The organism is Achromobacter sp. D10 (genome assembly GCF_035282245.1).
Classification (GTDB): domain Bacteria; phylum Pseudomonadota; class Gammaproteobacteria; order Burkholderiales; family Burkholderiaceae_B; genus Achromobacter; species Achromobacter insolitus.
Genome location: NZ_JAYJLE010000003.1, coordinates 1 through 57671, shown reverse-complemented (window position 1 = coordinate 57671; position 57671 = coordinate 1). Strand labels below are relative to the sequence as shown.

Genomic DNA, 57671 nt, shown 5'->3' with positions numbered 1-57671 from the left:
TGTCAGCCACCCAATAACTGCGGCGCTTCTTGGCCGGCGGATTCACCACGCCGGCGATGTGGCCGGACGCGCCCAGCACGAAACGTTGCGGTCCGCGCAGCACCTGGGTGGAGGCATACGCCGAGACCCAGGGCACGATATGGTCTTCGCGTGACCCGAAGATGTACGCAGGCATTTCCAGCCGCGTCAGGTCCAGCGGCAAGCCGGCCGCGTGCGCGCGTCCCGGCACCTTGAGGTTGTTCTCCAGGTAGGTATTGCGGAAGTACCAGGAGAAGAACGGCCCGGGCAGATTGGTGCTGTCGCCATTCCAGAACAGCAGGTCGAACGCGGGCGGCTTCTGGCCTTTCAGATAGTTGCCGACCACGTAGTTCCAGACCAGTTCATTGGGGCGCAGGAACGAGAACGTGGTGGCCAGGTCGCGGCCAGGCATCAGCCCGCCCTGCCCCAGCTGGTGGTCGCGCAGCAGCGCGTGGGCCTCGTCGACGAAGACGTTCAGGATGCCGGTATCGTGGAAATCGAGCAGCGAGGTCAGCAAGGTCAGCGACGCCACGGGGTGCTCGCCGCGCGCCTCGGCCAAGGCCAGCGCGGAAGCCAGCATCGTGCCCCCCACGCAAAAGCCCAGCGCGTTGACTTGCGGCTGCTTGGTGATGTCGCTTGCCACGCGCAGCGCCTGCAGCACCGCATCGTCCAGGTACTCGGACCAGGTCGCGCGGTCCACGCCATCGGTATCGCTGGACACCGGATTACGCCACGAAATAAGGAATACCGTGTAGCCCTGGTCCACCGCATGCCGGACGAAAGAATTCTCGGGCTGCAGGTCCAGGATGTAGAACTTGTTGATGTTCGGCGGCACGATGACCAGCGGCCGCTCGTGCACGGTGGCGGTCGATGGCGCGTACTGGATAAGCTGGAACAGCCTGTTTTCGAACACCACTTCGCCCGGCGTCACCGCGACGTTGCGGCCGATTTCGAACTGCGACTCGTCCGTCTGCGTGATGCGGCCTTTCTTGACGTCGCCCAGCAGATTGGCCAGCCCTTCATTGAGCGCACGTCCTGCGCTTTCAACAATGGATTGCTGGGCATCAGGATTCAGCGCCAGGAAATTCGACGGCGACAGCGCGTCGACCCATTGCATGATGGAAAAGCGCAGGCGGTCGCGCATGGGTTCGCTGACCTGTGCGGCGTCGACCATGCGCGACATGGCGCGGGCCGACAGCAGATAAGTATGCGCCAGCAACAGATGCGAATGATTGGAGGCCCAGGCATCGCCGGAAAAGCGGCGGTCTGGCGGCGGCGCAAGCGCGCCACGGCGGGCGTCATCGCAAAGGCGTTGCCACTCGCGGGAAAATTCGGCCTGGATGTCGGCCAGGACTTCCGGTGCCACGCTCACCGGAATGGGCCCTGCGGAGAGATTGGCATTCACTTCGACACCTTGTTATCGAAACTACGCGATTGATGTTGCATTCCGGGTTGGGGGCTGTCAATGCGGGTATACAAGGAGGCCTGACAGGGTATGCCGCAAGGCCGGCCGCCGGCCTTGCGCCAGATCAAACCCGGCCGAGCCAGGCCAGCATGGCCATGCGTCCGGTTTCGCCGTCGCGCCGGTACGAAAAGAATCGGTCCGATTCCGCCACCGTACACATCCCGCTCAAGGACACCTCTTGTACTCCGGCCCGGCGCAGGCGGAAATCGGCCAATCCGGCGAGATCCGCCAGCCATTTTCCGGAGATGCCCTGCCGCGGCGTGAAGTAGCGCAGGGTTGCCGGATCGTCCTTGGAGAAGGCGTCCAGTACGTCCTGGCCGACCTCGAACGCCTGCGGGCCGATGCCCGGCCCGACCCAAGCTCGCCAACCCGAGGCTTGCGGCGCCTTGGCGCGCATGACCGCCAGGGTCTTTTCCAGCACGCCACCCGAAAGACCGCGCCAACCCGCGTGCGCCGCGCCCAGAACCGTCCCTTGCGCATCCGCGATGACTACCGGCAGGCAGTCCGCCACCATGACGGCCAGGACGCGGCCCGCACGCGCAGTGACGCTGGCGTCGGCCGCGGGTTCATCCGGCAAGTCCGCCTGATCGGCGTCCACCACCTCGCTGCCGTGGATCTGGCGCAGCCACAGGGGTTCGGCCGGCAACGCAGCGCGCACTCGGCGTCGGTTCTCCGTGACGGTGTCCGGATCGTCTCCTGCGCGACGGCCCAGGTTCAAGGTGTCGTGCGGCGCGACGCCCGCGCCCCCTGCCCGGGTTGTGCAGAAATAGTTCACGCCAGCCCACTCGGGTCCGGTCACCACCGGCAGGCCTGCCACTACGCGTTCCATGCAATCTCTTCCTGGACCAAGCTCATGTCGGGAGGCACGGCCGCGGCGAACTCGACTTCGCCACGGCCGCCCGGATCTTCGAAATGCAGCGCGCGCGCATGCAGCATCTGCCGTTGCGCGCCCGCGATGTTCTTGCCGCCGTATATCGTGTCGGCCAGCAGCGGATGTCCCAGGCTGGCCATGTGCACCCGGATCTGGTGGGTCCGGCCGGTTTCCAGGCGACAAACGACTTCGGTGACGCGGCCGCCGGGATCCGCCTCGCCGCGGCGGGCGGGCGTGTAATGCGTGATGGCCGGTTTGGGCGCCACCGGGCGCTCGACGCTCATGCGTACCGGGACGCGCGAATCGCGGCCGATGGGCCGGTCGACCTTGCCGGCCGTGGCCAGCCAGCCATGCGCCAGGGCCACGTACTCCCGGCCCATGCTGCGCGCCTGCAATTGGCGCACCAGGTGCGTCTGGGCGGTTTCGTTGCGCGCCACCACCATCAGGCCGGACGTGTCTTTGTCCAGACGGTGCACGATGCCGGCGCGGGCGACCTGGGCCAGTTCGGGGTAGCGGTACAGCAGGCCGTTGAGCAGCGTGCCGCTCCAGTTGCCGGCGCCGGGATGCGTGACCAGCCCTGCGGGCTTGTTCACCACGATCCAGTCGGGACTCTCGTCCACTACCGCGAAATCCACCGGTTCGGGCGCGAAGGCCAGGGTTTCCGGGGCGGGCTGGGGCCAGACGGTGAGCTCGTCGCCCGGGCCAACCGTCTGGCGGACTTTGCCGGGCGCGCCATTCACATGGACGTTGCCGGCCTCGATCCAACCCTGCAGCCGGCTGCGGGAATGCTCTGGCAGCAACCCCGCCAGCACCTTGTCAAGCCGGTCGGCGCGGGTACTGGAAGGTACGGTTACAAATTGCGGCTCCCCCCGGGGAGTTTCCTCGGAAATACCCAGGAGTTCGTCGTCGGAAACGAGATCTGCGCCGGAGGCTGTATCAGACATGGAGACAAATCATATAATCAGCCTGCCATGCTAACACCAAGGATACGATTCTCGTGATTCACCACTCCGCAGCTCCCTCGAATCCCGCCTCCCGAAGCGGGCCGGTCTTGCGCGTGGTTATCGCGCTCTTTGCCGTGATGGTCATCGCCGGTTGCGGCTCGACCAACAGCAAATACGACAAGACCACCAACTGGAGCGCCGAACAGCTCTACGCGGACGCCAAGTCTGAAATGGCGTCGGGCGGCTGGAAGGAAGCGCGCGAGCGGCTGACCGCCATCGAAAGCCGCTATCCGTTCGGCGTCTATGCCCAGCAGGCCCTGCTTGAACTTGCCTACGTCAACTGGAAGGACGGCGAAAACGAACAGGCCCTGGCCGCGATCGACCGCTTCCAGCAGCTCTACCCCAACCACCCCGGCACCGATTACGCGCTCTACCTGAAGGGCCTGATCAACTTCACGCCGACCAGCGCCTTCATGAGCAGCATCACGGGCCAGGACCCGGCCGAGCGCGACCCCAAGGGCCTGCGTGCCTCCTACGATGCGTTCAACGAGCTGATCAAGCGCTACCCCGACAGCAAGTACACGCGTGACGCCGAACAGCGCGTCGCCTGGCTGGTCAACACCATCGCCATGAACGAAGTGCACGTCGCCCGCTACTACTACGAGCGCGGCGCCTACGTGGCCGCGGCCAACCGCGCACAGACCGTCATCACCGACTTCGAAGGCGCCCCCGCCACCGAAGAAGCGCTCTACCTGATGGTCGAGTCCTACGACAAGCTCGGCCTGACCGAACTGAAGAACGACTCGCAGCGCGTGTACGACAAGAACTTCCCCAACAGCGACTTCAAGACCAAGGGGCTGAAGGCCGACCGCAGCTGGTGGAATCCGTTCGACTGAACCGCCCTCGCCTTCCGAAAAAGCCCCTGCGCGACAGGGGCTTTTTTTATTGGGCCGCGCCGCGGCGCATGGCCTGGGGCGGCTGCCCGTAGATGCGCAGAAAGGCTCGGCGCATGCGCTCCGTATCGCCAAAGCCCACGCGCCGCGCAATGGCGTCCATGCCGGCCTCGCCCTCCTCCACCAGTTCGCGCGCCGCCTCGGCGCGCACCCGCTCTACCGCCTTGGCGGGCGTCTGGCCGGTTTCCTGCTTGAACTGACGGCAGAACTGGCGCGGACTCAGGCAGGCCACGCCGGCCAGGCGTTCGATGTCCAGGACTTCATCCAGGTGCTGGCCCACGTGGGCCAATACCTCGCGCATGCGTCCGCTGGGCGGCGCCAGATCCTGCAGCGCCGAGAACTGCGACTGCCCGCCGGTGCGCCGGTGATAGACCACCATTTCGCGGGCCGTGGCGCGGGCGACGGCCTCGCCGTGGTCCGCCTGCACCATGGCCAGCGCCAGGTCTATGCCGGCCGTAATTCCCGCCGACGTCCACACCGCCCCGTCCTCGACATAGATGCGATCCGCTTCCACCGCCAGGGCCGGATGGCGTTGCTGCAGCTCGGTGGCATGACGCCAGTGGGTGGTCACCCTGCGCCCGTGCAGGATGCCGGCCTGCGCCAGCACGAAAGCGCCCGTGCAAACGCTGGCGACTCGCCGGCCGCGCGCATGCGCGGCACGCAGATAGGCCAGCATGGCCGGCGCCGCCCGCGGCTCCCGCGCGCCCTGGCCGCCGGGCACCAGCACGGTATCGGCGCGCAGGCCGCGCCACGAACGGGTTAGCACGGGTACGCCGGCCGAACACCGGACCAGCCCGCCCTCGGCCGATGCCACGGCTACCTCATAAGCGCCCGGCACCAGCTCGGCGGCGATCTGGAAGACGGATAACGGCCCAGCCATATCCAGCAGCTGGAAGTCAGGGACGGGCAGGATGCAGACGCGATGGGGCATAGCGGAGGTCTATGGCAAGAAACGAGGGAAAATAGTCATTCCTGCCAGAGTTTCCGACGCTAGAGTGGGGCCTGTCAATCCTTCGGACGTTCACCGTCATGACCTCCTCCTCGCGCGGCCTGCGCAATGCCCGCATCCTCGCCATCTGCCAAGGCCTGTACATCGCGGCCATCTCCATCGACCTCACGTTGACGGCCTTGACGGGCCAGATGCTGGCGCCGCATCCGGCGTTGGCGACGCTGCCTTTTGCGCTGATAACGGTGGCGGGCGCCGCGGTCACCTGGTATGCGTCATTGCTCATGCAACGCATCGGCCGCCGCGCGGGCTTCATGCTGGGTTCGCTGGCCGGCGCGGTCGGCGGGCTGATCTCCGTAGCCGCGGTCTTTGCCAGCGATTTCTGGCTCTTCTGCCTGGGCACGGCGCTGGTCGGCGTGTTCCAGGCCTTTGCTCAGTATTACCGCCTGGCCGCCGCCGATGCCGTGCCTGCCGAAGCCAAAAGCCGCGCCATCTCCGTAGTGTTGACGGGCGGCGTCATCGCCGCGATCGCGGGGCCCGCCCTGGCGGCCTGGGCCAAGGACCTCTTTCCTGCGGCGATCTTTTCCGGCGCCTACCTGATGGTGGGGCTGCTGGGAGCGGCCAGCGCGCTGCTGCTCGTGGCCTACCGGGACCAGGAGGGCGATGGCGGCCAGTCCGCCGATGCGCAGGGCACGGGCCTGCCGGCCCGTCCCTTGGGCGAGGTCATGCGGCAACCCATCTTCGTGGCGGCCCTGGCCAACAATGTCGTAGGGTCGGTCTCGATGATGTTCATCATGACGGCCGCGCCGCTGGCTGCCGTCGCCTGCCAGCACAGCATCGCGGACGGAGCCAGCATCATGCAGTGGCATCTCATCGGCATGTATGCCCCGGCCTTCTTCGCGGGCGCGCTGATCAATCGGCTCGGGCTGCCGCGCGTGCTCGGCCTGGGCATGGCGCTGAACGCGGCCTGCTCGTTGATCGCCATGCAATCGACTTCGCTTGCCGCGTTTCATGCGGCGCTGTTCTGTCTGGGAGTCGGCTGGAACTTCATGTTCGTCGGCGGCACCACATTGCTGGCCCAGTCCTACCGCCCCGCCGAGCGCGCCCGCGTGCAAGGGGCCGCCGAAATGCTGCGCTATGCCACCACGGCGCTGGCCACGCTGGCCGCCGGACCGGCCCTGGCGCGTATGGGTTGGGAAACGCTGAATGCCGCCATGCTGCCCATCGTGGGCCTGGCCGCGCTCATGACGGGCTGGTGGGCCTTGTCGCGCAGAGGCGAACGAGCCGTCGCCTGAACAAACCGATGCAAGACCTGCCCAGACAAGGCCGCGTTCAGTCCTGCGGCTCTTGCTTGCGCCGGTAGAAGGCCAGCACTTCTTCCAGTTCGCGGGTTCGCGCGAACGGCGGCAGCCCCCGCCACAGCCGCTTGCCATAAGGTTTTTCGACCAGGCGCGCGTCACCCACCATCAGCACGCCCCAGTCCGATTCCGTACGGATCAGGCGGCCCGCGCCCTGCTTGAGCGAGATAGCCGCTTCCGGAAGCTGATATTCGGCAAAAGGATTGCCCCCGTGCGCGCGGCATGCACGCAACCGCGCCTCGATGACCGGGTCATCGGGCGGAGCAAACGGCAGCTTGTCGATCGCCACCAGCGTCAGCACGTCGCCGGGCAGGTCGATGCCTTCCCAGAAACTGGCGCTGCCCACCAGCACCGGGTGCTCCAGCTTGCAGAAACGGTCGAGCAGGTCTCGGCGCGTGCCCTCGCCCTGCTTCAGCAAGGGCCATTCGTGTCCGGCATCGTCGAAGGCGTCGGCCAGCAGATTCGCGACTTTGTCTACCGCGCGCAGGGTCGTGCACAGTACCAGCGTGCCGCCCGGACTCGCCTCCAGCAGCGGCATCAGCGTCTGGACGAAACGGTCGAGGAACTGCGGCGATTGCGGCTCGGGCATGCCGCGCGGCACGAACAGCAAGGCTTGTTCGGGGTAGTCGAAGGGCGATTCCCACTTGCCCGTGCGCGCCTTGTCCAGCCCCAGCTGGCTGGTGAAGTGCGTGAATTCGCCGTTCACGGACAAAGTGGCCGAGGTCATGATCCAGGCCTGGCCCGGCTTGCGGTATTTGGAGAAAGCCTGGGCCACCGACAGTGGCGCGGAATGCAGGCGCACATGGTGCTGACCGTGTTCGACCCAACGGACCGCCGGCCCCGTCCACTGATCCGCGGCGGCAGCGCCTTCCAGGAGGGCGGCGGGCGTAGGCAACCCGTCTCCCAACGCCGATTGCACTGCGGGCTCGGGCGCCTGGTCGTCGCGGCCCCAGCCTTCATCGAAGTGGTCCGCGGCTGCGCGGCCGGGAGTGGCCCAGCGCTTGAGCCGCACCGAAATCTCGGCGCCGCTGCGCGCGGCCGCCATCAGGTCCGGATGCTTTTCGGCTACCGCGCCCAACGCCTTTGCCGCGCTGTCCACGGCCTCGCGCAGCGCCAACAGCGCCACATCGAATTCCTCGGGATTGGGAATGGCTTCGAAGGTGGCCTTGCGGCCCGGCATCCGGTCCAGCGGAGCACAGACCAGGCGGAGTTCGCGCGCCGCCGTTTCCACATGGCGGCTGACGTCGCTCCATTTGGCGGCCTCGCGGGCATAGGCCAGGCCGGCGGCTTCCATCGCGCGGCCGAAATCCAGCAGTTGATGCGTGGACACGCTGCTGCCCAGGAAGCGCGTGGCAGTGTCGGGCAACTGGTGCGCTTCGTCGAAAATCACGGTATCCGCTTCGGGCAGCAGGTCGGTCACGCCCTCTTCGCGCAGCACCAGGTCCGCCATGAACAGCGCGTGGTTGACGACGACCACGTCGGCTTCCTGTGCCTGGCGGCGAGCCTTCACCACGAAACAATCGCGGATGCGCGGGCACTCCTGGCCCAGGCAATTCTCGCGCGTGGACGTAACGCGCTGCCAGATGTCGGCGTCTTCAGGCACCTGCGCGAGATCGCCGCGATCCCCGGTCTTTGAAATGCCGGCAAATACCTGGATCTGGCGCAGCTGCTGGATCTCGGTGCGGGACTTCAGGGCGCGCTCGTCGCCCTGCAGGCGATCCAGGTGGTAATGACAAACATAGTTGCCGCGCCCCTTTAGCAGCGCGGCGGTCACTGGCGCGGCCAAGGCCGCGCGCACGCGCGGCAGGTCGCGGGCGAAAAGCTGATCCTGCAGGGTACGGGTACCCGTGGAAATCAGCACCTTGCCGCCCTGGATGAAGGCGGGTACAAGATAGGCCCAGGTCTTGCCGATGCCGGTGCCCGCCTCGGCCACCAGCGTGGCGCGGTCCTGGATGGCCTGGCCGATGGCCTGCGAGAGTTCCACCTGCGAGGGTCGCGGCTTGTAGCCGGGCAGGGCCGTGGCCAATGGCCCGTCCGCGTCGAAGAATTCGGAGATATCCAGGTCCAGCATAGCGAGTCAACGGTGAACCGGTGCCGGTTACGGTTCGGGCGCCAGACACTTGTGTGGGAAAGGACCAAATGATACCCGCTACGCGGCAGGCCCTCGCTCCGGATTGGCCGCTATCGTGCTCCAAGGGGGACATATCCGCCCACCCCTGGCACGTTTTGTAACAGCGGCTTATGGCACAATCCGCCCCTTGTTTTTCCTTTTTGTCGTCGTATCGAGATGTCTGAAACTTCCGCTATCACGAACGTCGCCGCCGGCGTCGACAACGCCCGCATCGTCGCGCAGCTCGCTACCGAGCTTGGCGCGCGCGCCTCCCAGATCGCTTCGGCGGTGGAACTGCTGGATGACGGCGCCACCGTGCCGTTCATCGCCCGCTATCGCAAGGAAGCCACTGGCGGCCTGGACGATACCGTGCTGCGCAATCTCGAAGTGCGCCTGGGCTATCTGCGCGAACTCGAAGAACGCCGAGGAGCCATTCTTGAATCCATTTCGCAGCAGGGCAAGCTGACGCCCGAGCTGCAACAGGAAATCGGCGCGGCAGACACCAAGCAGCGCCTGGAAGACCTGTATGCGCCCTACAAGCCCAAGCGCCGCACGCGGGCCCAGATCGCCCGCGAAGCGGGACTGGAGCCGCTGGCCGACGGCATCCTCGCCGATCCGGGCTGCGATCCCGCCACGCTGGCGGCGCAGTACCTGAATCCCGAAGCATCCATCAACGACGCCAAGGCCGCCCTCGACGGCGCGCGCGACATCCTCGCCGAGCGCTACGCGGAAAACGCGGACCTCCTGGCCGACCTGCGCGAACATCTGTGGTCCACCGGCCTGATCTACTCCAAGATGGTCGAAGGCAAGGAAACCGAAGGCGCCAACTTCCGCGACTGGTTCGACTTCAACGAGCCGCTGCGCACCCTGCCCTCGCACCGTATCCTGGCGCTGTTGCGCGGCCGCCAGCAAGGCGTGCTGGAACTGCGCCTGGGCCTGGAAGCCGAGCTCGAAGCGCAGACCCCGCATCCCTGCGTGGCCCGCATCGCCAGCTTCCTGAAGCTGGGCAACGGGCTGTTCGGATTGGATGCCACGCCGCGCGCCCGCTGGCTTGGCGAAGTCTGCCGCTGGACCTGGCGCGTGAAGCTGCTGACGGCGTTTGAAAGCGAGCTGATCGGCCGCCTGCGCGAAAGCGGCGAAGCCGAAGCCATCCGCGTGTTCGCCGCCAACCTGAAAGACCTGCTGCTGGCCGCTCCCGCCGGTCCCAAGGCCGTGCTGGGTCTGGATCCGGGCATCCGCACCGGCTGCAAGGTCGCCGTGATCGACCAGACCGGCAAGGTCGTGGACACGACCACCGTCTATCCGTTCGAACCCCGCCGTGACCGCGACGGCACCATCAACACGCTGGCCGCCCTGGTCGCGCGCCACAAGGTCGACCTGATCGCCATCGGCAACGGCACCGCTTCGCGCGAAAGCGAAAAGCTGGTGGGCGACATGATGGAACGCTTCCCGGACCTGAAGGTCACCCGCGTGGTGGTCTCCGAAGCCGGCGCGTCCGTCTATTCCGCCTCTGAAACCGCCGCGCAGGAATTCCCCGACCTGGACGTGACGCTGCGCGGCGCCGTATCCATCGCGCGCCGCCTGCAGGATCCACTGGCCGAACTGGTCAAGATCGATCCCAAGGCCATCGGCGTCGGTCAGTACCAGCACGACGTCAACCAGCGCGAGCTGGCGCGTTCGCTGGACGCCGTGGTCGAGGATTGCGTGAACGCCGTGGGCGTGGACGTGAACACCGCATCCGCGGCGCTGCTGGCCCGTGTTTCAGGCCTGAATTCGTTGCTCGCCAAGAACATCGTCTCCTGGCGCGACGAGAATGGCGCCTTCCCGACTCGCGAGTTCCTGCGCAAGGTGCCGCGCTTCGGCGACAAGGCATTCGAACAGGCCGCCGGCTTCCTGCGCATTCCCAACGGCGAAAATCCGCTGGACGCTTCGTCGGTCCACCCGGAAGCCTATCCGGTGGTGGAACGCATCGTCGCCAAGATCAAGGCTGAGGTGAAGCAGATCATCGGCCAGCGCGAAGCCCTCAAAGGCGTGTCGCCGTCCGACTTCACCGACGAACGCTTCGGCCTGCCTACGGTGCGGGACATCTTTGCCGAACTCGAAAAGCCCGGCCGTGATCCCCGTCCGGAGTTCAAGACGGCGCAATTCAAGGAAGGCGTTGAAACCCTGAACGACCTGTATCCGGGCATGGTGCTGGAAGGCGTCGTGACCAACGTGGCCAACTTCGGCGCGTTCGTCGACATCGGCGTGCACCAGGACGGCCTGGTCCACATTTCGGCTTTGGCCGAGAAGTTCGTAAAGGATCCCCGCGACGTCGTGCGCGTGGGCCAGACGGTCAGCGTGAAGGTGCTGGAAGTGGACGTCGCGCGCAAACGTGTCGCCCTGACCATGCGCCTGAACGATACCGCGGCGCCTGCGCGGCGCAGCGGCGACGCCCCCAAGGGCGGCGATCGCAACCGTCGCCCGCAGGGCGATGGTGGCCGTGGCAATGCCGGCGGCGGCATGAATAGCGCCATGGCGGATGCTTTCGCCAAGCTCAAGCGCTAGGCCCCTGGCCTTTGCCCCCAAAAAAAACGGCGCCTCGTGCGCCGTTTTTTTTCCCTAGGGCTTACCCGTAAAGAGAGGCCTTGCTTGCGTTCTCTCAAGCCATGACGGGTAAAAATGATAGAAAATATCTAATTGTGTCCAAATACTAAAACCCGCGGTACGCAGCCGCCAAGCCGACACAAGCCCATGAGCAGGCGAACCATGGCGCCCAGCGCCTGCCCGGGAGCAGCACAAGAACAACAGCGCCCCGCCCCGACCGACCGGAGATCCACCCCGCCATGCCCAATTCCATCACGCTTGCCGCCAACGAAACGGCAACCATCACCACCAAGGAAGCCAGTGCCAGCGGCGTCTACAGCGAAATTACCCTGGGCCAGTATTCGCATCTGCTTGTCGACGGCGCCGAAGTGACCTTCAAGCACATCACGCTGGAAAGGCTGGGCAGTCGCATCATCGAGCTGCAAAACGGCGCGCAGTTGCATGTGGGCGCGCTGGGCTTCGCGAGCATGGGCGCCAGCATCGTCTACCGTATCGGCGCGGGTTGCGCGCTGACCTTCGATGCCAGCCAATGGGACCCGGAAGTGGTGGCCAACACCACCTTCGATTTCGCCAGCCAAGGCAGCGGCACGCTGAAGTACTTTCCGTTCATCAATCCGGAATGGCTGGATTGCCCCAACGTCACGGGCTACACAGAAGGCGATATGCTCGAAATCGCCGGCCAAGGCAGCGCGCAGCGCTTCCACGTGCGCGATGGGCGCATCGTGGCAAACGCCCGCGCCGCCTGACAGGCCTGGCCGGCTGCTGCGGCCGCCGCCTATTCCTGCGAAAGCGACGACAGCGCCGCGCGCGCGCGCGCCAGCGAGGCGCCGGAGCCGTCCTGGGCGCCCGCAGGCGCAGTCGCCACGGCCACCCCGTCGATCATGGCGGAATAACCTTGCCCGTCGGCCTGGAGCACCGTCTCCGCCGGTTCAGATTGCAGGCGGCGCATCAGGGCGCCCGCCTCCTTGGGATCGGCGAAGCGCTGCGACAGCAGCAATTCCTCGCCGTCCGCGCCCAACAGGCGGAAACGGAAGCTGCCGTCATCGTCCCGGAAACTGACGAAACGCGCGCCCTTGCCCTTTTCTTTCTTGGGTTGCACGGACGGGGCCTGCGCAGCCTGCAGGTTGCGCAGGCCCACGGCCTGGCGCAGCTCCTGCATGAAGGGGGTTGCCAGCTTGCGCGCCTTGGCGGCGCCGGCCTGCAGGATGTCTTCGATGCGGCCGGGGTTGGCCATCAGGTCGAAGTACTTTTCGCGCATGGGCGCCAGCAGATTCTCAAGGTGGTCGTACAGCGCCTGCTTGGCCTCGCCCCAGCCCATGCCCTCTTCGAGCTGCTTGCGCAGCGCGGCAGCCTGTTCATGCGTGGCGAAGGCGCGGTAGATCGTGTACAGGTGCGAATTTTCGGCGTCCTTGGGCTCGCCCGGCGCGCGCGAATCGGTGACGATGCGCATCACTGCCGCGCGCAACGCGCTGGCACCACCTTCGAACAGCGGGATGGTGTTGTTGTAGCTCTTGGACATCTTGCGGCCATCCAAGCCGGGCAAGGTCGCCACGTCTTCTTCGATCACGACTTCCGGCAGTGTGAAGTAATCGCGGCCGTACAGGTGATTGAAGCGTTGAGCGATGTCGCGTGCCATTTCCAGGTGCTGGATCTGGTCGCGGCCCACGGGCACCTTGTTGGCATTGAACATGACGATGTCCGCGGCCATCAGCACTGGATACGAGAACAAACCCATCGTGACCCCGTCATCCGGCTCCAGGCCTTTCTCGGTGTTCTGGTCCACCGACGCCTTGTATGCGTGCGCACGGTTCATCAACCCCTTGGCGGTGACGCAATTCAGCAGCCAGGTCAGTTCGGGAATTTCGGGGATGTCCGACTGGCGGTAGAAGGTCACGCGCTCGTGGTCCAGACCCACGGCCAGCCAGGTCGCGGCGATTTCAAGGCGCGAACGGGCCACGCGCGCGGGGTCGTCGCACTTGATGAGGGCGTGGTAATCCGCCATGAAGAAGAATGCGTCCACGCCGGGCTGCGCGCTGGCCTGAACGGCGGGCCGGATTGCGCCCGCGTAGTTGCCAAGGTGGGGAGTTCCAGAAGTGGTGATGCCGGTGAGGACGCGGGTATTCATGAGAGACAGAGGCGTTTGCTGGAAGAAACGTCCAGTGTAACGTGCCGGACGCGCGCCTACAGGACCGCCAGGACGGGAGCCGCCAGGGCACACAAGCCACCGGCGGTCAGCGCAGCGCGCGGCCGGAACGTCAGGAACCAGATCAGCAGCAGCCCGGCGATGCTGAGAATGCCAATCCACTCGACGGTGCCGTAGCTCCATCCCCAGACCGCCGCCGAGGCGCATAGGGACAAGGCCAGAGCGATCCAGCCGAACAGGCGCAATGGCAGCCGGTGGCGGCGCGGCAAGGCCCGGTCGAACAGGTCTTCATAGTGACGGTCCATTCCCAGGCACAGCGCCGAGAAGCCGGCATAGGCCAGGCAGAAGGCGGCAAGCGTCATGGCGTATCCCCTCTTGGTTCGTAGGCGCCCTGTCGCGGCCCCATGTCGGACTGGGCCACGGATTGAACTGCCTGTTGGACGGCAGGTTTGGCCACGGGCCTGGCTGCGGGGCGCCCCTTGGCGGGCGCCTTGGCTGCGCGCGCAGCCTTGCGGGCCATCCAGGCCAGCAGCAGCGCCCCGGCCAGGCAGGTCAGATCAAAGCCCGCCATGACCCAATCGCCCGCGGGCAGCGACACGCCCAGGTGACGCGAGGTCGTCAAGGCATTGACCACGGGCACCAGCGCGAGCGTGGCCGCCGCGGCAGCCAGCAAGTCGCGCCACTTGCGGTGCTGAAACAGGAACGCATAAACCAGCGACAGGCCCCAGACGGCAAAGAATGCGCGCGTTTCCCAGAGCTGCCTGCCCGGCATGTCGGCGGGCAGCAGGCGGTTGGCCCAAAAGAAAGCGGCCACAGAGATGAACAGCCCCGCCACGGTTCCGGCATTGAGCGCGTCCACCAGGCGCAGCGAAAACGCTTCGCGGGCGCCTGGCCGCGCCTTCTGGCGCCGCTTGGCGATCCACAGGACCAGGCCCGTTCCTACCATGCCCGTGCCCGCCAGGCTGACCAGGAAATAGAGCCAGCGCAGCAACGGTTCGGCAAACAGGCCCAGATGCAGGCCGGTTATCACGCCCGCAGTGCGCACGGTGGCGCTCAGTTCGTCCTCGCCTTCCTGCAGCGCGCCGGTCACCCCGTCAAAGCGCATGTACGGCGCCAGGCGGCCATAGGAGACGCCATCGGCCGCATCGCGCACCAGGGTCACGGTGGCGCCGGCGTCGCCGGGATGATTGACGGTGACGCGGCCCACGCGGCCTTGCCAGTGCTCCTGCGCCTGCGCCACCAGTGGCGCCAATGGAACCAGCGGCGCGGGCTCGTTGCGCGCGGGCGCGATCTTGAAGGCTTTGAAAACGTCGTCGGAATACTGGCGCGGATTCTCGTAGACGGCCAGGATGCCGGCCGGCATCAGCATGGCCATGAACAGCACCAACCCGCTGAAGGTAATCATCAGGTGAAACGGCAGCCCCAGCACCGACAAGGCATTGTGGCCGTCCATCCAGGCGCGCTGCCCGCCCTTCCTGGGCCGGAAAGTGAAGAAGTCCGTGAAGATCTTCTTATGGGTAATGATGCCGCTGATGATGGCCACCAGCATGAACATGCCCGCGATGCTGGCCAGCCAGCGCCCCCACGGAAACGCGGTTTCAAGTTCGAAATGGAAACGGTAGAAAAAGTCGCCGCCGCGCGTCTGGCGCGCGGTCACGGCCTCGCCGGTGGCCGGGTCCAGTTTCACGCGCACAAAGCCGCGCTCGCCCGGCTTGGGCTTGGGCGACTGATAAAGCAATTGAATGAGCGGTTCGCGGTCGGACGGTGGCGTAATGAACCAGCGCGTGGCATCGGAGGCATGCTCGCTCAGGTAGCGCTGTGCGGCGGCCACGGATTGCGCCGCGGACGCCGGCCGAGTCTGGATCTCGGGCTGCATCCAGCTTGTGATTTCGGGTCGGAAGAACGCCAGCGTGCCGGTCAGGAACATCGCGAACAGCACCCAGCCGAAGATCAGTCCCGACCACGTATGCAGCCAGGACATGGATTGGCGCAGGCCTTCTTCGCCTTGCGCCTTTTCCCCTTTCGCCTTCATGCCGCCCCCATAGCGCGGCCGATCGCGAACAGGCCGCCCAGCAACGCGGAGGGCAGCAGCACGCCCGCCCAGGCGCGCCAGGCGTTGCGGGTGGCAAAGACCCAGATCACGCCGCAGGCGTAGAACACGAAGGACAGCATCTGTGCCGTGACCACGGCGTCCGGCCGCCGCAAGGGCAGCCAGATCGCGAGGCAGGCGGCGGCGGCCGACGCCAAGACATAGCCGCCCAGGATGGCGGCGGTCGCCCTGGAAAAGACGGCCAGACGGTAGCGCATCATGCCTGCGCCGGCTGCGGGAGCTTTCACTGGGATACGTTGAAGGTCAGGGTGGAAACGTAACGGATCTTGGCGTAGGCCTTGCCATCGGCCTCACCCGCCTTGTCTTCGACGTGGGCGGCTTCCAGGACGTACTGGCCGGGCCACGGCGTGGTGATTTCGATGCGGCCGTTCTCATCGCTGTGGAAGCGCTTCTCCCACTTGGGCGGGCCGAACACGGTGACTTCCGTTTTCGCCAGCGGCTTGCCCTTGAACTGCAGGACGAAGGCGTTGCCACCGGCCGAGACCGGCACCAGTTCCAGGTCCAGCTTGCCCTCGGTGTCCGCGCGGCCAGCCTTGGCGCCGTATTGCACCAGCGTGTCCTTGAACTGATAGGGCTGGCGCAGGCGCACGTCGCCTTTGCCCGCCGCCGCGAATTCGAGGAAATCCGCGCCCTCGCCCGATGCCTTCAGCGCCTTGCCGTCGGCGCCGGTGACGACCGGCGCGACCATGATCTTGCCGAGCAGACCGTCGCGCTTTTCGCGCAGATCATCCGCCCACTCCCCGAAATACGCCTTGGCCGGTCCCTCGGCGCTGCGTTCCAGCCAAACGAAATGCGCCTGCGCGGCGCCCGCCGTACCCAGAAGGGCAAGAGCGGCCAAGGTTCTTGCGAATGTCATTGTTGATTTCCTTTAGAGGACCGGATCGGAGCCCGCCCCGCGGCCAGGGCCCGATTCGGAGGTTTTAAATTATAACCATTCTCACTTCGAAATAGCGCTAGGTCTTACCAGCGATAGCGCAAGCTCGCCTTGATCGAGCGTTGATAGCCATACCAGCACCAGGAATCGCCCGAGCACGACGCGATGTATTCCTTGTCGAACAGGTTCTGCACGTTCAACGCCACCTGCATGCCCTTGAGCGAGGGCGAAGCGCGGCCCAGGTCGTAGTCCAGCATCAAGTCGAACAGCGTGACCGACGGCACCTTCAGGGTGTTGGTTTCGTTCGCGTACGACGAGCCGATGTAACGCACACCGCCTCCCACGCCCATGCCCGCCAAGGGACCGTCCTGCAGCTGGTAACGGGCCCAGGCGGAAGCCTGTTGCGAAGGCACGCCCACGGGCGTCTTGCCTTTCAGGTTCAGGCCCGCGGTGTTGGGATAGGCTTTGGAATACTCGTTGTCCATCAACGAATACGCCGCAACCAGCGTCAACCCGCGCATGGGCTCGGTCTTGGCTTCGAGTTCGATGCCCTGCGTGCGCAGTTCGCCAGCCTGGATGGAGCAGCGCCCGCCGGCCGTGCCGCAGATGTGCGTCGGATCCGGATCGGTGGTCGTCATGTTCTCGCGGCGGATGTCGAATGCCGCGACCGACAGCAGCGTAGCGCTGCCCGGCGGTTGATACTTGATGCCGACCTCGTACTGATTGCCTTCGATGGGCTTGAACGGCTTGTTCTGCCAGCCGGTTCCGGACTGCGGCTCGAACGATTCCGAATAGCTGAAGTACGGCGCCACGCCATTGTCGAAGTTGTAGATCACGCCCAGGCGGCCAGAGAATTTCTCCGCGTCCAGTGAAGACGGCGTGACGCGCCCGGTGGCAAGCGCAGTGGTCTCGCCCACCGTGCGCGACCAGTCGTAGCGGCCGCCCAGCAATACCGAAAGGCGGTCGATCTTGATCTGATCCTGGAAGTACAACCCGGTCTGATACTGCTTGGACGTCGCGTCCGACGAGAAGGCCGGCGTCGGAATGTTCTGATGATTGTCGGGATTCAACACGTCCAGAGCGGGTGCGGTTCCGAAGCCGGACAGCGTGTCTGTCTTGACGTGCTGGTAGTCAAAGCCCAGCAGCGCAGTGTGGGCGAACCGGCCGGTGTTAAAGCGCGCCTGCAGATTGTTGTCCAGGGTCAGTGCACCCACGTCCACATCGGTCGCGATCGACGCGCGCTGCTGGTAGCGGTAGGTATTGTCGGTGTAGCCGTAGTTGTTCGTCATCGCGCCATAGACGCTGCGGTACTTCGCTTCCGAACGCGTCCAGCGCAGGCTCTGCGAGGCCTTGAAGGTATCGTTGAAGCGGTGGTCCAGCACATAGCCCAGCGAATAGCTCTTGCGGTCGCTCTTCTCGAAGTTGGCGTCGCCGTCGTAATAGTCCGCCGGCAGGCGGATGCCATCGGGCGCGGAAAGCAGCGTGCGCATGGACGACACGCTGCCATAGGACCCCATGTCGGGATCATGCTGGAAGTTCGTCAACACGGTCAGCGTCGTGTCGCCGCTGGGCTTCCAGGTAAAGGCCGGCGATACAAAGTAGCGGCGCTCCTTGGTGTCTTTCACCTGGCCGTCGGACATGTACCCCGAACCGACCAGGCGATACAGGAACTTGCCCTCGTCATCCACGGGGCCACCAAAATCGAAGTTGGCGCGGCGGTAGTCATAGTTGCCCACCTGCACCTCGACTTCCCGCAGCGTCTCTTCCAGCGGGCGCTTGCTGACCTGGTTGACCACACCACCCGGACCGCCTTGGCCGTACATGACCGAGGCAGGCCCCTTCAGCACGTCCACGCGCTCCAGGCGATAGGCGTCCACCTGCGGCAAGGCGTCCCGCCCGCCGAAGACCCGCAGGCCGTCCAGGTAGGTCGACGCCGAGAAGCCGCGCACGCTGAACTGGTCCAGACGCGTAGCGGTGGCGCCGCGCGACTCCGTGGCGACGCCCGCGGTATAGCGCAGCACCTGGTTAAGGGTCTGCGCGCCCTGCTCCGTCATCTGCTCGCGCGTGACCACGGAGATCGATTGCGGCGTTTCGATCAATGGGGTGTCGGTCTTGGTGGCGCTGGCGCTCACTGTCGCCACATAGCCGGCCGTCGCTATGGCGCTCTCGGACATGCCCGACACCGTCACTGGCGCCAGCGTGGGCGTATCGCCCGCAGGCGCCGTCACCTGCACCAGCGTCCAGGTATTGCCCGATTGCGCGCGCGCCTGCAGGCCGCTGCCCGCCAGGATGCGGGCAAAGCCGGCGCCCACCGAGTAGGCGCCTTGCAACCCATCGGAATGGCGTCCGCGGACCAATGCCGGGTCGAAGGACAGGACGACACCGGCGCTGCGCGCGAATTGCGTCAGGGCATCGGCCAAAGAGCCGGCAGCGATCTGGTAGCTGTGCTGCGCGTATCCTGAGGCGGACGCCGACTGAGCCCAGGCCTGCGGCATGCCGGCGGCGAGCCCGCCCGCCCACATGGCGGCCAGCACGGCGATGCGGCCGGCGGACAAGGGGGCGCGCAAGCGCGAGTGAGATGAAGCGGACACAAAAATCTCCCTGTACGGTGGTATCTATCCGTGCCTTCCGTACGGGATCCGAAAACCTGCAATGCGCAGGCAAGAAAATTTTGTAACGCTCACGCCTCGCGCGGACCGACCTGCAGCCAGTACCGGGTATGCCGCGTCACGCGGATGGGCAAGGCGGGTTCCAGGGCTCTGAGCGCGCGCTCGGCATCGTCCAGCGGGAATACGCCCGACAGCCGGAGGCCGGCCACCGCCAGGTCCACTCGGATCATGCCCACGCGCTGCCGGGACAGATGTCGCGCAAAGTCGTCCAGGCGCCAGTCCTTGGCCACCACCAGGCCGTCGGTCCAGGCCAGCCTGTCGGGGTCCGACGCGTAACGGCCAACCGCGCCCCGCTCCGAGAATTCCAGGCGTTCGCCCGCCTCCGCATGTGTCGCGACGCCAGCGCGTAGCAACAGGACGCTGCCTTCATACACTCCCACGCGCGCGCCTTCGGCGGTGCGGCGCAGGTCAAAGCGCGCCCGTTCGACACGCAGTTCGCCATGGCCCGTGTCCACGCGCAACGCCGCCATGGCGGGCCGCGTTTCCGCGCGTACCAGCATTTCACCCCGCAGCAGGTCTATGCCGCGAGCGTCGCCCTGCAAATGCAGGCGCACCGCGGTGTCGCTGTTCAGGGTGATATGCAGTCCATCAGCCACGGCTACCGCCAGCCGCTCGCCGACGTCGGTGCTGAGGTCGGCGGCCAGGCGCTGCCACGGAGCGTGGCGATAACCCGCCCAGCCGGTAACGGCTGTGCCGCCGACGGCAAGCAGCCCACACAGCACCGCGCGGCGTCCATGCGAACGGGGCGCGGACAGCGCCGAATGCGCCAAGGCTGTCGGCACACGGCGCGCATCCTGGCTGATTCGCTGCAAACGCTCCCAGGCCAGGCGATGCGCGGGATCCTGCGCCAGCCAGGCCTCGCAGGATTGCCGCTCCGCCACGCCTGCCATGCCGGACTGCAGCCGCACCCACCAGGAAATCGCCTGGGCCGCCACGGAATCGACGGCGCTAGTCATCGAACGCCGCATAGCAAGCCGTCATGGCGCGCACCATGTACTGCTGCACCGAACTCAGGGAAACGTCGAGCCGTTGCGCGATCTCGGGATAGGTCAGTCCGTCCAGCTGCGACAGCAGGAAGGCGGAACGCGCTTTCGGGGGCAGCCCGTCCAGCAATCGATCCAGCCGCGCCAGCGATTGCAGTTGCTCGGCCTGTTCTTCCGGAGATGGCGCATAGGCCTCGGGGATGGCGGTCAGATAGGCGAGATACGCGCGCTCCAGCGCCGCATGCCGCTGATGGTCCACCACCAGTCCTTTGGCAATGGTCGTCAACAGCGCGCGGGCATCGCCGGCCCTCACCGCCTTGCGGCCCTGGATCACCCGCAGGAACACATCCTGCGCCAAGTCTTCGGCGCGATGCTCGCACCCCAGCTTGCGGCGCAGCCATCCGAACAGCCAGGGACGGTGATCGCGGTACAGGCCATCGACGGGCGCGGCGGGAGCATCGGCGCGCGCGGCCGATGCGGACAGGAGGGGGGAGGACACGTTGGAGACGGCGGTGCTTGACCAGAGGTCTCCAAATCTTAATTGATAATGACTTGTATTACCAATTTCAAATGCGATCCGCCCGAAAAATGCGGGCGGATGCGGCGGGACTACAACGTCACGGTCAGGCGGCGTTCCGACTCCAGGTATTCGCGCGACTGCATCTCCAGAATGCGCGAGACGGTGCGATGAAATTCATTGGCCAGCGCGCCTTCCGTGTAGATTTCCTCGGGCTGGCATTCCGCGGACATGATGAGCTTGACGCGATGGTCATAAAACACGTCGATCAGCCAGGTGAAACGGCGCGCCTCGGAAGCCTGGCGCGGCCCCATGCGGGGCACGTCGGACAGGATCACGGCATGGAAGCGGTTGGCCAGTTCCAGGTAGTCGTTCTGGGAACGCGGACCGCCGCAAAGCGTGGCGAAATCGAACCACACCACCGAACCGGCAAGCGCCAGCGCGCGGATTTCGCGGTGCTCGATATGCAGCACGGGCTCCTGCGGCGGAGTATCGGCCAGACTGTTGAAGGCATCTTGCAGCGCCTGGCGCGCGTGATCGTCCAGGGGCGTGTGATAGCACTGCACCTGCTCCAGCGAGCGGCGGCGATAGTCCACGCCGGCGTCCACGTTCATGACATCCATCCGCGCCTGGATCAACTCGATGGCGGGGAGCACGCGATCACGGTGCAGCCCGTCGGTATATAGAGTCGACGGTTCGTAATTGGACGTCATCACGAAGGACGTGCCGTATTCGAACAGCTTGAACAACAGGCGGTGCAGGATCATCGCGTCCGCCACGTCGGATACATGGAACTCGTCGAAGCAGATCAGACGGTAGCGCTTGGCCACGCGTCTGGCCACTTCGTCCAGCGGGTCTTGCATGCCCTTCACTTCTTCGAGCTCGCGATGCACCCCGCGCATGAACTCGTGAAAATGCAGGCGCGTCTTGCGCACCACGGGCACGGTGGCGTAGAAGGCATCCATGAGGAAGCTCTTGCCCCGGCCCACGCCGCCCCACAGATACACACCGCGCGGCACGTCGGGACGGTTCAGCAGTTTCTTCAGCGCATTCGAGCGCATCGACTTGAACTTGACCCATTCGTCGTAATAGCGCTGCAGCCGGTCGATCGCCTTTTTCTGGGCTTCGTCGGGCTTGTAGCCGCGCTCGGCCAAGGCGTGTTCGTAGTATTCGCGGACGTTCATGTGGGAGCAGGTAAAGCAGAATGAAAAAAGGGCGGATCCGTAAACCCGCCCCCGTCTTGCATCGGCTATGCGCGTATCAGAAGTTCAATGCGCGCTTGTCCACGGCCAATGCGGCTTCCTTCACGGCTTCCGACAGCGTCGGGTGCGCGTGGCAGATGCGGGCGATGTCTTCGGCAGCGCCACGGAATTCCATGATGGTCACGGCTTCCGAGATCAGCTCCGAGGCCATCGGGCCCACGATGTGCACGCCCAGGACCTCGTCGGTCTTGGCATCGGCGATCACCTTGGCAAAGCCGGTGGTGTCGCCCAGCGCGCGGGCGCGGCCGTTGGCCAGGAAGGGGAAGCTGCCGGCCTTGTACTCGCGGCCTTCGGCCTTGAGCTGCTGCTCGGTCTTGCCCACCCAGGCGATTTCCGGCGAGGTGTAGATCACCCACGGCACGGTGTCGAAGTTGACGTGGCCATGCTGGCCGGCGATGCGCTCGGCAACCGCCACGCCTTCTTCCTCGGCCTTGTGCGCCAGCATCGGGCCGCGCACCACGTCACCCACTGCCCACACGTTCGGCAGGTTGGTCTTGCAGTCGCCGTCCACGGCAACGAAGCCGCGCTCGTCCAGCTTCAGGCCCACGGCGTCGGCGTTCAGGCCGCCGGTGTAGGGCACGCGGCCGATCGAGACGATCAGCTTGTCGACCACCAGCTTCTGCTCGGCGCCCTTGGCGTCGACGTAGGGCACGGTGACGGACTTGGCGGTCGCCTTGATCTCGCCGATCTTGACGCCCATCTGGATGTTCAGGCCTTGCTTGGTGAAAGCCTTGAGGGCTTCCTTGGCCACTTGCTGGTCAGCGGCGGCCAGGAATTCCGGCATGGCTTCCAGGATGGTGACTTCGGAGCCCAGGCGGCGCCACACGCTGCCCATTTCCAGGCCGATCACGCCAGCGCCGATCACGCCCAGCGTCTTGGGCACGGCGCCGATGTTCAGCGCGCCGTCGTTGGACAACACGACCTTTTCGTCGAACGGCAGGCCCGGCAGTTCACGTGCCGACGAGCCGGTGGCGACCACCACGTGCTTGGCAACCAGGTCTTCCTCGGCGGTGCCGGTGACCTTGATGGCCCAGCCGCCGTCCACCTGGCCGGCGAACGCGCCCTTGCCATGGAAGAACGTAACCTTGTTCTTCTTGAACAGGTACAGGATGCCGTCGTTGTTCTGCTTGACCACCGTGTTCTTGCGGCCGATCAGCGTGTCGAGCTTCAGGCTGACGCCCTTGACTTCGATGCCGTGCTCGGCGAAGTGGTGGTTGGCTTGCTCGTAGTGTTCGGACGATTGCAGCAGCGCCTTGGACGGGATGCAACCGACGTTGGTGCAGGTGCCGCCAGGAGCCGGGCCGCCTTGGCCGTTCTGCCAGGCGTCGATGCAAGCCACCGACATGCCGAGCTGCGCAGCGCGGATCGCGGCGATATAGCCGCCGGGGCCCGCGCCGATGACGACGACGTCAAATTGTTTGGACATAGTGTTCTCGCGATGAGGTATTGAGTGGAACACGCCCCACCCTGCTGGCCGGCGAAGAGCCGGCCGGGGCGCCGCGGACCTCTTGGGTCGCTTGGGCGCCGGGCCGGGGCGTCGAGATTACAGGTCCAGCAACAGGCGCTGCGGATCTTCCAGGGCGTCCTTCATGGCGACCAGGCCCAGCACGGCTTCGCGGCCGTCGATGATGCGGTGGTCGTAGGACAGGGCCAGGTAGTTCATCGGGCGGATGACGATCTGGCCGTTTTCCACCACGGGGCGATCCTTGGTGGCGTGCACGCCCAGGATGGCCGATTGCGGCGGGTTGATGATCGGGGTCGACAGCATCGAGCCGAACACGCCGCCGTTGGAGATCGAGAAGGTGCCGCCGGTCATTTCTTCAATGCCCAGCTTGCCGTCGGCCGCGCGGCGGCCAAAGTCGGCAATGGTCTTTTCGATGTCGGCGATGGACAGCTGGTCGGCGTTGCGCAGGATCGGCACAACCAGGCCGCGCGGGCTGCCGACAGCGATACCGATGTCGAAGTAACCGTGGTAGATGATGTCCTTGCCGTCGATCGAGGCGTTGATCAGCGGGAACTTCTTCAGGGCGGCCACGGCGGCCTTGACGAAGAACGACATGAAGCCCAGCTTGATGCCGTGCTCTTTCTCGAACTTGTCCTTGTACTTGTTGCGCAGGTCGATGACGGCCTGCATGTTCACTTCGTTGAACGTGGTCAGGATCGCGTTTTCCTGCTGCGATTGCAGCAGACGCTCGGCGATACGGGCACGCAGGCGGCTCATCGGCACGCGCTGTTCCGGACGGCCGTCCAGCGACAGCGTCGGGGGAGCAACCGGAGCGGCTGCCTTGGCGGGAGCGGCCTTGGCGGGCGCGCTGGCGGCCAGGGCGTCGCCCTTGGTCACGCGGCCGTCACGGCCGGTGCCGGCCACGGAAGCGGCGTCGACGCCCTTCTCGGCCAGGATCTTGGCGGCGGCGGGCGAAGCCACGCCGGCGGCAGCCGACGAAGCAGGCGCGGCGGCCGGAGCGGCAGCGGCTTGCTCGGCGGCCTTGGGCGCTTCGGCGGCGGGCGCGGCGGCGGCAACGGCAGCCTTGCCGGCGGTGTCGATACGGGCCAGCAGTTCGCCGGAGGTGACGGTGCTGCCGTCGCCCTTGACGATTTCAGCCAGCACGCCCGAGGCGGGAGCCGGCACTTCCAGCACGACCTTGTCGGTTTCGACTTCGATCAGGATTTCGTCCGCTTCAACGGCAGCGCCCGGCTGCTTCTTCCAGGTCAGCAGCGTCGCTTCGGAGACGGATTCGGAGAGTTGGGGGACGACGACGTCGGTAATAGCCATTTTGTTTGTTCCGTAAAGTTTGTGTTCTGGTCGCGCTGCGCGGCAAGCCCCGAAATGGAATTCCAGAAACCTGCGCGCGCGGCGCGTGCATCAAGCGAGTGTTACTTCGTCAACATGACCTTGAACTTGGGCGCGAAAGCCGTTTCGATCAGGGCCTTCTGCTGCTCCTGGTGCTTGGCCAGGTAGCCCACGGCCGGCGATGCCGACGCGGCGCGGCCGGCATAGCCCAGCTTCTGGCCTTCGACCATGTTTTCGTACACATGATGCTGAACGTAGAACCAGGCACCCTGGTTCTGCGGTTCGTCCTGAACCCAGATCACTTCGGTTGCCTTCGGGTACTTGCGCAGCTCCGCTTCGAACGACTTGTGCGCGAAGGGATACAGCTGCTCGACGCGGATGATGGCGACATTGTCGGCACCACGCTCGCGGCGGGCGTTGACCAGATCGTAGTAGACCTTGCCCGAGCAAGCCAGCACGCGCTTGACCTTGGCGGCGTCGATCGTGTCGTCCACTTCGCCGATCACGGGACGGAAGCTGCCGCCGGCCAGATCGGTCAGCGGAGAGCCGGCATCCTTGTTGCGCAGCAGCGACTTGGGCGTGAACAGCACCAGGGGCTTGCGGAACGGCCGGATCATCTGGCGACGCAGCACGTGGAAGATCTGCGAGGCCGAAGTCGGCTGCACCACTTGCATGTTGTTGTCGGCGCACAGCTGCAGGAAACGCTCGATGCGGCCCGACGAGTGCTCGGGACCCTGGCCTTCGTAGCCGTGCGGCAGCATCAGGGTCAGGCCCGACTGGCGGCCCCACTTGGCTTCGCCGGAGCTGATGAACTGGTCGATCACGACCTGGGCGCCGTTGACGAAGTCGCCGAACTGGCCTTCCCAGATGGTCAGCGTGTTGGGTTCCGCGCTGGAGTAGCCGTATTCAAAGCCCAGCACAGCCTCTTCGGACAGCACGGAGTCGATGACGGTGAACGGAGCCTGGCCTTCCGAGACGTTCTGCAGCGGAATGTAGGTGCCGTCGTTCCAGCGTTCGCGGTTCTGGTCGTGCAGGACGGCGTGGCGGTGCGTGAACGTGCCACGGCCCGAGTCCTGGCCCGTGATGCGGATGGCGTAGCCCGAGGACACCAGGGTCGCGAAGGCGAGGTGCTCGCCCATGCCCCAGTCCAGGTTCATTTCGCCCTTGGCCATGGTGCGGCGGTCGTTCAGCAGCTTGGCGACCAGCGGGTGCACGGTGAAGCCTTCCGGCACGGTGGTGATGCGTTCGCCAATGCGCTTGAGTTCGGCCAGCGGCACGGCGGTGTCGGCCTGGTCGGTCCACTTGGCGCCCAGGAACGGCGACCAGTCGATGGCGTACTTGCTCTTGTAGTCGGTCAGCACCGGTTCGATGGTGCGCTGGCCGTCTTCCATCAGCTGGCGGTAGTCCTTCACGAGCTGATCGGCTTCGCCTTCAGCCAGCACGCCTTGCGTGGTCAGCTTGTCGGCGTACAGCTTGCGCGTGCCGGGGTGGTGGCCGATGCGCTTGTACATCAGGGGCTGCGTCAGCGACGGGGTATCTTGCTCGTTGTGGCCCAGCTTGCGGAAGCAGACGATGTCTACGACCACGTCATGGCGGAATTGCAGGCGGTAGTCCAGAGCCAGCTTGGTGACGAACACGACGGCTTCGGGATCGTCGCCGTTGACGTGGAACACCGGCGCTTCGATCATCTTGACCACGTCGGTGCAATACAGCGTCGAACGCGAGTCGCGCGGGTCGGACGTGGTAAAGCCGATCTGGTTGTTGATGACGATATGCAGCGTGCCGCCCGTGCCGTAGCCGCGGGTCTGGGCCAGGTTGAGGGTTTCCATGACCACGCCTTGGCCGGCAAAGGCCGCGTCACCGTGCACCAGCACCGGCAGCACTTGCTTGCCTTCGGTGTCGCCGCGGCGTTCCTGGCGAGCGCGCGCGCTGCCTTCGACCACGGGGTTGACGATTTCCAAGTGGGACGGGTTGAACGCGAGCGACAGGTGGACCGGGCCGCCACGGGTGGACAGGTCGCTGGAGAAGCCGTTGTGGTACTTCACGTCGCCGTCGGTCAGGCCTTCGGCGTGCTTGCCTTCGAACTCGGCGAACAGATCGCCGGGCATCTTGCCCATGATGTTCACGAGCAGGTTCAGGCGGCCGCGGTGGGCCATGCCGACCACGATTTCCTGGACGCCGTTTTCGCCGGCGTGGTTCACCACTTCATCCATCGAGGCGATGAAGCTTTCGCCGCCTTCCAGCGAGAAGCGCTTCTGGCCGACGTACTTGGTGTGCAGGAAGCGCTCGAGGCCTTCGGACTCGGTCAGTTGCTGCAGGATGTGGCGCTTTTCTTCGGCCGAGTAGGCGGGCGCGCCCAGGGTGGTTTCCAGGCGTTCCTGGATCCAGCGCTTGGCGGCGGGGTCGGAGATGTGCGTGAATTCGGCGCCGATGCTGCGGCAGTAGGTGTCGCGCAAGGCCTTCAGGATGTCGCGCAGCGTCATCGTGCTGGCGGTCGTGAAGTAGGTGTTGGTAGCCGAGTAGGTCTGGTCCAGATCGGCTTCGGTCAGGCCGTAGAAGGCCGGATCGAGTTCGGGGATCGGGGGACGTTCCTGGCGCTTGAGCGGATCCAGGTCGGCCCAGCGCGAACCCAGCGAGCGGTAGGCGGCGATCAGCGATTGCACCGAGACTTGCTTGGAAGCCACGCTCAGGTCGGGTTCGGCGGCGCGTTGCACGAAGGCATTGGCCTTGGCGCGTTGGGCGAACGATTCGACGATGGGAGCGTGGGCCTGGTCGCGAGTGGATTCCTGGCCGTCGGTAGCGGGAGCATGCTGCAGCTGGTCGAAGTATTCGCGCCAGTTGTCAGGTACCGAACCGGGGTTGTCGAGGTAGGCTTCGTAAAGCTCCTCAACGTAGGGGGCGTTTCCCCCAAACAAGTAAGACGTGGATAGGGATTCTATTTCCGAAGACATAATCGCTTCACCTTTACGAGTGCTTCACTCGATTACGATGCAGGAAAACCTTCCGCGACACGGGCTTCCCGTTAAGCGGATAGCAGGGGCAGAAGGCGCGTACAAGCCTTGAAAGCCGTATGTGCAAGAGTATAGCCCTTTGAGTTTAAAGCCGTCTTCTTGCGTTTGCGTGACGCAAAAGCGCATTCGGAATGCCGTCATGCAGCATTGGAATGTCCAGCCAACCCCTTCCATTGCGCCGTCTACACGCCAGCAATTTCCGCCATCCCAAAATGCCGCAACGCATCATTTTCGAGCACCGCAATGGCAGTGTTGCGCATTAGCCTCGTTCACACCGGCAGTTCGGTCGTCGACATGATCTCTTTCAGGACGAAAAAGGTGCGAATCTGGCGGACACCGGGCAGCTTTATGATCTCGCCCGCGTGCAGCTTGTTGAAGCGCTCCAGGTCCCGGATGCGCAGCATCAGGAAGTAGTCGAATTCACCCGCGACCAGATGGCACTCGAGGCAACCGCTGATGCCGCGCGCCGCGGCCTCGAAATCCGTGAAGGATTCGGGCGTGGAACGGTCCAGCACCACCCCCACGATGACGAGCGTGGACATATCCACCTCGGCGGGTTCGAGCAGCGCGACAGTCTTGCGGATGATGCCCTCGGCCCTGAGCTTTTCCACGCGGCGCAGACAGGCGGCCGGGCTCAGGTGGACGCGCGTGCTCAGTTCCAGGTTCGTGATCTGGGCGTCCTGCTGCAAGAAGCGCAGGATCTGGCGATCGATGCGGTCCAGGCCGGAAATCGCTGGCATTTGATATGTCCCTGAAAATTAAATTTCTTTCTTTAATCTTATTGAAAAATATTAAATAGAATCAAAGAAAATTATTCAACTATTTCACTTTCAAATCAAAAAAATACGCAATTGACGATAAATCCGTGGGCTTTCTATGATTTTTCCATCCGCGCCATCCGGCCGGCACAGGAGAGCCCCCTATGGATCTGCAACGATTTCCACGCCATCGTCTGACTTTCGGCGACACCCCCATCGAAAAACTCGAACGCCTGTCCGCGCACCTGGGCGGCAAGGTCGAGATCTACGCCAAGCGTGAAGACTGCAACAGCGGCTTGGCGTTTGGCGGCAACAAACTGCGCAAGCTCGAATACCTGATCCCGCAGGCGCTGGAACAAGGTTGCGACACGCTGGTCACCATCGGCGGCATCCAGTCGAACCACACACGCATGGTCGCCGCCGTGGCCGCAAAGCTGGGGCTGGCCTGCGTGCTGGTGCAGGAAAACTGGGTGGACTATTCGGACGCCGTCTATGACCGGGTGGGCAACATCATGATGAGCCGCCTGATGGGCGCCGACGTGCGCCTGGTGGACCAGGGTTTCGACATCGGCTTTCGGCGCAGCTGGGAGGAAGCCCTGGAGGACGTCAGGAAACGCGGCGGCAAGCCCTATGCGATTCCGGCAGGCGCGTCGGACCATGAACTTGGAGGCCTGGGCTATGTGGGCTTCGCCGAGGAGGTTCGGCGCCAGGAGGCAGAGCTGGGGTTCCAGTTCGACTATATCGTCGTGTGCGCGGTCACCGGCAGCACGCAAGCCGGCATGGTGGTGGGGTTCGCGGCCGACGGACGCGCCGACCGCGTGATCGGTATCGACGCATCGGGTACGCCCGAACAGACTCGCGCGCAGATCCTGCGCATCGCGCGGCGCACCGCCGACATGGTCGGGCTGGGCAGCGCCATCGAAGAGCGCGATGTGGTGCTGGACACCCGCTATGCCTATCCCGCCTATGGCTTGCCGTCCGCCGAGACCAACGAGGCCATCCGCCTTTGCGCCAGGCTGGAAGGGATGATGACCGACCCGGTCTACGAGGGCAAATCCATGCAGGGCATGATGGACATTGTCCGCCGCGGCGAGATTCCCGCCGGCTCGCGAGTGCTGTATGCGCACCTGGGAGGGGTGCCGGCGATCAACGCCTACAGCTTTCTCTACCGCAACGGATAGAGGCGCCTACGGCGCCGTGGGCTGGCCTTGCGGCGACCTGCGCTGATGGCAGGTTCCCGCCCAGCGGCCCGGGGCTTGCCATCCCTGGCGGTCAGCACCCATGATGGATGCAGGAAACGCAGCCCAGCCGGCGGAATCCGCCGGCTGGGCTTTACGCGTCGCGCCACCTTGCCCAGGTTAGCGCTGGGCAAGGCTCAGCCCTCCCCGAAAAATCATGTACATAAGTTGTATACAAAACTGAGATTTCCGGCTATGGTGCAGCACATCAGGAAGTCGTCCGCCAACCCACGTCCGGCCGCCGCGCGCCGGCCACTCCGCCCGCCTGTTCATGACCGCCTACGATTCCACGCTCCCCTATCCCCGCGACCTGGTCGGCTATGGCCGCCGTCCGCCGCATGCGCAATGGCCGGGCCAGGCGCGCATCGCGGTGCAGTTCGTGCTGAATTACGAAGAAGGCGGCGAGAACAGCGTGCTGCATGGCGACGCCGGATCCGAACAGTTCCTGTCAGAGATGTTCAACCCCGCCAGCTATCCCGAGCGCCATCTCAGCATGGAGAGCATCTATGAGTACGGCTCGCGCGCGGGCGTCTGGCGCATCCTGAGGGAGTTTGAAAAGCGCGGCCTGCCGCTGACGGTATTCGGCGTCGGCATGGCCTTGCAGCGCCATCCCGAACTGAGCGCCGCATTCGTCGAGCTGGGGCACGAGATCGCCTGCCATGGCTGGCGCTGGATCCACTACCAGCACATCGACGAGGCCACGGAACGCGAGCACATGCGCCTGGCCATGGACGCGATCACGCAGTTGACTGGCGCTCGTCCGCTGGGCTGGTACACCGGCCGCGACAGCCCCCGCACACGGCGCCTGGTTGCCGACTACGGCGGCTTCGAATACGACAGCGACTATTACGGCGACGACCTGCCTTTCTGGATGCGCGTGCAAAAAACGGACGGCAGCGTCGTGCCGCAACTCATCGTGCCCTACACGCTGGATTGCAACGACATGCGTTTCGCGTTGCCGCAGGGCTATTCGCACGCCGACCCCTTCTTCCAGTACCTGAAGGACAGCTTCGATGCGCTCTACGCCGAAGGCGAGGACGCGCCCAAGATGATGAGCATCGGCATGCACTGCCGCTTGCTGGGACGGCCCGGCCGCATCACCGCGCTGCAGCGCTTTCTTGACCATATCGCCAGCCACGATCGCGTCTGGATATGCCGCAGGCTCGATATTGCGCGCCACTGGAAAGCCACGCACCCCTACTCACCTCAAGCCTGAACAGGACGGCCATGGCCCATACCCTAGCCCAACTCAATGCTGCGGCGCCCGCGGACGCCGCAGCCATGCTCGACAATCTCTACGGGCACGCGCCCTGGATCGCCGAGCGCGCGCTTGCCGCCCGGCCCTTCCGTTCCCTGGCCGACCTGGAACAGCGCTTGCGCCAGGCCGTCAGCCAAGCCGACGTGCCGTCGCGCATGGCGTTGTTGCACGCTCATCCCGAGCTCGGCACGATGCCGGGCACATCCCTGGATCCGGACTCGGCGCGCGAACAGGACCTGGCCGGGCTGGCGCTAGGCTCGCCCACCGAACTGACCCGCCTGCAGGAACTGAACACCACCTACAAAAGCAGGTTCGGCTTCCCCTTCGTGCTCGCCGTGCGCGGCCCGCGTGGCGCGGGCATGACGCGGCAGCAGGTCATCGACGAATTCATGCGCCGCAAGGACAACCCGCCCGATCTCGAATTCGACGAGGCCATGCAGCAACTGCATCGCATCGCCGAGATCCGCCTGCGCGACCGGTTTGGCGGCGAACCCACCATGGGCAATGACATCTGGGACTGGAGCGAGCAACTGGCCGCCCACAGCGACCCGGGCTATGCCGAAAAGGGCCAGTTGACCGTCACCTACCTCACCGAAGCCCACCGCGCCTGCGCCCAGCTGCTGTCGCAGTGGATGCGCGATTGCGGTTTCGACGAGGTCGGCATCGACGCCGTGGGCAACGTGGTCGGCCGCTATCTGGCCGACCGCCCCGACGCCCTCACGCTAATGACCGGCAGCCATTACGACACGGTGCGCAACGCCGGCAGGTATGACGGCCGCTTGGGTATCTTCGTGCCGATGGCCTGCGTGCGCGAACTGCACCGCCAGGGCAAGCGCCTGCCCTATCACCTGGAAGTCATCGGCTTCGCGGAAGAAGAAGGCCAGCGTTACCGCGCCACTTTTCTCGGCTCGGGCGCGCTGATCGGCGACTTCAAGCCGGAATGGCTGGACCAGCAGGACGCCGACGGCATCAGCATGCGCGACGCGATGGCGCAAGCGGGCCTGCGCAGCGAGGCCATCCCGGGACTGCGTCGCGATCCTTCCCGCTACCTGGGCTTCGTCGAAGTCCACATCGAGCAGGGGCCGGTGCTCTACGAGATGGGGCTGCCCCTGGCCGTGGTCACTTCCATCAATGGCTGCGTGCGCTACCAGGTCCGGATCAGCGGCCTCGCGTGCCATGCCGGCACCACGCCCATGAACCGCCGCCGCGACGCCGCCACCGCCACCGCCGAACTGGCGCTATACGTGGAGCGGCGCGCCGCCCGCGATGGCGACTCCGTGGGCACGATGGGCATGTTGGAAGTGCCCGGCGGCTCGATCAACGTGGTTCCGGGCGAATGCCGTTTCAGCCTCGATCTGCGCGCGCCCAGCGACGCCCAGCGCGATGCGCTGGCGCGCGACGTACTCGCTGAGCTCGAAGCCGTGTGCCAGCGCCGCGGACTGAACTACGCGCTGGAAGAAACCATGCGCGCCGCCGCCGCGCCCAGCGATCCTGCCTGGCAAAAGCGCTGGGAACGCGCCGTGGATGCGCTGGGCCTGCCCGTGCACTGCATGCCCAGCGGCGCCGGCCACGACGCCATGAAGCTGCATGAGGTCATGCCCCAGGCCATGCTTTTCGTGCGCGGCCAGAACTCCGGCATCAGCCACAACCCGCGCGAATCCACCTCCAGCGACGATATCCAGCTGGCCGTGCTGGCAATGCTGCGCCTGCTCGATGACCTTGCCCAAGAAACCCGATAGCGACCATGACCGACCACACCCGACTCGACGCCTGGGTTGACGCCCACTTTGATGAAGAAGTCCGTTTCCTGCAGGAGCTGGTGCGCGTGCCCACCGACACGCCTCCCGGCAACAACGCCCCGCACGCGGAACGCACGGCTCAGCTGCTGCAAGGTTTCGGCCTGGATGCCGAGGCCCATCCGGTGCCTGCGCAGGAAGTGCGGGATTACGGACTCCAATCGATCACCAACCTCATCGTGCGCCGCGAGTACGGCGCGGGCGGGCTGCGCGTGGCGCTCAACGCGCATGGCGACGTCGTGCCGCCCGGCGAGGGCTGGGAACATGATCCCTACGGCGGCGAAATCGACAATGGCAACCTGTACGGCCGCGCCGCCGCCGTCAGCAAGAGCGATTTCGCAAGCTTCACGTTCGCGTTGCGCGCGCTGGAGGCGGTTGCCCGGCCCACCCGAGGCGCGGTTGAGCTGCATTTCACCTACGACGAGGAGTTCGGCGGCTTGCTCGGCCCCGGCTGGCTGCTGTCGCAAGGGCTGACCAAACCCGACCTGCTTATCGCCGCGGGTTTCAGCTATGAGGTCGTCACCGCGCACAATGGCTGCCTGCAAATGGAAGTGACGGTACACGGCAAGATGGCGCATGCCGCCATTCCCAGCAGCGGCGTGGACGCCTTGCAAGGCGCGGTCACGGTCCTCAATGCGCTGTATGCGCAGAACGCGCGCTATCGGGAGATCCGCTCCGACGTGCCGGGAATCAGCCACCCTTACCTGAACGTCGGCCGCATCGAAGGCGGCACCAATACCAACGTAGTGCCGGGCAAAGTGGTGTTCAAGCTCGACCGCCGCATGATTCCCGAAGAAAACGCCGCAGAGGTCGAAGCCGACATCCGCCGCATCATTAAGGAATCCGCGGCATCGGTGCCCGGCATCAGCGTGGACATCAAGCGCCTGCTGCTGGCGAATTCCATGCGCCCCCTGCCCGGCAACCAAGCGCTGGTGCGGGCCATCCAGAAACATGGAGAGGAAGTGTTCGGCGAGCCTATCGCCGCCATGGGTACCCCGCTCTATACCGACGTGCGCCTGTACGCCGAAGCGGGCATCCCCGGGGTGATCTACGGCGCTGGCCCGCGCACCGTGCTGGAATCTCACGCCAAGCGCAACGATGAGCGCGTGGCGCTGGAAGACTTGCGGCGCGCCACCAAGGTCATCGCACGCACACTGGCCGACCTGCTGGACGCCGCCTGACGCGGCCGCCCGGCAGGGCAGGCCTGGCGCCTCACGCCAGTTTCATTACCCGGCGCCAGAACAGGATTGCGACCACCACGAAGACGGCCAGGCCCAGGAAGGACGCCGTCTGCGCAAAGCCTTCGCCGGCGATCGCCAGCGGCGCCTCGGTGCCGGACGCGCCGATGATGCCGGCCATCAGCACGCCGACCAGGCTTTCGCCGACGATCAGTCCCGAGGCGATCAGCACGCCTCGGCGATTGGCGCTCTCGGCAAATTGCTCGTAGGGCTTGCCGGCCGCCGCCGCCCGGCGGCGCAAAGCCCCCTCCAGCAGCCAGGCCAGGACCGCGCCGACCACGATGGGCGCGGCAACGGTCGGAGGCAGGTAAATGCCGATACCCACCGCCAGCACCGGAATACGGGCCACGCGGCAGGTGCGCTTCATGATCTCGTCCACCACGATCAGGCCCACGCCGACCGCCATGCCGATCAGGATCATGGTCCAGTTGAGCTGGTGCGTGAAGATGCCGCGTGCGATCGCCAACATCAGCGTGGCTTGCGGCGCCGAAAGGGCCTGGGCCGGATCCATGCCTTCTCGCGGCATGGCGTCGGCAAATCCATAAGCGTTGTAGAGCAGTTCCAGCACCGGTGAAATCACGGCCGCGCCGGCCACGCAGCCGATCAGCAAGGCCACCTGCTGGCGCCACGGCGTCGCGCCCACCAGCCAACCCGTCTTCAAGTCTTGCAGGTTGTCGTTCGAAATGGAGGCCACGGCCACCACCGCCGAGGTGCTGAAGATCGACAAGGCGATCGCCATCTGCACGCCATTCTGCGCGCCCAGCAGTTCGCCGCCCAGGGCCAGCATCAGCAGCGACACCAGCACGATGGCGACGATGCCCACGCCGGAGATCGGGCTGGTCGAAGATCCCACCAGCCCCGCCATGTAGCCGCAGGCCGCGGCCACGAGGAAACCAAACACGAAAGCGAACAGCACGGCATAGGCCACCAGCTTCCAGATTCCGGCGGGCGACAGCGGCGCGCCTGACAGGAAGACCTGGAACGTCACCACCAGAACAGCCACCAGCACCAGCGTCACCGCCGAAATCCAGCCTGCCGACAGGTCGCGCTCCGTGCGCCGCGCTTGCCCGGCGCGAGCGGCGCCCGCCTTGGTCAACGCGGCAAACGATGCCTTGACGCCGCGCGCCATCGGCATGAACAGCGTGGCCAGCGTCCAGATGGCGCCCACGCCGATCACGCCGGCGCCGATGAAGCGCACCTGGGACGCCCACAGCCCGGTGGCGTATTGCGCCAAGGTCTGGCCTGCGGGCATATCGCCCATGGCGCTCAGGATGGGCACGGCAATGCCCCAGGAAATGATCAACCCGGTCAGCATGGCCAGGCCCGCAACGATGCCGATCAGGTAGCCGGCGCCCAAGAGCGCCAGTGAAAAGCCCATCGGCAGGCGGAACACCGCGCCGCCCACTTCAAACCAACGACTGATGCCGTCACCCAGCACCCGCAGGCCGCTGGCCGCGAAACTGACCGCGGCGGCGACCAGGCCGCCAGCCACGATGTCGCCCATGCCGGTCTCGGTCTTGGCCGGCGCCCGGCCGTCGTCCCCGGCCTCGTCCTGCGCGCGCTCGGCGCTGCCCACGCGCAGGATTTCAGCAGCGGCCACGCCTTCCGGATACGGCAGATCGCTCTGCACCACCATCACGTGGCGCAGCGGAATGGTGAACATCACTCCCAACATGCCGCCGGCCGCGCAGATGCCCAGCGTCTGCCAGAAGGGGAAGCCTTGCCAGTGCCCCATCATGACCAGGGCCGGCAGGATGAAGATGATGGACGACAGGGTCCCGGCCGCCGAGGCCTGGGTCTGCACCATATTGTTTTCGAGGATGTTTGCGTCCTTGAACAGGCGCAGGACGGACATCGAGATCACCGCAGCCGGAATGGCCGATGAGAACGTCAGGCCCACCTTCAGTCCAAGGAAGACGTTGGAGGCCGTGAAGATAACGGTGATGATTGCGCCCAGGAGGATGCCGCGGAACGTAAGTTCGGGCAACGTGACCTCTGCCGGGACGCTGATGGGTTGGGTCATTGCAGTCATTCCTTTCTTGCCAGCCGCGAATTCTAGCGCCTTCGCGTCCACCCAGTGGCCACATCCCCTAAGACGGTCGCCGGGCGCATCTTCGGCAGAAGCTGCCGCAAGCTACAAAACCTGCAACAGATTATGCTGAATTTACAGAAATCTCCCTAGAATTTTGATTACCCATGCCTGAAGCTAGGGTCTAGCATGGACGTCAAACCAGGAGACGACAAGACCATGCGCGACGCCAGTTCCGCCCGCCCCGGGCAAGCTATCCAGCACGATTCCGACCCCGCCGAAACCGCCGAATGGCGCGATGCGCTGCAGGCACTGGTACAGGCGGAAGGTTCCGAGCGCGCGGGCTATGTGCTGGACAACCTGCTCGGCCACGCCGCGTCGCTGGGCTTGCGCGCCAACAGCCAGACCCGCACCGCGTACCTCAACACCATTCCCGCTGACGAGGAGCCCCCCTTCCCCGGCAATCTGGCCGTGGAAGAGCGCATCGCCCGCATCAACCGCTGGAACGCCCTGGCCATGGTGGTGCGCGCCAACCAGGCGCATGGCGAACTGGGCGGCCACATCGCCAGCTACGCGTCGGCCGCCGACCTGTTCGAAGTCGGCTTCAACCATTTCTTTCGCGCGCGCACCCAGGATGGCCCGGGAGACCTGGTCTACATGCAGCCGCACTCGGCCCCCGGTGTTTATGCCCGCGCCTATCTGGAGGGCTTCCTCAGCGAAGCGGACTTGGCGCATTTCCGGCAGGAAATCACCGCCTCCGCGAACGGCCTGCGCGGCTTGTCGTCTTACCCGCATCCGTGGCTGATGCCGGACTTCTGGCAATTCCCCACGGGTTCGATGGGCATCGGCCCCATCAACGCGATCTACCAGGCGCGCTTCATGCGCTACCTCGAGCACCGTTCGCTCATGCCCGGCGCCGACCGCAAGGTCTGGGGCATCTTCGGCGACGGCGAAATGGACGAACCCGAATCCATCGCCGCGCTGACACTGGCCGCGCGCGAAAAGCTCGACAACCTGGTGTTCGTGGTCAATTGCAACCTGCAGCGGCTGGACGGCCCGGTGCGCGGCAACGGCCGCATCATCGACGAACTGGAAACGCTGTACGCCGGCGCTGGCTGGAACGTCATCAAGCTTGTCTGGGGCAGCGACTGGGACGCTCTCCTGCGGCGCGACACGGGAGGTGCGCTGGCGCGCGCGTTCGCCAATACCGTGGACGGACAATTCCAGACCTTCGCAGCCAATGACGGCGCCTTCAACCGCGCCCACTTCTTCAACCAGAACCCCGAGCTGGCGGCGCTGGTGGCAGACTGGAGCGACGAAGCCATCGACCGGCTGCACCGCGGCGGACATGACATGGTGAAGATCCATGCCGCTTACCACCGCGCCGTGCGCCACCAAGGCCAGCCCACGGTAATCCTGGCGCAGACCAAAAAGGGCTTCGGCATGGGCTCGGCCGGCCAGGGCAAGATGACCACGCACCAGCAGAAAAAGCTGGACGATGTAGCCCTGCTGGCTTTCCGCGACCGCTTCGCGCTGCCGATCTCGGACGCCGATTGCCTGGCGCTGAAGTTCTACCGCCCCGCCGAGGACAGCGCCGAACTGCGCCACTTGCAGGCGCGCCGTGCCGCACTCGGCGGGCACATTCCCCGCCGCAACATCGAGGCGCCCAGGCTGGCGCCCCCCCAAGCAGAACATTGGGCGCGCTTTGCACTGGCCGCGGATGGCAAGGAAATGTCATCCACCATGGCCATCGTGCGCATGCTGACCGCGCTGCTCAAGGACGCCACGGTGGGGCCGCGCATCGTGCCCATCGTGGCGGACGAGGCCCGTACTTTCGGCATGGCCAACCTGTTCCGCCAGATCGGCATCTATTCCGCGCAAGGCCAGTTGTACGAACCGGAAGACATAGGCTCCGTGCTGTACTACCGCGAAGCCCGCGACGGCCAGATCCTCGAAGAAGGCATCACCGAGGCCGGCGCGATTTCCTCCTGGACGGCTGCCGGCACCAGCTACTCGGTCAACGGGTTGCCGATGCTGCCCTTCTATATCTACTACTCGATGTTCGGCTTCCAGCGCATCGGCGATCTGATCTGGGCCGCCGCCGACCAGCGCACGCGCGGCTTCCTCATCGGCGCCACCTCCGGCCGCACCACCCTGGGCGGCGAAGGCTTGCAGCATCAGGACGGCTCCAGCCACATCATGGCCGCCGCCGTGCCGAACTGCCGCGCCTACGACCCGGCCTATGCCTTCGAGGTCGCCGTCATCGTCGAACACGGCATGCGCCGCATGCTCGACGAGCAGCGCGACGAATTCTTCTACCTGACCGTCACCAACGAAAACCTGGCGCAACCCGACATGCCGCCGGGCGAAGCGGTGCGGGAGGGCATCCTGCGCGGCATGTACCTCTTGCGGCCCGCCCGAGGGCAGGCCCAGGTGCGCCTGCTGGGCGCCGGCCCCATGCTGCGCGAGGCCGAAATGGCCGCGCAACGATTGCAGGCCGATTATGGCGTGGACGCCGAAGTCTGGAGCGTCACCAGCTTTTCCGAACTGGCCCGCGCCGGACGCGAGGCCGAGCGCGCCCGCGTGCTGGGGCTGGATGCCAGCGACGACTGGGTGCGGCACTGCCTGGGCGGCAGCGACGCCCCGGTAGTGGCCGCGAGCGACTACATACGGGCCGTGCCCGAACAGATCCGCGCCTGGGTGCCTGCCCCCTATCGCACGCTGGGCACCGACGGTTTCGGCCGCAGCGACACCCGCGCCCAGCTGCGCGACTTCTTCGAAGTCAGCGCCGACTGGATCGTGCTGCATGCCCTGGACAGCCTGGGCCGCGAGGAAGACGCCAAGGGGCTGCGTGTCCGGCTGAACGCCGGCGCCCGCCAGACACCCCCTTGGGAGCTCTAGGATTGCAAACCGCGGTGCGGCGAGGTTTTGAGCAAAATCGTCCATTCGCTGCACCGCAACAACCAAGCACCCGCGCTTTCTGTTGAAATACGGGTGTTCCCAAGCATTTCCAAGAAAATACGGCGGGCCGCGAGCCCGCTTTTTGCAATCCGCTTTCCTCCTTTCCTTTCCTCCTTTCTTTCCATTTAGCGCCCGCAAGGCCTGTATCCCATGGACGAAACTCTCACCAAAATGGCGTTGGACTACCACGCCTACCCCACTCCCGGCAAAATCTCGGTCACCCCGACCAAGACGCTGGCCAACCAGGACGACCTGTCCCTGGCCTACTCCCCCGGCGTGGCGGCCGCCTGCATGGCCATCTTCGACCAGGGCGATGACGCAGCCTCGAAGTACACCTCGCGCGGCAACCTGGTGGGCGTGATCACCAACGGTACCGCCGTGCTGGGCCTGGGCAACATCGGCCCGCTGGCCGCAAAACCCGTCATGGAAGGCAAGGGCTGCCTGTTCAAGAAGTTCGCCGGCATCGACGTGTTCGACATCGAACTGGCCGAAAACGACCCCGACAAGCTGGTCGACATCATCGCGGCGCTGGAACCCACGCTGGGCGGCGTCAACCTCGAGGACATCAAGGCGCCCGAGTGCTTCTACATCGAGAAGAAGCTGCGCGAGCGCATGAAGATCCCCGTCTTCCATGACGACCAGCACGGCACCGCCATCATTTCGTCGGCCGCCATCCTGAATGGCCTGAAGGTCGTGGGCAAGGACATCGGCACGGTCAAGCTGGCCTGCTCGGGTGCCGGCGCCGCCGCCATCGCCTGCCTGGATCTGCTGGTCCACCTGGGCGTCAAGCGCGAGAACATCTACGTGGTGGACTCGCGTGGCGTGATCTGGGACGGCCGCGATGAAAACATGGAGGTCAACAAGAAGCGCTACGCGCAGAAGACCGACGCGCGCACGCTGGCCGACGTGGTCAACGGCGCCGACGTGTTCCTGGGCTGCTCGACCGCAGGCGTGCTGACCGCCGACATGGTCAAGACCATGGCCGCGAGCCCGCTGATCCTGGCTCTGGCCAACCCCGAGCCGGAAATCCGCCCCGAAGTGGCCAAGGCCGCCCGCCCGGACTGCATCATCGCCACCGGCCGTTCGGACTACCCGAACCAGGTCAACAACGTGCTGTGCTTCCCGTTCATCTTCCGCGGCGCCATGGACGCCGGCGCATCGCGCATCACGGAAGAAATGAAGCTTGCTTGCGTGAAGGCCATCGCCGAACTGGCGCAAGCCGAACAGAACGACGAAGTGGCCCGCGCCTACGCTGGCCAGGAACTGTCGTTCGGCCCGGACTACATCATCCCCAAGCCCTTCGACCCGCGCCTGATCGTCCAGATCGCCCCGGCCGTGGCCCAGGCTGCCGCCGACTCCGGCGTGGCCGCCCGTCCCATCGAGGACATCGAAGCCTACCGCCAAAAGCTCATGGGCTTCGTGTACCACTCGGGCCAGTTGATGCGTCCGCTGTTCGCCCAGGCCAAGAAGGCGCCCAAGCGCGTCATCTATGCCGACGGCGAAGACGAGCGCGTGCTGCGCGCGGTGCAGACCGTGGCCGATGAAAAGCTGGCGTTCCCGATCCTGATCGGCCGCCCGTCCGTCATCGAAATGCGCATCAAGAAGTTCGGCCTGCGCCTGGCGGCCGGCAAGGACTTCGAGATCGTGGATCCGGAAGACGACAGCCGCTTCAATGAAACCTGGAACGCGTACTACCAGCTCAAGGGCCGCGAAGGCGTGACCCCGGCCATCGCCAAGGCGATGATCCGCAAGCACAACACGCTGATCGGCGCGATGCTGCTGCGCCGTGGCGATGCCGACGCCCTGCTCTGCGGGGTGGCCAGCAAGTACGACAACCAGCTCAAGTACATCGACGAAATCATCGGCAAGAAGGAAGGCCAGACCTATGCCGCCCTGAACGTGCTGATGCTGCCCGACCAGACCCTGTTCGTCACCGACACCCACGTCAACGAAAACCCGACGGCCGAGGAAGTCGCCAGCATCACCATCCAGGCCGCCGATGAAATGCTGCGCTTTGGCGTGGTGCCGAAGATCGCCCTGCTGTCGCACTCCAACTTCGGCAGCCGCGTCACGGATTCGTCGCGCAAGATGGCCGCCGCGCGCCAGATGGTGCAGGACCGCGCTCCCGACCTGGAAGTCGACGGCGAAATGCACGCCGACGCCGCCCTGTCGGAAAAGATCCGCGTCCTGGCCTACCCGGACAGCACGCTGAAGGGTCGCGCCAACCTGCTCGTCATGCCCACGCTGGACACCGGTAACATCACGTACAACATGCTGAAGATGACCGGCAGCAATGGCGTCGCGATGGGTCCGATCCTGCTGGGCGCGGCACGCCCCGTGCACATCCTGACCACCAGCGCCACGGTGCGCCGCATCGTCAACATGACGGCGCTGGCCGTGGTGGACGCTCAGCAGGAAGCCGCCGAGGCCGCCAAGAAGCGTCGTTGATCAACGATTGCCGTCAAGGCCAGGGGCGCCCTTCGGGGCGCCCTTTTTCATTGCGCGCTGCCGGCTCATCGCATAGCCGGCCCACCCGGGCTGATGGTAAAAACCAAGTTCAACCTTGTTTTCTGGAGTCCACATGCTGGCCGACGCCCTGTATGCCTGGTTTCACTACCTGGCCATTTTCCTGCTCGTGGTGGTGCTGACAGCCGAAGCCGTGCTGCTGCGACCCGACCTCACAGCCAATGGCGTCAAGCGCCTGGCCATCTACGACCGCCTCTATCTGGCCAGCGCCGTGGTGGTGCTCATTACTGGCGTGCTGCGCCTGACCCTGGGCATCAAGGGCGCTGCCTTCTACATGGGCAACCCGTGGTTTCACGCGAAGATCACGCTGTTTGTCGTCATCGGCCTCTGTTCGATCCCCCCGACGATGACCTTCCTGCGATGGGCAAAGCAGTCCCGCCAGCAGCCGGGCTTCGTGCCTGCGGCAGCCGACATCAAGCGCGCCCGCCGCTGGGTCATGATCGAATCGCACCTGTTCATCTTCCTGCCGCTGTTCGCCGTGCTGATGGCACGCGGCATCGGCGCCTAACACCTGCCGCGAGGCCCTTGCGCTCAAGGGCAGGATGCGCGGCGGCGAGGCTCGGATTCCTCGTCGCCCACAACGAAGGTGGCGAAGTGGAAGACGCCCACCGTGTCGTTCTGGACCACGTCCAAGACCTCGCCGGCCAAGGTCTGCATCACCGACATGCCCTCCGGCACATCGGCCTGGCCGTCGCGTTTGGCGGCCTCGCCATTCCAGGGACTCAGCACCAGCACGCCCGGATACGGTTCGCGTGCATCGCCGCGGCCGCGTCGCATCGACTTCACCTGCGTGCCAGCGGCATAGCTCACGCCGCCGAACCGCGTCGGGCAGGCAAGTTCCGCGTCGCTGACTCGCAGCAGGCGTCGCGTCTCGTCCAGGTACAGCCGCGGCTCGCTCAAGGGCAGCCCGAATATCCGGACGGCCATCGGATTCTTGACCTCGATGCGCCAGTGGTCCGGATCGCGTGAACCGTCGGTATAGACCGTGCCGCTGGAGCCATAGACGATGGACCCCGGCGCGAGGTCCAGGGCTTCGGCGCGATTGCCCGGGCCCAGCACGCACTTGTCGAACGCCGTCATCGCGCCATCGCGCGCCACCTCGAACTCGATATCCTGAGTGGCGTCGCACTGCCAGCCCAGCACCGTCTGGGTGCCCGCGCCGCGCAGGATGACGTTGCGCGGATAGCGGCCCCGCAAGGCGTAGGTTGCGTCGTCATAGTCAGAATTGAGATAACGCCGTGCGCTCGACGCCTGCACGCCATACATGGCCACGGGCTGTGGAAACTCCGCTTCGACATAGGTTTCCAGCTGCCCTTCGTCCTGCAGCTTCAGCCGTGTGCCCGCGGGCATGGCGGTGCCACCGACGGTCGTGGCTTCCTGCAGCGTGACATTGCGGGCTGCCTCGGCGCGGGCGCCTTCCCGCTCGATTTGCCAGATCACCGTCTGCACCCAGGCATAGAAGGCAAACGGCACGGCCAGCACGACGAACACCAGGGATGAGGTCTTCCAGTACTTGCGCACCGTGCGGCGCGCGCCGCCACTGGCGACCAGGACCACGGCCCAGGCCAGCAGCACCAGGCCGGCCAGAAACCCAAGGGAAACAAAAATGTAAAAGCCAGCGGAAGGCAACGCTATCGGAATCATGGCAAGGATGGTACACGCCAAACCATCGCGCCGCGGCCACATGGCGAACGGACAACAAAAAACCGCCCGAAGGCGGTTTCTTGTTCAAGCGAGGCTGCGTATCAACGCTTGTCCATCGGGGGCACGTCGCGCGTGACCGAACCGGTGAACAGCTGGCGCGGACGGCCGATCTTGTAATCGGGATCCGACAGCATTTCGTTCCACTGGGCGATCCAGCCCACCGTGCGGGCCAGCGCGAAGATGGCCGTGAACAGCGAGGTCGGGATGCCGATGGCGCGCTGGACGATACCCGAGTAGAAGTCCACGTTCGGGTACAGCTTGCGCTGCACGAAGTAGGGGTCTTCCAGGGCGATGCGTTCCAGTTCCATGGCCAGCTTGAACAGCGGGTCGTTTTCCAGGCCCAGGGCCGAGAGCACTTCCTTGCAGGTTTCCTGCATCAGCTTGGCGCGCGGGTCGTAGTTCTTGTAGACGCGGTGGCCAAAGCCCATCAGGCGCACGCCCGAGTTCTTGTCCTTGACCTTCTCCATGAACTCGCCAACCTTGGCGATGCCGCCGTTGGCTTGCAGTTCTTCCAGCATCTGCAGGCAAGCTTCGTTGGCGCCGCCGTGAGCCGGGCCCCAAAGGCAAGCCACGCCAGCCGAGATGGCGGCGAACGGGTTCGTGCCCGACGAACCGCACAGGCGGACGGTCGAGGTAGAAGCGTTCTGCTCGTGGTCGGCGTGCAGGATGAAGATGCGGTCCAGCGCGCGCTCGACGACTTCGTTCACCTTGTATTCTTCGCACGGCGTGGCGAACATCATGCGCAGGAAGTTGCCCGTGTAGGACAGGTCATTCTGCGGGTAGATGAACGGTTGGCCTTGCGAGTACTTATAAGCCATCGCGACCAGCGTCGGCATCTTGGCGATCAGGCGGATGGCCGAGATGTGGCGATGCTGCGGGTTCGTGATGTCGGTGGAGTCGTGGTAGAACGCGGACAGCGCGCCGACCAGGCCCGTCAGCACGGCCATCGGGTGCGCATCGCGGCGGAAGCCACGCAGGAAGAAATGCAGCTGCTCGTTCACCATCGTGTGATGGGTCACTTGCGAATCGAAATCGGCCTTCTGGTCCTTGTTGGGCAGTTCGCCGTTCAGGATCAGGTAGCAGATGTCCATGAAGTCGCAATTGACGGCCAATTGCTCGATGGGGTAGCCGCGGTACAGCAGTTCGCCCTTGTCGCCGTCGATGTACGTGATGCCCGATTCGCAGGCAGCGGTGGACATGAAGCCGGGGTCAAACGTGAACATGCCCGTCTGGCCGTACAGCTTGCGGATGTCGATCACATCCGGACCGACCGTACCCTTGTAAACAGGGAACTCAATAGGGGCGCTGCCATCCGAGAAGGATAGAGTGGCTTTTTTGTCAGACAGGTTCATGTTCATTCCTCTCAATTAATCAGAGCGCGCGCATCTGGCCAATAATGCGCCGAAGCCTGGGCGTGTCGAGCGCGCCCTCAAGCTCTTTGCGGGCCAGCAGCAAGTCGAGGAGGTCGTTGTCTCCCATCTCGAAAAGCTGCGTCAATGCCGCCACGTCATCATCGGTGAGTTCGCCCTCGTGGGCGTCCAGATACCGGGTGATGATCAAGTCGTTTTCGAGCAAGCCGCGGCGCGCCCGCCAACGCAAACGCGCCCGCTCCAATTCAGTAAGCTTGCTCATCCTACTTTGCACCTATAAAAGCCCCCACGCCGCACCCGCTACGCGGGCTTGCTGCCCCCCGAGGGGGCATTTTTGCCTTGGGACGGCCCGGCGGCAAGAAAATGCCGCCGGAGGCAAAATGCGCTTAATAAAAACTAGACCGTACGGCGAACCATCAGTTCCTTGATCTTGCCAATCGCCTTGGTCGGGTTCAGTCCCTTGGGACAGACGTCGACGCAGTTCATGATGGTGTGGCAACGGAACAGGCGGTACGGATCATCCAGGCTGTCCAGACGGCTGCCCGTGGCTTCGTCGCGGCTGTCGGCGATGAAGCGGTAGGCTTGCAGCAGGCCGGCCGGGCCGACGAACTTGTCCGGGTTCCACCAGAACGACGGGCAGGAAGTGGAACAGCACGCGCACAGAATGCACTCGTACAGGCCATCCAGCTCTTCGCGCGCCTCGGGCGACTGCAGGCGTTCCTTTTCGGGCGGCGGCGTGTCGTTGATGAGGTACGGGCGGATCGAGTGGTACTGGTTGAAGAAGTGCGTCATGTCCACGATCAGGTCGCGGATGACGGGCAGGCCCGGCAGCGGACGCAGAACGATGGGTTCCTTCAGTTCGCGCAGGTTGGTCGTGCACGCCAGGCCGTTCTTGCCGTTGATGTTCATGGCGTCCGAACCGCACACGCCTTCACGGCACGAGCGGCGCAGGGCCAGGCTGTCATCGACGTCGTTCTTGATGCGCACCAGCGCATCGAGCAGCATCTTGTCGGTCGGCTGGAGTTCGACTTCCAGCTTCTGCATGTAGGGGCGCTCGTCCTTGTCCGGATCGTAGCGGTAGATTTCGAACTTGACGATTCTCTTGGTGCTCATAGTGGGCTCAATCCGGACTTAGAAGGTACGCGCCTTGGGCGGGAAGGACTCGACCGTCAGCGGCTTCATCTGCACGGGCTTGTAATCCAGGCGGCTGCCTTCGGAGTACCACAGCGTGTGCTTCAGCCAGTTTTCGTCATCGCGCGTCGGATGGTCGTCCAGCGCGTGCGCGCCGCGGCTTTCGGTGCGGTTGGCGGCCGACTTGATGGTGGCGCGGGCCACTTCGGTCATGTTCGCCAATTCCAGCGCCTCGACGCGCGCGGTGTTGAACACCTTGGACTTGTCCTTGAAATAGATGTTGTCGGCTTGCTTGGCCAGATCCTCGATCTGGGTCACGCCTTCGTTCAGCAGCTCCAGCGTGCGGAACACGCCGCAGTGACGCTGCATCGAGAAGCGGATGGCATTGCCGATGTCCTGGGTCTTTTCGCCCGAGGTGCGCGATTCCAGCTTGTTGATGCGATCCATCGAGAATTCGACGGCTTGCTGCGGCACGGGCTGATGCGCGTGCTGGCGTTCCGGGTGCGAATTGACGATGTGATTGCCGGTGGCGCGGCCGAACACGATCAGGTCCAGCAGCGAGTTGGTGCCCAGGCGGTTGGCGCCGTGCACCGACACCGCGGCGCATTCGCCGATGGCGTACAGGCCGTTGACGATCTTGTTCTCGCCGTTTTCGCGCGTCAGCACCTGGCCGTGGTAGTTGGCCGGGATGCCGCCCATCTGGTAGTGGATGGTCGGAACGACGGGGATCGGTTCCTTGATCGGGTCCACGTTGCCGAATTTGATGGCGATTTCGCGGATCGAGGGCAGGCGCTTGTTGATGACGTCGGCGCCCAGGTGGTCCAGCTTGAGGACCACGTAGCTGCCGTCCGGACCGCAGCCGCGGCCTTCCTTGATTTCCTGGTCCATCGAACGGGACACGAAGTCGCGCGGGGCCAGGTCCTTCAGCGTGGGCGCATAGCGCTCCATGAAGCGTTCGCCATCCTTGTTCAGCAGGATGCCGCCTTCACCGCGCACGCCTTCGGTGATCAGCACGCCGGCGCCGGCCACGCCGGTCGGGTGGAATTGCCAGAATTCCATGTCCTGCAGCGGGATGCCCGCGCGGGCGGCCATGCCCAGGCCGTCACCGGTGTTGATGAAGGCGTTGGTGGAAGCGGCCCAGATGCGGCCGGCGCCGCCGGTGGCCAGCACCGTGGTCTTGGCTTCCAGGATGTAGATTTCGCCCGTTTCCATTTCCAGGGCGGTCACGCCAACGACGTCGCCCGCTTCGTTGCGCAGCAGGTCCAGCGCCATCCATTCGACGAAGAACTGGGTGCGTGCGGCGACGTTGCGCTGGTAGAGGGTGTGCAGCAGCGCGTGGCCGGTACGGTCGGCAGCGGCACAGGCGCGCTGGACCGGCTTTTCACCGAAGTTGGCGGTGTGGCCGCCGAACGGACGCTGGTAGATGGTGCCGTCGGGGTTGCGGTCGAACGGCATGCCGAAGTGCTCGAGCTCGTACACGGCGTTCGGCGCTTCGCGGCACATGAATTCGATGGCGTCCTGGTCGCCCAGCCAGTCCGAACCCTTGACGGTGTCGTACATGTGCCAGTACCAGTTGTCTTCGCTCATGTTGCCCAGCGAGGCGCTCACGCCGCCCTGTGCGGCAACCGTGTGCGAACGCGTGGGGAACACCTTGGACAGCACTGCAACGGACAGGCCCGCTTGGGACAGTTGCAGCGAACAACGCATGCCGGCTCCACCGGCGCCAACGACCACCACATCAAACTGGCGGCGCGGCAGGGATTTCATGACAGAGACCACGGCTTAAATGCTCCAGAGGATTTGCGCGAAGTAAACGACCGAACCGACCAGCCAGAGGATCGTCAGCACTTGCAGCAGCAGGCGCACGCCCACCGACTTGACGTAGTCCATCCAGATGTCGCGCACACCAATCCAGGCATGCCAGGCCAGCGCAATGAATGCAAGGGTGGCCAGGATCTGGCCAACCGGAAGAACGCCCACGTAGAAATTGAACAGCGCGGTCCAGTGCTCGTACGTGAAGGCCGGCATCATCAGGATGCCGATGAGCAGCACCAGCGTGTACACGGCCATGATGACGGCGGTGATGCGCTGGATGATGAAATCCATGACGCCGTAATGGGCGCCCACGACCAGACGCTTGGGTCCGTAGTTTTTGACGTCGGCCATTACAGCACTCCGAACAGTTTGAGGGCGAACACCAGGGTCAGCGCCAGGCTCACCCCGAAAACCACGCCGGCGCTCTTCTTGGCCGACAGCTTGTCGATGCCGATGTGCAGGTCCAGCAGCAGGTAGCGGATGCCGGCACAGAAGTGGTGCAGATAGCCCCAGATCAGGACCAGGAAGACAAGCTTGACGATCGGGTTGCCAGCGTACGCGGCCACGGCTGCGAACGTCTGCGGCGCGGCCACGCTGGCCGCGAACAGCGGCAGAATGACCAAGGGAAGACAGAGGAACAGCAGCGCGCCGCTGACGCGGTGCAGAATGGACAGCTTGCCGGCCAGGGGCAGGCGGTAGCTGGCGAGTTGCGCAATACCAATATTGCGAAACTGCGGACGTGGCTTGGCAGCGGTGTCGGACATGACGGCCTCGGTGTTTCGGAACTAGGGAATCGTTACGGCGGAAATGCCGTAGCCCTTGCGGGCAAACACGGTATTTTCGCCCAGAGATAGGGTCGGTATCAAATCGTAGGTAAAAAACTCATCAATTCAGACTATTGCGGTAGTGGTATCGATCGGTCAAGTACAACCCCCGGCGAATTTCCATGGGGCGGTCACCATACGTATAAGACACCCTATCCACCTGCAACAACGGCGTCCCGGCGGGAACATTAAGCAACGGACAGACCTCGGCCGGGGCGATCACCGCGCGCAGCTTTTCGTCCGCGCGCACCATGCTCACGCCGAATTCGGATTCGAACAGACCGTAGAGCGGCGCCTTGTTGGCGGTCAACAGCTCCAGGGTCAGTCCACGGAAGATGGATCCAGGCAGCCAGATGTCGTCCACGACGGTGGGCGTCTGCCCCATGGACAGCAGGCGGCGGATCATGACAACGGTTTCGCCGGCCCGCAGGTCCAGGGCGCGCGCGATCTCCGCGGGCGCCCGCAGGCGCCGGCATTCCAGGATGCGGCTTTCGGCCCGGCCGGCCTCGCCTTCGTCATCAGCGGCCAGGCGCAGGAAGCGGTAGCGCACGCGCGCTTCGTGGTGGGTGGCGACGAAAGTGCCCTTGCCCTGGCGGCGAAGCAGCATGTGCTCGGCGGCCAGTTCATCGACCGCCTTGCGCACCGTACCCTGGCTCACCTGGAAACGGGCAGCCAGATCGATTTCGCTGGGGATGAGTTCGCCGGGCTTCCATTCGCCGCGTTCCAGGCTCTGGACAAGCAGATCCTTGATTTGCCGGTAGAGCGGACTGAAAGCGGCCCCCTCGCCCGCCGTACGGGCGGCGCGAATGCGTAAGGAGGTTTCGGGCCGGGGCTCTGCCATGGATCTTTTTGATTGAGTCATGTTTATCCGGGGAAATGGGAAGGCGGCGCAAGGCAGCGAACCCATCCGCAATGCGCTGCTGCCGCCGGTGTTCTGGCTTGATACAGGCGCGCAACTAAAACCAGGTTGCGGCGCATTCGAATAAACGCTCTATTGTGGCATATCGGCCGGGAGGCTGTCCAACGTCTTATGTCTTATATAAGATAGAAGAGCAATTGACGGACACGTAAATTCGATCTAGGATTCAACGCTGCCCGGGCTCCGCGCCTGCCACTGTGCGCACCGCTGAATACGCCGCTGCGCACACCGTTGCACCCGCGTCGATTTTCACGCCCAACGATTACACTGATTGGTGAGATTTTTTCTCGCCAAACCATTACGGAGAACGTCCATGTCCAAGCCTGCCTTGCGTGTCGCCGTCACCGGCGCCGCCGGCCAAATCGGTTACGCACTGCTATTCCGCATCGCCTCGGGCGAAATGCTGGGTAAAGATCAACCCGTCATCCTGCAACTGCTGGAAATCCCCGACGAGAAAGCGCAAAAGGCCCTGAAGGGCGTCATCATGGAACTGGATGACTGCGCCTTCCCGCTGCTGCAAGAAGTCACCGCCCACAGCGACCCGCGCACCGCATTCAAGGACGCCGACGTGGCCCTGCTGGTTGGCGCCCGCCCGCGCGGCCCCGGCATGGAACGCAAGGACCTGCTGTCGGTCAACGCCCAGATCTTCACGGCCCAGGGCAAGGCCCTGAACGACGTCGCCAGCCGCAACGTCAAGGTCCTGGTCGTCGGCAACCCGGCCAACACCAACGCCTACATCGCCATGAAGTCGGCGCCGGACCTGCCCGCCAAGAACTTCACCGCCATGCTGCGCCTGGACCACAACCGCGCCCTGTCGCAACTGGCTGCCAAGTCCGGCAAGGCCGTCGCCGACATCGAAAAGCTGGTCGTGTGGGGCAACCACTCGCCCACGATGTACCCCGACTACCGCTTCGCCACCGTCGGCGGCGAATCGCTGTCCAAGCTGATCAACGACGACGCCTGGAACCGCGACACGTTCATCCCCACGGTGGGCAAGCGCGGCGCCGCCATCATCGAAGCCCGCGGCCTGTCCTCGGCCGCTTCGGCCGCCAACGCCGCCATCGACCACGTCCGTGACTGGGTCCTGGGCAGCAACGGCAAGTGGGTCACGATGGGCATCCCGTCCGACGGCTCCTACGGCATCCCCGAAGGCATCATCTACGGCGTGCCGGTCATCACCGAAAACGGCGAGTACAAGCGTGTCGAAGGCCTGGAAATCGACGCCTTCTCGCGCGAGCGCCTGGACTTCACGCTGAAAGAGCTCCTCGAAGAGCGCGACGGCGTCAAGGACCTGCTGAAGTAAGCAGCGCACGAGTAAAGAATTGGGCCCGTTTGCGCGGGCCCAATTCCTAAGCAAGACCGAAACATAAACCTGTCCCTTTGCTCCTCGGCAAGGAATGTCGCGAAGGGGACAGATTTATTTTCCGGGCCCGCGGTAAGGTCAGGAATCAGGACGGGACACGTCCCGTCCGGGCCTGCCGCCCGCCAGTCCGCAGTCCAGTCGTTCCATCCGGGGCCCATGAAAACACCCGGTCCAAGTTACGGAGACCACCCATGTCCAGACCCGAATCCGCCGGCGCCCTCTTTCGCCGCGCACTTGCCGAAGAAAGCCCCCTGCAGATCATCGGCGCCATCAACGCCAACCACGCACTGCTGGCCAAGCGCGCCGGCTACCGCGCCATCTATCTGTCCGGCGGCGGCGTCGCGGCCGGCTCCCTGGGCCTGCCCGACCTGGGTATCAACACGATGGATGACGTCCTGACCGATGTGCGCCGCATCACCGACGTCTGCGACGTGCCGCTGGTGGTGGATATCGACACCGGTTTCGGCCCGTCGGCGTTCAACATCGCCCGCAGCGTCAAGAGCCTGATCAAGTTCGGCGCCGCCGCCTGCCACATCGAAGACCAGGTCGGCGCCAAGCGCTGCGGCCATCGCCCCGGCAAGGAAATCGTTTCCACCGAAGAAATGGCAGACCGCGTCAAGGCCGCGGCCGACGCCCGCACCGACACCGATTTCTACCTGATCGCGCGCACCGACGCGATCGCCTCGCATGGCGTGGATGCCGCCATCGAGCGCGCACTGGCCTGCGTGGAAGCGGGCGCTGACGCGATCTTCGCCGAAGCCGCCTACGACCTGCCCACCTACGACCGCTTCGTCAAGGCGGTCAAGGTGCCGGTGCTGGCCAACATCACCGAATTCGGCAAGACGCCGCTGTTCTCGGTGGAAGAACTGAAGAGCGTGGGCGTAGGCATGGTGCTCTACCCGCTGTCGGCCTTCCGCGCCATGAACAAGGCCGCCGAAGCGGTCTACACCGCCATCCGCCGCGACGGCCACCAGAAGAACGTGGTCGACCTGATGCAGACGCGCGAAGAACTGTACGACCGCATCGGCTACCACGAGTTCGAATCCAGGCTGGACGCGCTTTTCCAGAAAGGCAAGGCTTAAGCAAGCCCTTGTTTCCGGCGCCGCGGCAGCTGCCCGGCGCCTTGCATGCCCACCCCATAGCAACGACCATCGCGAAAGCAAGGAGTAGAGACATGAGCACGGCTCCCAAGAAGCAAGTGGCCAAGACGGACGCCCAGCCGGAAGAAAAAGCCGGCTTCAAGCCCAAGAAGTCGGTTGCGCTGTCCGGCGTCGTCGCCGGCAACACCGCACTTTGCACGGTCGGCCGCAGCGGCAACGACCTGCACTACCGCGGCTACGACATCCTGGACATCGCCGACGCCAGCGAGTTCGAGGAAATCGCCCACTTGCTCGTCCACGGCAAGCTGCCGAACAAGGCCGAACTGAAGGCCTACAAGGAAAAGCTGCGCAGCCTGCGCGGCCTGCCCGCCCAGCTGCAAGCCGCGCTGGAAGCCCTGCCCGCCGCCAGCCACCCGATGGACGTGATGCGCACCGCCGTGTCGGTGCTGGGCTGCGTGCTGCCTGAAAAGGACGACCACAACACCCCTGGCGCGCGCGACATCGCCGACCGCCTGATGGCCAACCTGGGTTCTGCCCTGCTGTACTGGTACCACTACAGCCACAATGGCCGCATCATCGACGTGCAGACGGACGACGACAGCATCGGCGGCCACTTCCTGCACTTGCTGCACGGCGAAAAGCCCAGCGACGAGTGGGTCAAGGCCATGCACATCTCGCTGAACCTGTACGCCGAACACGAGTTCAATGCGTCCACGTTCACCGCCCGCGTCATCGCCGGCACCGGCTCGGACATGTTCTCCGCCATCTCGGGCGCCATCGGCGCGCTGCGCGGCCCCAAGCACGGCGGCGCCAACGAAGTGGCCTTCGACGTGCAGAAGCGCTATGAAACCCCGGACGAGGCCGAGGCCGACATCCGCCGCCGCGTCGAAGCCAAGGAAGTTATCATCGGCTTTGGCCACCCGGTCTACACCGTGTCCGACCCGCGCAACAAGGTCATCAAGGAAGTGGCCAAGAAGCTGTCCAAGAAGGCCGGCAGCACCAAGATGTTCGACATCGCCGAACGCTTGGAAACGGTCATGTGGGACATCAAGAAAATGTTCCCCAACCTGGACTGGTTCTCGGCTGTCAGCTACCACATGATGGGAGTCCCCACCGCCATGTTCACGCCGTTGTTCGTCATCGCGCGCACGGCGGGCTGGTCGGCCCACATCATCGAGCAGCGCATCGACAACAAGATCATCCGCCCCACCGCCAATTACGTGGGCCCGGAAGACCAGAAGTTCGTGCCGCTGGAAAAGCGCAAGTAAGCCACGGCACAAGGGCGCGGACGAGGGCACGGCATGGCCACCTGTATTCATTCCATGGAGAGGTACCGCTATGTCTGCCCCGATCTCCAACGTCCGTCCCGATCCCGACCTGGTTCTGGTCGATATCGCCGACTACGTCCTGAAGTATGAAATCCAGAGCGGCCTGGCGTACGAAACGGCGCGCAACTGCCTGATCGACACGCTGGGCTGCGGCCTGGAAGCGCTGGAGTATCCCGCGTGCAAGAAACTGCTGGGGCCCATCATCCCCGGCACGGCAGTGCCCCACGGCGCCAAGGTGCCGGGCACGCAATTCCAGCTCGATCCAGTGCAGGCCGCGTTCAACATCGGCACGATGATCCGCTGGCTGGACTTCAACGACACCTGGCTGGCCGCCGAATGGGGCCACCCGTCCGACAACCTGGGCGGCATCCTCGCGACCGCCGACTGGCTGTCCCGCACCGCGGTCGCCGCGGGCAGGCCTCCCCTGCTGATGCGCGATGTGCTGACCGGCATGATCAAGGCGCATGAAATCCAGGGCTGCATCGCGCTCGAAAACTCCTTCAACAAGGTCGGCCTGGACCACGTCGTTCTGGTGAAAGTTGCCTCCACCGCCGTGGTGGCGCAAATGCTGGGCCTGAGCCGCGAGGAAGTGATCAACGCGGTGTCGCTGGCCTGGGTCGACGGCCAGAGCCTGCGTACCTATCGCCACGCGCCCAATACCGGCAGCCGCAAGAGCTGGGCGGCGGGCGACGCCACCAGCCGCGCCGTGCGCCTGGCGCTCATCGCCAGGACCGGCGAAATGGGCTATCCGTCCGTGCTGACGGCCAAGACCTGGGGCTTCTACGACGTGCTGTTCAAGGGCCAGCCGTTCCGGTTCCAGCGCCCCTACGGCAGCTATGTAATGGAGAACGTGCTGTTCAAGATTTCGTTCCCGGCCGAGTTCCACGCCCAGACCGCCGTGGAATGCGCCATGGAGCTCCATGGCCGGCTGAAAGCAGCCGGCAAAAGCGCCGACGACATCGCGAAAATCACGATACGCACGCACGAAGCCTGCATCCGCATCATCGACAAGAAGGGACCGCTGGCCAATCCGGCCGACCGGGACCACTGCATCCAGTACATGGTGGCGGTGCCGACGCTATTCGGCCGCCTGACCGCGGCCGACTACGAAGATGAGGTCGCGCGGGATCCGCGCATCGACGCGCTGCGCGACAAGATCGTCTGCGTGGAAGATCCCGCCTATACCCGGGATTATCACGACCCCGACAAGCGCTCGATCGCCAACGCGCTCACAGTGGAGTTCAAGGACGGCACGCGCATGGGCGAAATCGTCTGCGAGTACCCCATCGGCCATAAGCGCCGCCGTGCCGAGGGCATACCGCTGCTGGAAGCCAAGTTCCGCACGAATCTGGCGCGCATGTTCCCGGTCCGCCAGCAGGACCGCATCCTGCAGATCTCGCTTGACCAGGAACGGTTGGAATCCATGCCCGTCCACGAATACGTCGACCTGTACGTGATCTGAGGCCTATCCGGCAAAGCCCTGCCCGCAGGGCTTTGCTTGAGGCCGCCTGGCGCGAGGGCGCAGCTTACAATGCGGCTTTCCTCGACTGGATCGCGCCATGGCCATGCTTTGGGTCAAGACCTTTCATATTGTCTTTATCGCTTCCTGGTTTGCCGGCCTGTTCTATCTGCCGCGCATTTTCGTGAACCTGGCGCAGCAATCGGACCCCGCGGTCCAGACCACCCTGCTGGGCATGGCGCGCCGCCTGTACCGCTTCACCACCATCCTGGCCGTCGTCGCAGTTGTCTTCGGCATGTGGCTGTACCTGGGTTACGGCATCGGAGTCGGCCCCGGCAATGGCTGGATGCACGCCAAGCTCTTTTTCGTCCTGCTCGTCATCGGCTACCATCACGCCTGTGGCCTGATGCTGCGCAAATTCGAACAGGGTAAAAACACCCGTTCCCACAAGTTCTATCGCTGGTTCAACGAAGTTCCCGTCTTGCTGCTCTTGGTGGTGGTGGCGCTGGTCGTCGTCAAACCCTTCTGATACCCCCTCTACCTTTGCACATTCGCCAGGATTCGTATGTCCTCTGATGAACAGGACCGCCCGCGCAAGACGCTGACGATCAAGAAAACGGCGCGTGACGCCCACGCCGCCGAGGCGCCCAAGCGCACCCGCTCGGGCGCACGCGCCCGCCTGGTGGCGCAGCAAGAGCGCACCAAGGAAAATATCGAACGCCAGAAGGATCCCGCCGCCTATCAGCGCCGCAAGGACGAGGAAGCCCGAGGTCCGCGCGGCGCCAGCCGCGGCCAGCCCTCGCGCGACGCAGCGGACCGGCCGGCTGCGAGCCGCAAGCGTCCTGACGGCCCGCGGCGCGAAGCCGAGCCAGGCGGCCGCTCCGGCCGGGTCCCTCAGCGTGCGCCGCGCCTGCGCGACGATCAGTACATCGCGCCAGCCACGCCGGCGGGTCGTTTCTACGACCCGTTCGAAGACGACGGCCCTGCCCCCGAATTCCCCGCCGAATCCGACCACGCGCTGGAGTCGGACGCCGCCGAAGCCGGCTACCCCGATCATGGCCGCGACGAACACCGCGGCAAGCGCGAACCCTCAGTAGAGGTTCGCAGCCGCCGGCCGCGCGAAACCCGCCAGGCGGAAGTGTTTCCCATCTTCGCCCCCTGCCCGCAAGGGCTGGAAGAAGCGCTGACGGCGGAAATGCAGGCGCTGGGCTTCGAGGATGCCCGGGCCGGCCGCGCCGGCTGTTCCTTTACCGCCGACTGGTCGGGAGTCCAGCGCGCCAACCTGTATTCGCGTCTGGCAACCCGCATCCTGGTACAGGTGGCGCATGCCGAGATTTCGCACGAAGACGACATCCTGGATCTGGCCCGCGACACCCCCTGGGAGCGCTGGTTCGGCGCCGAGCAGACCCTGCGCGTGGACACCTCCGCCATCAAGAGCCCGGTGCAGAGCTTGCAGTACTGCAATCTGCGCGCCAAGGACGGCATCTGCGACCGCCTGCGCGACCTGGAAGGCGAGCGCCCGAGCATCGACACGGTGCGTCCGGATGCTCGCGTGCACCTGTTCCTGACCGGACATACGGCCACGCTGTACCTGGACACCTCGGGTGAATCGTTGTTCAAGCGCGGCTGGCGCCTGGACAAGGGCGAAGCGCCGCTGCGCGAGAACCTTGCCGCCGGCATGCTGGCCTTGGCAGGCTGGGATCCGGCAGCGCCGCTGCTGGATCCATTCTGCGGATCCGGCACCATACTCATCGAGGCCGCCTGGATCGCGCTGGGCGTGCCCCCGGGCATCTCGCGTCCGTTCGGTTTCGAGCGCTTGCGCGGACATGATGCCTATCGCTGGCGCGACCTGAAGGACGACGCCCGCTCACGCATCCTGCCGCAACTGGACGCGCCGCTGGTCGGCTACGACCTGGACCCGCGCGCCATCGAGTTCGCCCGCAACAACGCCGAGCGCGCCTGGCTGACGGAAGACTCCATCCGGTTTGAGGTCGGCGATGCCCGCCACGTAACGGCACCCGCCGAGCACGGTTGGATCGTAACCAACCCGCCCTATGGCGAGCGTATGGGGACGGAACAAGATGCAGATCTTTGGCGCGACTGGGCGACCTGCCTGAAGCGCAATTTCGCCGGCTGGCAGTTGCACGTCATCACGAGCGATCTGACGCTGCCCAATCAGCTGCGCCTGAAGCCCAAGCGCCGAGTACCCCTGCATAACGGCTCGTTGGACTGCCGCCTGTTCGGCTTCGAGCTGGTCGCCGCCGGCTATCGCGACGCCTGAGGGCGCCGCGTCCGGGAGGCCCTCGCCCCACGGACGCGCCTCCCTCATCCCTCTGCCGACTTGGCACCGCCCGTTGTAAAAGCGCCGCAACATGGGCGGCGTATCTTTGCTTATGGTGTTCCCCCGCATCATTTGGGAGCATCATCGCACCAGGGTGTTGCCAATATGCACCGGCCACTTGCACAAGTTCAGGGTTAACCCCTATAATTCGGGTTATCCCTAGTAGCTAAACAAACAGTGCAAGCCCGTGGAGGCTATTGTGATCAACCCGAACAACACCATCCGCCTGACCGACGAACTCGAGCGCCAACTGATGCTCCAGGCTATTGAAGAACAATTCCGTCCGCATCCGATGCGGGCTTTGGCCGCCGGCCTGCGTAAGCTGGCCCACGGCATCCGTGCCCTGGCTGGCAAGACGAGCGCCAAGAACGCGCACTCCGCCGCCTAAGCAAGGCCCCAGGCTTTCGGCCTGAACAGTTTTCCCCTTGGGGGCTGCACAGCCCCTTTTAAGACCCGCCCTTACCGGCGGGTTTTTTTTGCCCCCACGCTGCGCGCGCGTTGCGCGCTTGCTGCCCCCCGAGGGGGCTGGCCCGCCTTGGGGCGGCCCGGCGGCGGGCCGGCTGTTCTAGCGGGGACCGAACAAGCGCTCCGGCGGACTGCGCGCGCGTTGCTTTTGCCCCCACGCTGCGCGCGCGTTGCGCGCTTGCTGCCCCCCGAGGGGGCTGGCCCGCCTTGGGGCGGCCCGGCGGCGGGCCGGCTGTTCTAGCCCGGACCAACAGCCGCTCCGCGTTGCGCGCTTGCTGCCCCCCGAGGGGGCTGGCCCGCCTTGGGGCGGCCCGGCGGCGGGCCGGCTGTTCTAGCCCGGACCAACAGCCGCTCCGCGTTGCGCGCTTGCTGCCCCCCGAGGGGGCTGGCCCGCCTTGGGGCGGCCCGGCGGCGGGCCGGCTGTTCTAGCGGGGACC

The 57671-nt window shown here is 65.1% G+C and carries 45 protein-coding genes (1 of these 45 running past the window's edge); 18 read left to right on the top strand and 27 right to left on the bottom strand.

The genetic code is table 11. The features are described from left to right. From phaC to VCS63_RS10475, 3 genes are all read right to left on the bottom strand, one after another. Window positions 1–1423, bottom strand: partial view of a class I poly(R)-hydroxyalkanoic acid synthase gene (gene phaC, locus VCS63_RS10485; protein ID WP_063641841.1) — the 5' portion only. The gene continues 212 nt to the left of window position 1, outside the view; only the first 1423 of its 1635 coding nucleotides appear in the window; its start codon is at window positions 1421–1423; its stop codon lies off the left edge, out of view. 124 nt (window positions 1424–1547) lie between these two features. Beyond that, entirely contained in the window at window positions 1548–2312 is a 765-nt protein-coding gene (gene pgeF, locus VCS63_RS10480) for a peptidoglycan editing factor PgeF (protein ID WP_063961349.1), read from the bottom strand. Then, a complete protein-coding gene (locus tag VCS63_RS10475) occupies window positions 2300–3298 on the bottom strand; it encodes an RluA family pseudouridine synthase (protein WP_042792478.1) in 999 nt (332 codons plus the stop codon). Before VCS63_RS10475 ends, pgeF begins: the two co-directional genes overlap by 13 nt. Before the next feature lie 137 nt (window positions 3299–3435). On the opposite strand from VCS63_RS10475, the gene VCS63_RS10470 reads away from it, so the two are divergent. Next, complete coding sequence (locus VCS63_RS10470) at window positions 3436–4194, top strand: outer membrane protein assembly factor BamD (protein WP_232033895.1); 759 nt, start codon at window positions 3436–3438, stop codon at window positions 4192–4194. Between the two features lie 46 nt (window positions 4195–4240). Here VCS63_RS10470 and VCS63_RS10465 read toward each other — a convergent pair whose 3' ends face one another. Then, a complete protein-coding gene (locus tag VCS63_RS10465; RefSeq protein ID WP_063641856.1) occupies window positions 4241–5182 on the bottom strand; it encodes a GlxA family transcriptional regulator in 942 nt (313 codons plus the stop codon). A 98-nt stretch (window positions 5183–5280) separates the two neighbouring features. On the opposite strand from VCS63_RS10465, the gene VCS63_RS10460 reads away from it, so the two are divergent. Next, the gene (locus VCS63_RS10460; protein WP_076815747.1) at window positions 5281–6492 is read left to right on the top strand and encodes an MFS transporter; all 1212 of its coding nucleotides are present in this window, start codon (window positions 5281–5283) and stop codon (window positions 6490–6492) included. 37 nt (window positions 6493–6529) lie between these two features. Here the strand turns inward: VCS63_RS10460 and VCS63_RS10455 are convergent, their stop codons facing one another. Then, window positions 6530–8626, bottom strand: coding sequence for an ATP-dependent DNA helicase (locus VCS63_RS10455; protein WP_063641868.1), 2097 nt, complete (start codon window positions 8624–8626; stop codon window positions 6530–6532). A 216-nt stretch (window positions 8627–8842) separates the two neighbouring features. Here VCS63_RS10455 and tex point away from each other — a divergent pair, with 216 nt between their 5' ends. Together tex and VCS63_RS10445 are read left to right on the top strand one after the other, a co-directional pair. Further along, a complete protein-coding gene (gene tex / locus VCS63_RS10450) occupies window positions 8843–11212 on the top strand; it encodes an RNA-binding transcriptional accessory protein Tex (RefSeq protein ID WP_042792474.1) in 2370 nt (789 codons plus the stop codon). A gap of 278 nt (window positions 11213–11490) precedes the next feature. After that, entirely contained in the window at window positions 11491–11997 is a 507-nt protein-coding gene (locus tag VCS63_RS10445; protein WP_042792473.1) for a hypothetical protein, read from the top strand. A gap of 29 nt (window positions 11998–12026) precedes the next feature. On the opposite strand, the gene VCS63_RS10440 is transcribed toward VCS63_RS10445, so the two are convergent. From VCS63_RS10440 to VCS63_RS10380, 13 genes are all read right to left on the bottom strand, one after another. Further along, on the bottom strand, window positions 12027–13376 hold the full coding sequence (locus tag VCS63_RS10440) for a tryptophan--tRNA ligase (RefSeq protein ID WP_323879634.1): 1350 nt from the start codon (window positions 13374–13376) through the stop codon (window positions 12027–12029). Between the two features lie 56 nt (window positions 13377–13432). Next, window positions 13433–13756 (bottom strand): DUF3325 domain-containing protein, encoded by a 324-nt coding sequence (locus VCS63_RS10435; RefSeq protein WP_042792472.1) that lies wholly within the window; start codon window positions 13754–13756, stop codon window positions 13433–13435. Next, window positions 13753–15426 carry a PepSY-associated TM helix domain-containing protein gene (locus tag VCS63_RS10430; RefSeq protein ID WP_253637624.1) on the bottom strand — a complete coding sequence of 558 codons (1674 nt, stop codon included), beginning with the start codon at window positions 15424–15426 and terminating at the stop codon, window positions 13753–13755. The genes VCS63_RS10435 and VCS63_RS10430 overlap by 4 nt, the downstream gene beginning before the upstream one ends. Continuing rightward, a complete protein-coding gene (locus VCS63_RS10425; protein ID WP_042792470.1) occupies window positions 15423–15704 on the bottom strand; it encodes a DUF3649 domain-containing protein in 282 nt (93 codons plus the stop codon). The genes VCS63_RS10430 and VCS63_RS10425 overlap by 4 nt, the downstream gene beginning before the upstream one ends. Window positions 15705–15727: 23 nt before the next feature. Then, window positions 15728–16360, bottom strand: coding sequence for a DUF4198 domain-containing protein (locus tag VCS63_RS10420; RefSeq protein WP_076815757.1), 633 nt, complete (start codon window positions 16358–16360; stop codon window positions 15728–15730). 104 nt (window positions 16361–16464) lie between these two features. Continuing rightward, the gene (locus VCS63_RS10415) at window positions 16465–18900 is read right to left on the bottom strand and encodes a TonB-dependent siderophore receptor (RefSeq protein WP_323879898.1); all 2436 of its coding nucleotides are present in this window, start codon (window positions 18898–18900) and stop codon (window positions 16465–16467) included. A gap of 158 nt (window positions 18901–19058) precedes the next feature. Then, the gene (locus VCS63_RS10410; RefSeq protein ID WP_323879631.1) at window positions 19059–20003 is read right to left on the bottom strand and encodes a FecR domain-containing protein; all 945 of its coding nucleotides are present in this window, start codon (window positions 20001–20003) and stop codon (window positions 19059–19061) included. Further along, window positions 19996–20529 (bottom strand): sigma-70 family RNA polymerase sigma factor, encoded by a 534-nt coding sequence (locus VCS63_RS10405; protein ID WP_082884689.1) that lies wholly within the window; start codon window positions 20527–20529, stop codon window positions 19996–19998. Before VCS63_RS10405 ends, VCS63_RS10410 begins: the two co-directional genes overlap by 8 nt. Before the next feature lie 110 nt (window positions 20530–20639). Next, window positions 20640–21731 (bottom strand): cell division protein ZapE, encoded by a 1092-nt coding sequence (gene zapE / locus VCS63_RS10400; RefSeq protein WP_042792465.1) that lies wholly within the window; start codon window positions 21729–21731, stop codon window positions 20640–20642. Between the two features lie 76 nt (window positions 21732–21807). Further along, window positions 21808–23235: a dihydrolipoyl dehydrogenase gene (gene lpdA, locus VCS63_RS10395; protein WP_042792464.1), complete on the bottom strand. Its 1428-nt coding sequence runs from the start codon at window positions 23233–23235 to the stop codon at window positions 21808–21810. Between the two features lie 117 nt (window positions 23236–23352). Next, complete coding sequence (gene odhB, locus VCS63_RS10390) at window positions 23353–24582, bottom strand: 2-oxoglutarate dehydrogenase complex dihydrolipoyllysine-residue succinyltransferase (RefSeq protein WP_042792463.1); 1230 nt, start codon at window positions 24580–24582, stop codon at window positions 23353–23355. 101 nt (window positions 24583–24683) lie between these two features. Beyond that, the gene (locus tag VCS63_RS10385) at window positions 24684–27551 is read right to left on the bottom strand and encodes a 2-oxoglutarate dehydrogenase E1 component (RefSeq protein ID WP_063641879.1); all 2868 of its coding nucleotides are present in this window, start codon (window positions 27549–27551) and stop codon (window positions 24684–24686) included. A gap of 329 nt (window positions 27552–27880) precedes the next feature. Further along, window positions 27881–28351, bottom strand: coding sequence for an Lrp/AsnC family transcriptional regulator (locus tag VCS63_RS10380; protein WP_042792461.1), 471 nt, complete (start codon window positions 28349–28351; stop codon window positions 27881–27883). A gap of 182 nt (window positions 28352–28533) precedes the next feature. Between VCS63_RS10380 and VCS63_RS10375 the strand changes: the two genes are divergently transcribed. The 4 genes from VCS63_RS10375 to VCS63_RS10360 all read left to right on the top strand — a co-directional run bounded on the left by VCS63_RS10375 (window position 28534) and on the right by VCS63_RS10360 (window position 33842). Further along, complete coding sequence (locus tag VCS63_RS10375; RefSeq protein WP_149065015.1) at window positions 28534–29550, top strand: 1-aminocyclopropane-1-carboxylate deaminase; 1017 nt, start codon at window positions 28534–28536, stop codon at window positions 29548–29550. Window positions 29551–29878: 328 nt separating this feature from the next. Then, on the top strand, window positions 29879–30823 hold the full coding sequence (gene puuE, locus VCS63_RS10370; RefSeq protein WP_042792459.1) for an allantoinase PuuE: 945 nt from the start codon (window positions 29879–29881) through the stop codon (window positions 30821–30823). Between the two features lie 11 nt (window positions 30824–30834). Beyond that, window positions 30835–32604, top strand: coding sequence for a 2-oxo-4-hydroxy-4-carboxy-5-ureidoimidazoline decarboxylase (uraD, locus tag VCS63_RS10365; protein WP_323879624.1), 1770 nt, complete (start codon window positions 30835–30837; stop codon window positions 32602–32604). A gap of 5 nt (window positions 32605–32609) precedes the next feature. Beyond that, a complete protein-coding gene (locus VCS63_RS10360) occupies window positions 32610–33842 on the top strand; it encodes a M20 family metallopeptidase (RefSeq protein ID WP_323879621.1) in 1233 nt (410 codons plus the stop codon). 31 nt (window positions 33843–33873) lie between these two features. Here VCS63_RS10360 and VCS63_RS10355 read toward each other — a convergent pair whose 3' ends face one another. Continuing rightward, the gene (locus VCS63_RS10355; RefSeq protein WP_063961442.1) at window positions 33874–35922 is read right to left on the bottom strand and encodes an OPT family oligopeptide transporter; all 2049 of its coding nucleotides are present in this window, start codon (window positions 35920–35922) and stop codon (window positions 33874–33876) included. Between the two features lie 225 nt (window positions 35923–36147). On the opposite strand from VCS63_RS10355, the gene mdeB reads away from it, so the two are divergent. From mdeB to VCS63_RS10340, 3 genes are all read left to right on the top strand, one after another. After that, window positions 36148–38829, top strand: a complete 2682-nt coding sequence (gene mdeB / locus VCS63_RS10350) for an alpha-ketoglutarate dehydrogenase (protein ID WP_323879897.1) — start codon at window positions 36148–36150, stop codon at window positions 38827–38829. Window positions 38830–39039: 210 nt separating this feature from the next. Beyond that, entirely contained in the window at window positions 39040–41337 is a 2298-nt protein-coding gene (locus VCS63_RS10345) for an NADP-dependent malic enzyme (RefSeq protein ID WP_042792455.1), read from the top strand. Between the two features lie 133 nt (window positions 41338–41470). Then, on the top strand, window positions 41471–41923 hold the full coding sequence (locus VCS63_RS10340; RefSeq protein WP_063961443.1) for a DUF2214 family protein: 453 nt from the start codon (window positions 41471–41473) through the stop codon (window positions 41921–41923). 23 nt (window positions 41924–41946) lie between these two features. Here the strand turns inward: VCS63_RS10340 and VCS63_RS10335 are convergent, their stop codons facing one another. The 8 genes from VCS63_RS10335 to VCS63_RS10300 all read right to left on the bottom strand — a co-directional run bounded on the left by VCS63_RS10335 (window position 41947) and on the right by VCS63_RS10300 (window position 49100). Next, window positions 41947–43080, bottom strand: coding sequence for a hypothetical protein (locus tag VCS63_RS10335; RefSeq protein ID WP_323879618.1), 1134 nt, complete (start codon window positions 43078–43080; stop codon window positions 41947–41949). 80 nt (window positions 43081–43160) lie between these two features. Beyond that, entirely contained in the window at window positions 43161–44471 is a 1311-nt protein-coding gene (locus VCS63_RS10330) for a citrate synthase (RefSeq protein ID WP_042796842.1), read from the bottom strand. 19 nt (window positions 44472–44490) lie between these two features. Then, window positions 44491–44751 (bottom strand): succinate dehydrogenase assembly factor 2, encoded by a 261-nt coding sequence (locus VCS63_RS10325; RefSeq protein WP_042792453.1) that lies wholly within the window; start codon window positions 44749–44751, stop codon window positions 44491–44493. A 134-nt stretch (window positions 44752–44885) separates the two neighbouring features. Then, window positions 44886–45602: a succinate dehydrogenase iron-sulfur subunit gene (locus VCS63_RS10320; RefSeq protein WP_042792452.1), complete on the bottom strand. Its 717-nt coding sequence runs from the start codon at window positions 45600–45602 to the stop codon at window positions 44886–44888. 18 nt (window positions 45603–45620) lie between these two features. Further along, window positions 45621–47387 (bottom strand): succinate dehydrogenase flavoprotein subunit, encoded by a 1767-nt coding sequence (gene sdhA / locus VCS63_RS10315; RefSeq protein WP_208025194.1) that lies wholly within the window; start codon window positions 47385–47387, stop codon window positions 45621–45623. Between the two features lie 15 nt (window positions 47388–47402). After that, complete coding sequence (gene sdhD, locus VCS63_RS10310; protein ID WP_013392308.1) at window positions 47403–47786, bottom strand: succinate dehydrogenase, hydrophobic membrane anchor protein; 384 nt, start codon at window positions 47784–47786, stop codon at window positions 47403–47405. Beyond that, window positions 47786–48199 (bottom strand): succinate dehydrogenase, cytochrome b556 subunit, encoded by a 414-nt coding sequence (sdhC, locus tag VCS63_RS10305; protein ID WP_013392307.1) that lies wholly within the window; start codon window positions 48197–48199, stop codon window positions 47786–47788. The genes sdhD and sdhC overlap by 1 nt, the downstream gene beginning before the upstream one ends. A gap of 121 nt (window positions 48200–48320) precedes the next feature. Then, window positions 48321–49100: a GntR family transcriptional regulator gene (locus VCS63_RS10300; RefSeq protein ID WP_042792450.1), complete on the bottom strand. Its 780-nt coding sequence runs from the start codon at window positions 49098–49100 to the stop codon at window positions 48321–48323. 391 nt (window positions 49101–49491) lie between these two features. On the opposite strand from VCS63_RS10300, the gene VCS63_RS10295 reads away from it, so the two are divergent. The 7 genes from VCS63_RS10295 (at window position 49492) to VCS63_RS10265 (ending at window position 57157) form a co-directional block, all read left to right on the top strand. Further along, the gene (locus VCS63_RS10295) at window positions 49492–50481 is read left to right on the top strand and encodes a malate dehydrogenase (RefSeq protein ID WP_063641901.1); all 990 of its coding nucleotides are present in this window, start codon (window positions 49492–49494) and stop codon (window positions 50479–50481) included. Window positions 50482–50732: 251 nt separating this feature from the next. Next, a complete protein-coding gene (gene prpB / locus VCS63_RS10290; RefSeq protein ID WP_042792449.1) occupies window positions 50733–51623 on the top strand; it encodes a methylisocitrate lyase in 891 nt (296 codons plus the stop codon). Between the two features lie 92 nt (window positions 51624–51715). Then, window positions 51716–52909 carry a bifunctional 2-methylcitrate synthase/citrate synthase gene (gene prpC / locus VCS63_RS10285; RefSeq protein WP_042792448.1) on the top strand — a complete coding sequence of 398 codons (1194 nt, stop codon included), beginning with the start codon at window positions 51716–51718 and terminating at the stop codon, window positions 52907–52909. 70 nt (window positions 52910–52979) lie between these two features. Then, window positions 52980–54431, top strand: coding sequence for a bifunctional 2-methylcitrate dehydratase/aconitate hydratase (locus VCS63_RS10280; RefSeq protein ID WP_063961444.1), 1452 nt, complete (start codon window positions 52980–52982; stop codon window positions 54429–54431). Between the two features lie 97 nt (window positions 54432–54528). Further along, a complete protein-coding gene (locus VCS63_RS10275; protein ID WP_170946302.1) occupies window positions 54529–54957 on the top strand; it encodes a CopD family protein in 429 nt (142 codons plus the stop codon). A gap of 36 nt (window positions 54958–54993) precedes the next feature. Further along, a complete protein-coding gene (locus VCS63_RS10270; RefSeq protein WP_082900634.1) occupies window positions 54994–56709 on the top strand; it encodes a THUMP domain-containing protein in 1716 nt (571 codons plus the stop codon). Window positions 56710–56968: 259 nt separating this feature from the next. After that, window positions 56969–57157, top strand: coding sequence for a hypothetical protein (locus VCS63_RS10265; protein WP_006389355.1), 189 nt, complete (start codon window positions 56969–56971; stop codon window positions 57155–57157). Window positions 57158–57671: the final 514 nt, after the last annotated feature.

Excerpts from the sequence above, each read along its gene's own strand:
- VCS63_RS10425 (WP_042792470.1), bottom strand. The coding sequence starts at position 15,704 with ATGATGCGCTACCGTCTGGCCGTCTTTTCCAGGGCGACCGCCGCCATC.
- lpdA (WP_042792464.1), bottom strand. The coding sequence starts at position 23,235 with ATGTCCAAACAATTTGACGTCGTCGTCATCGGCGCGGGCCCCGGCGGC.
- sdhA (WP_208025194.1), bottom strand. The coding sequence starts at position 47,387 with ATGAAATCCCTGCCGCGCCGCCAGTTTGATGTGGTGGTCGTTGGCGCC.
- VCS63_RS10440 (WP_323879634.1), bottom strand. The coding sequence starts at position 13,376 with ATGAATACCCGCGTCCTCACCGGCATCACCACTTCTGGAACTCCCCAC.
- mdeB (WP_323879897.1), top strand. The coding sequence starts at position 36,148 with ATGCGCGACGCCAGTTCCGCCCGCCCCGGGCAAGCTATCCAGCACGAT.
- VCS63_RS10455 (WP_063641868.1), bottom strand. The coding sequence starts at position 8,626 with ATGCTGGACCTGGATATCTCCGAATTCTTCGACGCGGACGGGCCATTG.
- uraD (WP_323879624.1), top strand. The coding sequence starts at position 30,835 with ATGGCCCATACCCTAGCCCAACTCAATGCTGCGGCGCCCGCGGACGCC.
- prpB (WP_042792449.1), top strand. The coding sequence starts at position 50,733 with ATGTCCAGACCCGAATCCGCCGGCGCCCTCTTTCGCCGCGCACTTGCC.
- VCS63_RS10430 (WP_253637624.1), bottom strand. The coding sequence starts at position 15,426 with ATGAAGGCGAAAGGGGAAAAGGCGCAAGGCGAAGAAGGCCTGCGCCAA.
- sdhC (WP_013392307.1), bottom strand. The coding sequence starts at position 48,199 with ATGTCCGACACCGCTGCCAAGCCACGTCCGCAGTTTCGCAATATTGGT.
- VCS63_RS10355 (WP_063961442.1), bottom strand. The coding sequence starts at position 35,922 with ATGACCCAACCCATCAGCGTCCCGGCAGAGGTCACGTTGCCCGAACTT.
- puuE (WP_042792459.1), top strand. The coding sequence starts at position 29,879 with ATGACCGCCTACGATTCCACGCTCCCCTATCCCCGCGACCTGGTCGGC.
- VCS63_RS10470 (WP_232033895.1), top strand. The coding sequence starts at position 3,436 with ATGGTCATCGCCGGTTGCGGCTCGACCAACAGCAAATACGACAAGACC.
- VCS63_RS10360 (WP_323879621.1), top strand. The coding sequence starts at position 32,610 with ATGACCGACCACACCCGACTCGACGCCTGGGTTGACGCCCACTTTGAT.
- VCS63_RS10420 (WP_076815757.1), bottom strand. The coding sequence starts at position 16,360 with ATGACATTCGCAAGAACCTTGGCCGCTCTTGCCCTTCTGGGTACGGCG.
- odhB (WP_042792463.1), bottom strand. The coding sequence starts at position 24,582 with ATGGCTATTACCGACGTCGTCGTCCCCCAACTCTCCGAATCCGTCTCC.
- VCS63_RS10330 (WP_042796842.1), bottom strand. The coding sequence starts at position 44,471 with ATGAACCTGTCTGACAAAAAAGCCACTCTATCCTTCTCGGATGGCAGC.
- VCS63_RS10320 (WP_042792452.1), bottom strand. The coding sequence starts at position 45,602 with ATGAGCACCAAGAGAATCGTCAAGTTCGAAATCTACCGCTACGATCCG.
- VCS63_RS10475 (WP_042792478.1), bottom strand. The coding sequence starts at position 3,298 with ATGTCTGATACAGCCTCCGGCGCAGATCTCGTTTCCGACGACGAACTC.
- sdhD (WP_013392308.1), bottom strand. The coding sequence starts at position 47,786 with ATGGCCGACGTCAAAAACTACGGACCCAAGCGTCTGGTCGTGGGCGCC.
- VCS63_RS10385 (WP_063641879.1), bottom strand. The coding sequence starts at position 27,551 with ATGTCTTCGGAAATAGAATCCCTATCCACGTCTTACTTGTTTGGGGGA.
- VCS63_RS10445 (WP_042792473.1), top strand. The coding sequence starts at position 11,491 with ATGCCCAATTCCATCACGCTTGCCGCCAACGAAACGGCAACCATCACC.
- VCS63_RS10435 (WP_042792472.1), bottom strand. The coding sequence starts at position 13,756 with ATGACGCTTGCCGCCTTCTGCCTGGCCTATGCCGGCTTCTCGGCGCTG.
- VCS63_RS10275 (WP_170946302.1), top strand. The coding sequence starts at position 54,529 with ATGGCCATGCTTTGGGTCAAGACCTTTCATATTGTCTTTATCGCTTCC.
- VCS63_RS10325 (WP_042792453.1), bottom strand. The coding sequence starts at position 44,751 with ATGAGCAAGCTTACTGAATTGGAGCGGGCGCGTTTGCGTTGGCGGGCG.
- tex (WP_042792474.1), top strand. The coding sequence starts at position 8,843 with ATGTCTGAAACTTCCGCTATCACGAACGTCGCCGCCGGCGTCGACAAC.
- VCS63_RS10375 (WP_149065015.1), top strand. The coding sequence starts at position 28,534 with ATGGATCTGCAACGATTTCCACGCCATCGTCTGACTTTCGGCGACACC.
- VCS63_RS10465 (WP_063641856.1), bottom strand. The coding sequence starts at position 5,182 with ATGCCCCATCGCGTCTGCATCCTGCCCGTCCCTGACTTCCAGCTGCTG.
- VCS63_RS10340 (WP_063961443.1), top strand. The coding sequence starts at position 41,471 with ATGCTGGCCGACGCCCTGTATGCCTGGTTTCACTACCTGGCCATTTTC.
- VCS63_RS10270 (WP_082900634.1), top strand. The coding sequence starts at position 54,994 with ATGTCCTCTGATGAACAGGACCGCCCGCGCAAGACGCTGACGATCAAG.
- VCS63_RS10295 (WP_063641901.1), top strand. The coding sequence starts at position 49,492 with ATGTCCAAGCCTGCCTTGCGTGTCGCCGTCACCGGCGCCGCCGGCCAA.
- VCS63_RS10380 (WP_042792461.1), bottom strand. The coding sequence starts at position 28,351 with ATGCCAGCGATTTCCGGCCTGGACCGCATCGATCGCCAGATCCTGCGC.
- VCS63_RS10345 (WP_042792455.1), top strand. The coding sequence starts at position 39,040 with ATGGACGAAACTCTCACCAAAATGGCGTTGGACTACCACGCCTACCCC.
- VCS63_RS10410 (WP_323879631.1), bottom strand. The coding sequence starts at position 20,003 with ATGACTAGCGCCGTCGATTCCGTGGCGGCCCAGGCGATTTCCTGGTGG.
- prpC (WP_042792448.1), top strand. The coding sequence starts at position 51,716 with ATGAGCACGGCTCCCAAGAAGCAAGTGGCCAAGACGGACGCCCAGCCG.
- VCS63_RS10280 (WP_063961444.1), top strand. The coding sequence starts at position 52,980 with ATGTCTGCCCCGATCTCCAACGTCCGTCCCGATCCCGACCTGGTTCTG.
- VCS63_RS10460 (WP_076815747.1), top strand. The coding sequence starts at position 5,281 with ATGACCTCCTCCTCGCGCGGCCTGCGCAATGCCCGCATCCTCGCCATC.
- VCS63_RS10415 (WP_323879898.1), bottom strand. The coding sequence starts at position 18,900 with ATGTGGGCGGGCGGGCTCGCCGCCGGCATGCCGCAGGCCTGGGCTCAG.
- VCS63_RS10300 (WP_042792450.1), bottom strand. The coding sequence starts at position 49,100 with ATGGCAGAGCCCCGGCCCGAAACCTCCTTACGCATTCGCGCCGCCCGT.
- zapE (WP_042792465.1), bottom strand. The coding sequence starts at position 21,731 with ATGAACGTCCGCGAATACTACGAACACGCCTTGGCCGAGCGCGGCTAC.
- pgeF (WP_063961349.1), bottom strand. The coding sequence starts at position 2,312 with ATGGAACGCGTAGTGGCAGGCCTGCCGGTGGTGACCGGACCCGAGTGG.